The organism is Streptomyces sp. IBSBF 2435 (assembly GCF_036815005.1).
GTDB lineage: Bacteria > Actinomycetota > Actinomycetes > Streptomycetales > Streptomycetaceae > Actinacidiphila.
The window spans coordinates 10,609-68,279 of sequence record NZ_JAJSYW010000029.1 but is presented as its reverse complement, the minus strand read 5'-3'; the positions used below and the strand labels follow the sequence as shown (position 1 = coordinate 68,279).

General features: G+C 70.7%; 44 protein-coding genes (1 of these 44 running past the window's edge). 33 read left to right on the top strand and 11 right to left on the bottom strand.

Annotation, left to right across the window (positions count from 1 at the left end):
• The 6 genes from V7E46_RS08555 to V7E46_RS08530 all read right to left on the bottom strand — a co-directional run.
• Positions 1 to 989, bottom strand: partial view of a beta-ketoacyl-ACP synthase III gene (locus tag V7E46_RS08555; protein WP_333767849.1) — the 5' portion only. The gene continues 10 nt to the left of window position 1, outside the view; 989 of the gene's 999 nt are visible here — the first part of the coding sequence; it begins with the start codon at positions 987 to 989; the stop codon falls past the left edge of the window.
• The gene (locus V7E46_RS08550) at positions 989 to 2,761 is read right to left on the bottom strand and encodes a fatty acyl-AMP ligase (protein WP_333767848.1); all 1,773 of its coding nucleotides are present in this window, start codon (positions 2,759 to 2,761) and stop codon (positions 989 to 991) included. Before V7E46_RS08550 ends, V7E46_RS08555 begins: the two co-directional genes overlap by 1 nt.
• A gap of 344 nt (positions 2,762 to 3,105) precedes the next feature.
• The gene (gene ccrA / locus V7E46_RS08545) at positions 3,106 to 4,308 is read right to left on the bottom strand and encodes a crotonyl-CoA carboxylase/reductase (protein ID WP_333767860.1); all 1,203 of its coding nucleotides are present in this window, start codon (positions 4,306 to 4,308) and stop codon (positions 3,106 to 3,108) included.
• Between the two features lie 103 nt (positions 4,309 to 4,411).
• On the bottom strand, positions 4,412 to 5,344 hold the full coding sequence (locus V7E46_RS08540) for an alpha/beta hydrolase (RefSeq protein ID WP_333767847.1): 933 nt from the start codon (positions 5,342 to 5,344) through the stop codon (positions 4,412 to 4,414).
• A gap of 366 nt (positions 5,345 to 5,710) precedes the next feature.
• A complete protein-coding gene (locus V7E46_RS08535; RefSeq protein ID WP_333767846.1) occupies positions 5,711 to 6,706 on the bottom strand; it encodes a 3-oxoacyl-ACP synthase III family protein in 996 nt (331 codons plus the stop codon).
• Between the two features lie 8 nt (positions 6,707 to 6,714).
• On the bottom strand, positions 6,715 to 7,782 hold the full coding sequence (locus V7E46_RS08530; protein WP_329172241.1) for a ketoacyl-ACP synthase III family protein: 1,068 nt from the start codon (positions 7,780 to 7,782) through the stop codon (positions 6,715 to 6,717).
• Positions 7,783 to 9,153: 1,371 nt separating this feature from the next.
• Here V7E46_RS08530 and V7E46_RS08525 point away from each other — a divergent pair.
• Complete coding sequence (locus tag V7E46_RS08525) at positions 9,154 to 9,759, top strand: response regulator transcription factor (protein WP_333767844.1); 606 nt, start codon at positions 9,154 to 9,156, stop codon at positions 9,757 to 9,759.
• Positions 9,760 to 10,328: 569 nt separating this feature from the next.
• Here V7E46_RS08525 and V7E46_RS08520 read toward each other — a convergent pair.
• Positions 10,329 to 11,033: a TetR/AcrR family transcriptional regulator gene (locus tag V7E46_RS08520; protein WP_333767843.1), complete on the bottom strand. Its 705-nt coding sequence runs from the start codon at positions 11,031 to 11,033 to the stop codon at positions 10,329 to 10,331.
• Positions 11,034 to 11,284: 251 nt separating this feature from the next.
• Here V7E46_RS08520 and V7E46_RS08515 point away from each other — a divergent pair, with 251 nt between their 5' ends.
• From V7E46_RS08515 to V7E46_RS08455, 13 genes are all read left to right on the top strand, one after another.
• Positions 11,285 to 12,679 carry an MFS transporter gene (locus tag V7E46_RS08515; RefSeq protein ID WP_329172236.1) on the top strand — a complete coding sequence of 465 codons (1,395 nt, stop codon included), beginning with the start codon at positions 11,285 to 11,287 and terminating at the stop codon, positions 12,677 to 12,679.
• Between the two features lie 509 nt (positions 12,680 to 13,188).
• The gene (locus V7E46_RS08510) at positions 13,189 to 14,139 is read left to right on the top strand and encodes a hypothetical protein (RefSeq protein WP_329172234.1); all 951 of its coding nucleotides are present in this window, start codon (positions 13,189 to 13,191) and stop codon (positions 14,137 to 14,139) included.
• Positions 14,140 to 14,181: 42 nt separating this feature from the next.
• Positions 14,182 to 15,060 (top strand): diiron oxygenase, encoded by an 879-nt coding sequence (locus V7E46_RS08505; protein WP_329172232.1) that lies wholly within the window; start codon positions 14,182 to 14,184, stop codon positions 15,058 to 15,060.
• A complete protein-coding gene (locus tag V7E46_RS08500; RefSeq protein ID WP_329172230.1) occupies positions 15,057 to 15,305 on the top strand; it encodes a phosphopantetheine-binding protein in 249 nt (82 codons plus the stop codon). The genes V7E46_RS08505 and V7E46_RS08500 overlap by 4 nt, the downstream gene beginning before the upstream one ends.
• Entirely contained in the window at positions 15,302 to 16,129 is an 828-nt protein-coding gene (locus tag V7E46_RS08495) for a hypothetical protein (protein ID WP_329172229.1), read from the top strand. The genes V7E46_RS08500 and V7E46_RS08495 overlap by 4 nt, the downstream gene beginning before the upstream one ends.
• Positions 16,129 to 17,091: an NAD(P)H-dependent flavin oxidoreductase gene (locus V7E46_RS08490; RefSeq protein ID WP_333767842.1), complete on the top strand. Its 963-nt coding sequence runs from the start codon at positions 16,129 to 16,131 to the stop codon at positions 17,089 to 17,091. Before V7E46_RS08495 ends, V7E46_RS08490 begins: the two co-directional genes overlap by 1 nt.
• Before the next feature lie 30 nt (positions 17,092 to 17,121).
• Positions 17,122 to 17,985, top strand: a complete 864-nt coding sequence (locus V7E46_RS08485; protein ID WP_329172227.1) for an alpha/beta fold hydrolase — start codon at positions 17,122 to 17,124, stop codon at positions 17,983 to 17,985.
• Positions 17,978 to 18,232 carry a hypothetical protein gene (locus V7E46_RS08480; protein ID WP_329172225.1) on the top strand — a complete coding sequence of 85 codons (255 nt, stop codon included), beginning with the start codon at positions 17,978 to 17,980 and terminating at the stop codon, positions 18,230 to 18,232. The genes V7E46_RS08485 and V7E46_RS08480 overlap by 8 nt, the downstream gene beginning before the upstream one ends.
• Before the next feature lie 10 nt (positions 18,233 to 18,242).
• Positions 18,243 to 18,809 carry a 4'-phosphopantetheinyl transferase superfamily protein gene (locus V7E46_RS08475; RefSeq protein WP_333767841.1) on the top strand — a complete coding sequence of 189 codons (567 nt, stop codon included), beginning with the start codon at positions 18,243 to 18,245 and terminating at the stop codon, positions 18,807 to 18,809.
• 75 nt (positions 18,810 to 18,884) lie between these two features.
• Positions 18,885 to 19,145, top strand: coding sequence for an acyl carrier protein (locus V7E46_RS08470; RefSeq protein WP_329172221.1), 261 nt, complete (start codon positions 18,885 to 18,887; stop codon positions 19,143 to 19,145).
• Positions 19,142 to 21,868 (top strand): aminotransferase class III-fold pyridoxal phosphate-dependent enzyme, encoded by a 2,727-nt coding sequence (locus V7E46_RS08465; protein ID WP_333767840.1) that lies wholly within the window; start codon positions 19,142 to 19,144, stop codon positions 21,866 to 21,868. The genes V7E46_RS08470 and V7E46_RS08465 overlap by 4 nt, the downstream gene beginning before the upstream one ends.
• On the top strand, positions 21,865 to 23,610 hold the full coding sequence (locus tag V7E46_RS08460) for a fatty acyl-AMP ligase (RefSeq protein WP_333767839.1): 1,746 nt from the start codon (positions 21,865 to 21,867) through the stop codon (positions 23,608 to 23,610). Before V7E46_RS08465 ends, V7E46_RS08460 begins: the two co-directional genes overlap by 4 nt.
• Positions 23,611 to 23,748: 138 nt before the next feature.
• Positions 23,749 to 25,251, top strand: coding sequence for an APC family permease (locus tag V7E46_RS08455; RefSeq protein WP_329172215.1), 1,503 nt, complete (start codon positions 23,749 to 23,751; stop codon positions 25,249 to 25,251).
• 246 nt (positions 25,252 to 25,497) lie between these two features.
• On the opposite strand, the gene V7E46_RS08450 is transcribed toward V7E46_RS08455, so the two are convergent.
• Together V7E46_RS08450 and V7E46_RS08445 are read right to left on the bottom strand one after the other, a co-directional pair.
• On the bottom strand, positions 25,498 to 27,213 hold the full coding sequence (locus tag V7E46_RS08450; protein ID WP_333767838.1) for an ABC transporter ATP-binding protein: 1,716 nt from the start codon (positions 27,211 to 27,213) through the stop codon (positions 25,498 to 25,500).
• A complete protein-coding gene (locus tag V7E46_RS08445) occupies positions 27,210 to 28,970 on the bottom strand; it encodes an ABC transporter ATP-binding protein (RefSeq protein WP_333767837.1) in 1,761 nt (586 codons plus the stop codon). Before V7E46_RS08445 ends, V7E46_RS08450 begins: the two co-directional genes overlap by 4 nt.
• Before the next feature lie 850 nt (positions 28,971 to 29,820).
• On the opposite strand from V7E46_RS08445, the gene V7E46_RS08440 reads away from it, so the two are divergent.
• The 3 genes from V7E46_RS08440 to V7E46_RS08430 are packed head-to-tail and all read left to right on the top strand — an operon-like array spanning position 29,821 to position 34,653.
• Positions 29,821 to 31,794 carry an AfsR/SARP family transcriptional regulator gene (locus V7E46_RS08440; RefSeq protein ID WP_333767836.1) on the top strand — a complete coding sequence of 658 codons (1,974 nt, stop codon included), beginning with the start codon at positions 29,821 to 29,823 and terminating at the stop codon, positions 31,792 to 31,794.
• Between the two features lie 60 nt (positions 31,795 to 31,854).
• Positions 31,855 to 32,598: an SDR family NAD(P)-dependent oxidoreductase gene (locus V7E46_RS08435; RefSeq protein WP_333767859.1), complete on the top strand. Its 744-nt coding sequence runs from the start codon at positions 31,855 to 31,857 to the stop codon at positions 32,596 to 32,598.
• Between the two features lie 24 nt (positions 32,599 to 32,622).
• Entirely contained in the window at positions 32,623 to 34,653 is a 2,031-nt protein-coding gene (locus tag V7E46_RS08430; protein WP_333767835.1) for an amidase, read from the top strand.
• Between the two features lie 51 nt (positions 34,654 to 34,704).
• Here the strand turns inward: V7E46_RS08430 and V7E46_RS08425 are convergent, their stop codons facing one another.
• Positions 34,705 to 35,586, bottom strand: a complete 882-nt coding sequence (locus V7E46_RS08425; protein WP_333767834.1) for an SAM-dependent methyltransferase — start codon at positions 35,584 to 35,586, stop codon at positions 34,705 to 34,707.
• A 160-nt stretch (positions 35,587 to 35,746) separates the two neighbouring features.
• Here V7E46_RS08425 and V7E46_RS08420 point away from each other — a divergent pair, with 160 nt between their 5' ends.
• A complete protein-coding gene (locus V7E46_RS08420; RefSeq protein ID WP_333767833.1) occupies positions 35,747 to 36,751 on the top strand; it encodes an Lrp/AsnC family transcriptional regulator in 1,005 nt (334 codons plus the stop codon).
• Positions 36,752 to 36,890: 139 nt separating this feature from the next.
• Complete coding sequence (locus tag V7E46_RS08415; protein WP_333767832.1) at positions 36,891 to 38,423, top strand: MFS transporter; 1,533 nt, start codon at positions 36,891 to 36,893, stop codon at positions 38,421 to 38,423.
• Between the two features lie 180 nt (positions 38,424 to 38,603).
• Here V7E46_RS08415 and V7E46_RS08410 read toward each other — a convergent pair whose 3' ends face one another.
• Positions 38,604 to 40,640, bottom strand: coding sequence for an AfsR/SARP family transcriptional regulator (locus tag V7E46_RS08410; protein ID WP_333767831.1), 2,037 nt, complete (start codon positions 40,638 to 40,640; stop codon positions 38,604 to 38,606).
• 756 nt (positions 40,641 to 41,396) lie between these two features.
• On the opposite strand from V7E46_RS08410, the gene V7E46_RS08405 reads away from it, so the two are divergent.
• The 14 genes from V7E46_RS08405 (at position 41,397) to V7E46_RS08340 (ending at position 57,555) form a co-directional block, all read left to right on the top strand.
• Positions 41,397 to 42,989: a tryptophan halogenase family protein gene (locus V7E46_RS08405; RefSeq protein WP_329172198.1), complete on the top strand. Its 1,593-nt coding sequence runs from the start codon at positions 41,397 to 41,399 to the stop codon at positions 42,987 to 42,989.
• Between the two features lie 79 nt (positions 42,990 to 43,068).
• The gene (locus V7E46_RS08400) at positions 43,069 to 43,536 is read left to right on the top strand and encodes a flavin reductase family protein (RefSeq protein WP_333767830.1); all 468 of its coding nucleotides are present in this window, start codon (positions 43,069 to 43,071) and stop codon (positions 43,534 to 43,536) included.
• Entirely contained in the window at positions 43,521 to 43,733 is a 213-nt protein-coding gene (locus tag V7E46_RS08395; protein WP_333767829.1) for a hypothetical protein, read from the top strand. The genes V7E46_RS08400 and V7E46_RS08395 overlap by 16 nt, the downstream gene beginning before the upstream one ends.
• 16 nt (positions 43,734 to 43,749) lie before the next feature.
• The gene (locus V7E46_RS08390; RefSeq protein ID WP_333767828.1) at positions 43,750 to 45,120 is read left to right on the top strand and encodes a salicylate synthase; all 1,371 of its coding nucleotides are present in this window, start codon (positions 43,750 to 43,752) and stop codon (positions 45,118 to 45,120) included.
• On the top strand, positions 45,117 to 46,169 hold the full coding sequence (locus tag V7E46_RS08385; protein ID WP_333767827.1) for a ketoacyl-ACP synthase III family protein: 1,053 nt from the start codon (positions 45,117 to 45,119) through the stop codon (positions 46,167 to 46,169). The genes V7E46_RS08390 and V7E46_RS08385 overlap by 4 nt, the downstream gene beginning before the upstream one ends.
• Positions 46,162 to 47,805 (top strand): (2,3-dihydroxybenzoyl)adenylate synthase, encoded by a 1,644-nt coding sequence (locus tag V7E46_RS08380; protein WP_333767826.1) that lies wholly within the window; start codon positions 46,162 to 46,164, stop codon positions 47,803 to 47,805. The genes V7E46_RS08385 and V7E46_RS08380 overlap by 8 nt, the downstream gene beginning before the upstream one ends.
• Before the next feature lie 83 nt (positions 47,806 to 47,888).
• Positions 47,889 to 48,176, top strand: coding sequence for a phosphopantetheine-binding protein (locus V7E46_RS08375; RefSeq protein ID WP_333767825.1), 288 nt, complete (start codon positions 47,889 to 47,891; stop codon positions 48,174 to 48,176).
• Positions 48,173 to 49,741: an amidohydrolase family protein gene (locus V7E46_RS08370; protein ID WP_333767824.1), complete on the top strand. Its 1,569-nt coding sequence runs from the start codon at positions 48,173 to 48,175 to the stop codon at positions 49,739 to 49,741. Before V7E46_RS08375 ends, V7E46_RS08370 begins: the two co-directional genes overlap by 4 nt.
• Positions 49,742 to 49,807: 66 nt before the next feature.
• Positions 49,808 to 51,040 carry a 3-deoxy-7-phosphoheptulonate synthase gene (locus V7E46_RS08365; RefSeq protein ID WP_443054089.1) on the top strand — a complete coding sequence of 411 codons (1,233 nt, stop codon included), beginning with the start codon at positions 49,808 to 49,810 and terminating at the stop codon, positions 51,038 to 51,040.
• Positions 51,041 to 51,074: 34 nt separating this feature from the next.
• Positions 51,075 to 51,845, top strand: a complete 771-nt coding sequence (locus V7E46_RS08360; RefSeq protein WP_329172183.1) for a 2,3-dihydro-2,3-dihydroxybenzoate dehydrogenase — start codon at positions 51,075 to 51,077, stop codon at positions 51,843 to 51,845.
• 25 nt (positions 51,846 to 51,870) lie between these two features.
• Positions 51,871 to 52,521, top strand: coding sequence for an isochorismatase family protein (locus V7E46_RS08355; RefSeq protein WP_333767823.1), 651 nt, complete (start codon positions 51,871 to 51,873; stop codon positions 52,519 to 52,521).
• Positions 52,518 to 54,482 carry an anthranilate synthase family protein gene (locus tag V7E46_RS08350; RefSeq protein ID WP_333767822.1) on the top strand — a complete coding sequence of 655 codons (1,965 nt, stop codon included), beginning with the start codon at positions 52,518 to 52,520 and terminating at the stop codon, positions 54,480 to 54,482. The genes V7E46_RS08355 and V7E46_RS08350 overlap by 4 nt, the downstream gene beginning before the upstream one ends.
• A gap of 284 nt (positions 54,483 to 54,766) precedes the next feature.
• Positions 54,767 to 55,996, top strand: coding sequence for a thiolase family protein (locus V7E46_RS08345; protein WP_333767821.1), 1,230 nt, complete (start codon positions 54,767 to 54,769; stop codon positions 55,994 to 55,996).
• Entirely contained in the window at positions 55,996 to 57,555 is a 1,560-nt protein-coding gene (locus tag V7E46_RS08340; protein ID WP_333767820.1) for a class I adenylate-forming enzyme family protein, read from the top strand. Before V7E46_RS08345 ends, V7E46_RS08340 begins: the two co-directional genes overlap by 1 nt.
• Positions 57,556 to 57,671 lie beyond the last annotated feature (116 nt).

The following is a 57,671-nucleotide window of genomic DNA, read 5'->3' as shown; positions in this document are numbered from 1 at the left end:
GTCACCACCTGGGCGGCGTGGGCCAGGCCCGCGCCGAAGCCGACGAGCAGCGCGAGGCCGCCGCTGGAGGCCGCGCCCTGGGACAGCAGGTGGTCGATGGCCAGCGGGACCGACGCGGCGGAGGTGTTGCCGCTGGTGACGATGTCCTTGGCCACGGCGGTGTGCGGGGCGAGCCCCAGGGAGCCGGCGGCGACATCGACGATGCGGGCGTTGGCCTGGTGGGGCACGAAGGCGGCGAGGTCGGCCACCTCCACCCCCGCTTCCGCCAGCGCCTGCCGGGAGATCTCCGGCACCGAGCGTGTCGCCCAGCGGAAGACCTCGGGGCCGGTCATCCGCAGGGTCGGCCAGGGACCTTGCGTGTTCCGGGCGTCCAGCCAGGTGCGGTCGTGGGCGATCATGTGGTGCCGCTCGCCGTCGGCGCCCCACACCACCGGGCTGATGCCGGGCGTCTCGGACGGGCCGACCACCACCGCCCCCGCGCCGTCGCCGAACAGGAACGCGGTGCCGCGGTCGGTGGGATCGATGATGTCGCTCATCTTCTCCGAGCCGACCACCACCACGGTACGGGCGGCGCCGGAGCGGACCAGCGAGTCGGCGAGCCCCAGGGAGTAGCAGAAGCCCGAGCAGGCGGCGCTGATGTCCAGCGCGCCGGCGGAGCGGGCGCCCAGCAGATGGGCCACCCGGGGCGCGGCGGTCGGTGCCTGCTCCAGGAAGGACATGGTGGCCAGCAGCACCATGTCGACCTCGTCGGGGTCCGTGCCCGACTGGGCCATCGCCTTGCGGGCCGCCTCCGCCGCCATGGTGATGACGGTCTCGTCCGGGCCGGCGAAGCGCCGGCTGGCGATACCCGACCTGCGGCGGATCCACTCGTCGCTGGAGTCGATACGCGCGCAGATCTCGTCGTTGGTCACCACCCGGGCCGGCCGGTACACCCCGACGCCCAGGATGCGGGCCCCGGGCCGCTGCTCGGCTGAGCGCAGCCGGCCCATTACGCCTCCGTCCCGACCGTGGCGGCGGCGGACGCGGTCACGGCGGTCAGCTCGCCGTTCTCGTAGCGCTGCTTGCACGCCCGGCGCTGCACCTTGCCGCTTGAGGTCTTCGGCAGCGCCCCGCGCCGCACGACCAGGACGACGTCCGGAGTGATCCGGTGCATGTCGCGTACGGCGTCGTAGACCCGCAGCCGCAGGGTTTCGGCGCCCAGCGACTTCAGCAGCCGCCCGTCCGCCTCGACGACCACCACGAGCTGCTCGCGCTCGCCGTCCTCGGAGGAGAAGGCAACCGCGCAGTTCGGGTGCAGACCGGGTACGGCCCGCTCGGCGGACAGTTCGAGGTCCTGCGGGTAGTGGTTGCGGCCCTTGCGGATGATGACGTCCTTCAGCCGTCCGGTGACGTACAGCTCGCCCTCGTGCAGGAAGCCGAGGTCGCCGGTCCGCAGATAGGTCTCGCCCGAATCGTCCGCACCCGCGACCCGCGCCCGGAAGGTCTCCTCGCTCACCACCGGGCGCCCCAGGTAACCGCCCGCCACGCAGGGGCCGTTGATCCAGATCTCGCCGACCCGGTCCTCGGGGAGGACCTCCCGCTCCGCGGGGTCCACGATCCGCACCCGGGTACGGCCGACCGTACCGCCGCTGCTGACCAGGGGCACGGCGCCCTCGGCAACCTCGCCGACGGGCTGCGCGTTGCCCTCCCGCAGGGCCTCGGCGGACAGCCACTGGACGACCGGCTCCCGGTCCTGGCGGGTGCCGGTGGCCTTGAGGGTGTTCTCCGCCAGCCCGAAGCCGGGGCACATGGCGCGCGGGTCGAAGCCGTACGGCGCGAACGCCTCGGTGAACGACCGCACGGTCGCCCAGCGCACCGGCTCGGCGCCGTTGGCGGCCACCCGCCAGCGGGACAGGTCGCCCACGTCGCCGGTCTTGCCGTCGGCGGCGGCCCGTGCGCACAGCTCGTAGGCGAAGCTGGGCGCCGCCGCGTGCGTGCCGCCGAAGCGGGCGATGGCCTCCAGCCAGCGGGCCGGGCGGCGGATGAAGGCGTCGGGGGCCATCAGGTACGAGGGGATGCCCGCCCACAGCGGCAGCACGATGCCGAACAGCATGCCCATGTCGTGGAAGAGCGGCAGCCAGTTCACAACGGTGCCGTCCGGCTCGCACGGCCACAGCTCGTCGGTCTCGACCACGTTGGCCAGGAAGTTGGCGTGGCTGACCACCACTCCCTTGGGATCGCCTGTGGAGCCCGAGGTGTACTGGAGCAGCGCGGTGTCGTCGGGACCCGGGGGAGCCGGCACGGGCGCGTCGGGGCTGTACGCGAGGGTGTCGGTGGCCAGGAAGGTGAGCCCGTCCAGTTCGGGCATGTCGCCGAAGCGCTCCTGGAGGTCGTGGACGACCTCGGCGGTGCTCAGGACGGTCGTGGTGCCGGAGTCGTCGGCGATCCGGCGCAGCCGCTGGACCTCCTCACGGCGCCGGGGCACCTGCACCGGGGCGCAGGCCACGCGTCCGTACATGCACCCCAGCAGGGTCCGTATGAACTCCAGGCCCGAGGGGTACAGCAGCACGGCGTTGCGGCCGGACAGGTCCGCGGCCGCGAACGCGGCGGCCCGCAGGCCGACGTCGCTGTAGAGTTCACGGTAGGTGAGCGCCTCGTGCGGTTCCTCGCCGTTGCGCAGGAAGACATAGGCGGTTTCGTCGGGCTGCTTCTCGCTGCGCAGCCGCAGGGCGTCGGGAAGGGTGCGCACGCCCACGGTCGGATGCGGTCCGGTGGTGCTCACGGTCAGATCTCCTTGTTGGCCGGTCGTCGTGCACAGAGGCGGGTGGTTGGCGGCGGGCCTAGGCGGCGTGCTGCCCGTCCGGGACGGGACAGCCGCCAGCCAGGCGCCGTTCGCCGTCCTCTAGCTCGTTCTGCGTGTCGGAAGCCTCGGAAATCTTCACGTCGACGGGATTGCTCATGGAAATTCTGCTCCCCATCTCTTCGCAGGTACGTGCCGGTAGGCAGAAGTGCGACGTCGAGAATCCGCGCAGAATGCGGTCCGGGCATGGTCGGGGGCCGGTGACGATCGGTCAGGCCCACCCGGGTCAGGACGGGAGACTCTCCCTGACGAAGTGACCGGCGCGGTTACTCGTCGTCGGCGAGAGCGTTGATTCTCACGGCCATGTTTCCCGAGGGATGCTGGTTCTCGTACATCAGCTGGTGCAGCTTCCCTATCTCCGCGAAGTCGCCCTCGTAGCTGAGGCAGGGATCGACGTCCCCCCTCGCGACCAGCTGGGTGAGTTCATGGCACTGCCGCAGGTTGAAGCCGTGCGAGCCCTGCAGCCTCTTCTGCCGCATCCACAGGAACCTCAGGTCGACGTCGCCGTGGTATCCGGTCGTGCCCCCGCACAGGACGACCATGCCGGAGCTGTCGCACAGGTAGATCGAGGTGGGAATGGTGTTCTGGCCGACGTGCTCGAAGACGATCCTGGGGGCCCGGCGCTCGCCGAGCTTCTCCCAGAACTCGGTCCCGAAACGCCGGACCTCCTTCATCCAGCCGCCGAACGCGTTCTGGTCGGAGATGTCGGGAAGCCGGCCCCAGTGGTGGTAGGCGCTGCGGTCGATCACGCCCTGGGCGCCCAGCTTCAGGCAGTAGTCGGCCCGGTCGGCGCTCGACACGACGGCGATCGGGGCACCGCCCAGCGCCCTGGTGATCTGGATCGCCATGGAGCCCAGGCCGCCGGAGCCGCCCCAGATCAGGACCGGGTCACCGGGCCGGACCACATTGGGCTGCCACCCGGTCAGCTGCCGGTACGCGGTCGCGCCCGACAGGACGTACGCCGCCGCCTCTGCCCAGGTGAGCCGCTCCGGCTTCGGCACGCACTGGAAGTCGCCCACCAGCGCGAACTGGGCGAAGGAGCCGAAGTTCGTCTCGTACCCCCAGGCCAGGTTCGAGGCCGAGGCCATGGGATCGGCCCCCAGCCTGATGTCCTGCGAGGTCTCGTCCCACACACCGCCCGAGACGACGACATGGTCGCCGATCTTGACATTGCGCACACCGTCGCCGACGGCCCAGACGATTCCCGAGCACTCGGACCCGCCGATGTGGAAGTCCTCGACCTCGCCCTTGCGCTGCCGGGCGCCGATGACATCGACCGGCTTGCCCAGCGACGCCCACACGTTGTTGTAGTTGATTCCGGCGGCCATCACGTACAGGAGCACCTGCCCCCGCCCGACCGCGGGAACATCGACGACCTCGGACTGGAAAGCCTGGTCGGGCGGGCCGAACCTCTCACGTCTGATGACCGACGCGTGCATCTTTCGCGGCACTACGCCGGTGGGGGGCATCTCGCCGAGGCCGTACAGTTCCTTCACTTTGAAATTCCTTACATTCTCGGAATGTGGGCGACAGTGTCCGAACTGAGAATTTCGTGGACCTGTGGTGTTGCGCCTATCTGGCCACCGGCACCGAGGTCAGCATCTCTTCCACTGCCGCCAGCACATCGCTCGTCGCCGTCGCGGCCGAGGGGACGATGTCGGCCATGAGGAGAAAGCCGTGTGTCAGGCCGAGCGCCGGTATATGCCGCACCGTCACACCGGCGGCGGCGAGCCGGTCCGCCAGCTCGACACCCTCGTCGTGCAGCGGGTCGAACTCGGCGGTGCAGACCACCGTCGGGGCCAGCTCGCGGAGGTCGGCGTTGAGCAGGTCGATCGCCGGATCGGTGTGGTGCTCGGGCTCGGTCAGGTACTGCTCGTAGTACCAGCGCAGATCGTCGACGTCGCCCAGGTAGCCCGTGGCGTACGTGCGGATGGACTCCGACCTCATGGCGGGGTCGGCCGGCGGGTAGACCAGCAGCTGGGCGGCGAAGGTGATGCCGCCGTTGTCGCGCTCGTGCATCGAGATCCCCACCGACAGACCGCCGCCCGCGCTGTCGCCGGCGATGACGTGCTCGCGCCCGGTGAAGGTCGCCGCGGCCCATTCGGCGGCGACGATGCCGTCCTGGAGCGGGCCGGGATGCGGGTGTTCGGGCGCGCGCCGGTAGTCGACGGAGACGACGACCGCGCCGAGTGCGGTGGCGATCCGGCGGCACACCGAGTCGTGGGTGTCGATGTCGCCGACCGTCCAGCCGCCGCCGTGCAGGAACGTCACCAGCCGGCCCCGGTCGGCGAGTGGCAGGTACGTGCGGACCGTGAACTTGCCGCCGTCCAGGCCGTCGAGTAACTGGTCCGTCACCGAGGCGACCGGTACCGGCTCGGCACCGCCGCGCGAGCGGGTCGCGCTGTCGGCGTACCGGCGGCGTACCTGCTCCAGGGTCAGCGTGCGCGCCGGGGCCGGTCGATCGACAGCCTGCCACTGGATCAGGGCGCGAATAAAACGGTCCATCGGCACGAGAGTCTCCTCGGGTCACACCGGCGCAGGATTCAGCGGTTCGGGTCCGCACCGCCGGTGGTGCGGGGCATACGGATACAGCGGGACCGAGCGCGCCGGCCCCGTCTGGCAGGACCGGCGGGCCTCCGACCGCCGTCGCCATCGTCGACGGGTCGGCAACCGGTCCCGGTGCGCCGGCCGCCATGAGCCCGCGGCGGTCTTGTGCGGTCGGCCCGCCGCCGCGACCGGCCGTCCCCGCGTGCGGCGCACCCGGGGAGCTCGATCCGGTCGGCAGCGGCCGGCGACGTGATCAGGTGCCGTCCGGCGGCGCCGGGTGCCCCGGCGCCGTGGACAGCGGCAATCGGCTGTCCCGCTGCGACCTCACCACTCGACCAGCGTGAGGCCGATCGAGACCCCGCCGCCCATGCCGAGGAAGAGGACCTGGTCGCCCTTGCGCAGAGCGCCGGAGCGCGCGGCGCGGTCCAGGGTCAGCGGGATCGACGCGGAACCGGTGTTGGCGAACCTGTCCACCGTGCGGTGCAGCGTCGCCTTCGGCAGGTCCAGCCGCGCCACCAGCTCGTCGAGCATGACGCCGTTGGGCTGGTGCGGGACCACGTGGTCGATGTCGGCCGGCAGCACCGCGCTGTCGTGCAGGAACTGCTTCACCAGGCCCGGCACGGTGGCGTTGGCGAATTCCCTGGCGGTCCTGCCGTCCATGGCGAAGTAGTGCAGGCCGGCCTCGTGCGTGGCCGGGTCGTAGGGCTTCCTGCTGCCGCCCGCCTCGACGTGGATGAGGTCGGTCATCTCGCTGTAGAAGTGGAACGACGACCGCTGGATGCCGCGGCCGGATTCGGCGGGACCGACGACCGCGGCGCCGGCGCCGTCGCCGAACAGCACGGTGGTCCTGCGGTCGGCCGGGTTGAGGATGCGCGAGTACACATCGGCACCGATGGCCAGCCCGTAGCCGCCGGACTTGGCGACCAGCGCGTTCACCACGTCCAGGGCGTACACGAACCCGGCGCACACGGCGTTCACGTCGAACGCCGCGACCCCGTTGCCGGTCCCGCCCAGGTTCTTGTGTACGAAGGCGGCCGTGGCCGGCTGCTGCTGATCCGGCGTCGAGGTGGCGACGACGATGTAGGACACCTGGTCCGCCGTGATCCCGGCGGCCTCCAGCGCCTGCCGCGCCGCACCGGTGGCCAGATCTGAGGTGGCCTGGCCCGGTTCGGCCCAGCGGCGCTCACGGATGGCCGTCTTGCGCTGGATCCACGCGTCGTCGACACCGGCCGGCGCACCGACCTCGTCGTTGGACACCACACGATCCGGTACACACGATCCGGTACCGAGGATCGCGACGGAACCCGCATGCACGCTCATCGGCAGTCTCATTCCGTGACGTCGGCGGGCAGGGCGAAGTCCGTGGTGACCTCCGGCCAGTCCGGAACGGTCTCGATCTCGATCGCCGCGACGGTCAGCGAGTAACCGCCGCCGGCACTGACCAGAAGCACCTGGTCGCCCTGCTTGAGCTGCTTCTTCTCCACCACTCGGGTCACGCCCGCGATCAGGTCGCCGGCGCCCAGGTGCCCGGTGAAGCGGCCCCAGTCCATCAGGGTGCGGTCGGAGGTGATGCCCAGCGGCTGGAGGAACTGGACCTGCATCAGGCCGTGGCCCATGTTGGGCATCAGGATCTTGGCGAAGTCGTCGAGCTTGTGCCCGGTCTTGTCGAGCACCGAGCCGACGAGGGCCACCAGCGCGTCCTCGCAGTGCTTGAGCACGAACTCCTTGCCGACCACTTCCAGATACGACTTCTTCGGGCTGCGCAGGTCGTGGGTGACCTCGCCGAAGGAGCTGGTGAAGGGCTCGGAACCGCGCCACAGCGGTTCGATGACGGCATCGGTGACCGACTGGACGGCGAGGATACGGGCGAAGCCGCCGGTCTTGGACAGCACCATCGCGGTGGAGCCGTCACCGCCGACGATGCCGTACGCACCGCGCCAGCGGTTGATGCCGGGCGCGCTGAAGCGGTCCGCGGTGGACACCATGGCGCTGGTGCCGCGGCCGGCCTCGAGCTGGCCCACGGCGAAGTCGAGCGCCGCCATGCCGCCGTTGGACAGGCCGTCCAGGTTCACCGAGAAGGCATTGGTGATTCCCAGCTCGCGCTGTATGTAGGACCCGGAGGTCCAGCCCCAGTCGCGGCCCTGGTGGTAGAGCGACGCGTGCACCATCAGGTCGACGTGGCCGTCGACCACGTCCGCGGCCCGCTCCAGGGCCCGGCGCGCGGCGATGACCCCCATGTCGGGCACCGAGATCTCATCCGTGGCGGCCGGCAGACAGACGATGTTATTGACCTTAAAATCGTCCTCGGTGTACCTGCCGTCGGCCACCGCTTCCTTGCCCGATTCGGCCGGCGGAATCCAGGCCGCAGCCGACGTAATGTAGACAGGGGTACTCATTTTCTACTTCCTCCGAGTTTGATGCCTGTCCGATTTCGATGCCCGCGGCGCGGAAAGCTTTCGGACACTGAAATTTCGGACCGATCCGGTTATATCGGCATCGCGTCGGGATCGCCTGATCCGTGGTCACCCGGCACGAGAACGCTCAGCGATCCGGCCCGTCAGATCGCGAGCACGACGCGCGACGCTGCGGGGCTTCGCCGACCGCCACCATCACCTGACTGTTTGCACAACAGTCCCGCCCAACGAGTCCGCCCACCCCTTCAATGAGCGTTTCACCGGAATATAGTCCACGCTACTGCTTCCGTCCCGATCATTCACATATGAGTTTCTCATGACTTACGGTTAATCCTGCACGTCATGAGAAGCCCCCGGGCGGCCAACACCACGGCCGACTTCTTACCCCGCCCGCAGCTGGACACTGTCATATTCTTTCCGGTTGCCTTCCCGGGTGGACGGCGATGCCACGGACTTGCCGTCGGCCGATTCCTAGCGTGAATTCGGAGCCGACGGCGAGTGGCGATCTCATGAACACCGGGGAGGGTGCATCCGGTCCCGCCGGACGGCGCCGCGGCGCGGCGCGGGCCTGGCGGTGCGCGCGGGCGGCCAGGGCCGGCCGGCCGGCGGGCGGCGCCGCTGCGGTGCGTCGGGCAGCATACGCGGCGACGCGCATATCGCAGTGCCTCCCAATTCGCCGTACTGATCGGACCCGGGCGGGAACAGAGCAGACGACAGTTTCACACGCGGCGACTGGGGAGATCCTGGATGCCGGTGACGCCCGACGGCGGAGACATCACGCGCTGTCGGAGAGGAGTCACCTTGCGTAGCCATCGGGACCTGTGCGTGGCCCGCGTGAGGGGGCGCCGGTGCTGGTCTGGACGAGCGCGGCTGTCCATACAGACGGCATACATACTTCGCCCAGCCGGGCTGTCCCAGAATGACGACGGCTGCGCCGGACGACCTTCGCGCGCAACCAAATGGGTCCTTCGGTAAGCCCTAGGGGACGTACATGTTCGCACTGGACAGGCACAAGAATGGCGCCGCACCCGCCGAACCCTTTCTGTCTATGACAGAAAGGGCTACTTCGCGGCTCGGGGCCGCTCCCGAGAAGCTTTACGTCTTCTTGGTGCGCGGCGGACGGAGCCGCGTGCTAGCGTCGTTCTTTTGCGACGGCTCGCCGGTCCGACCGGCGGGCTTTTTCGGTTTTACCGACCGGACTCCATATTGCCTCGGGCCGCTCCGCCTTCGTGTGTGGTGCGGGGCGGACTAGAGATCGACCTGCGGAAATTTCGTTGCATGGAAACTATTACCGGCCGCGAGTTGCCTGCTCGTGGCTCAATAGGTGGTCGAGAAACTACATTGGGGGACCGAGTGGGAATCGATGTATTGGTGTCCGACGACCTGCATTTGTCTCGCTTCGCGCTCACTGCACTGCTTGAGCGGAACGAGGAGATCCGGGTCGTGGGATCAGCGGACAGCAGTCTTGACGCACTGGAGTTCGCCGAATCGCACAGACCTGACGTGGTGATCATCAGCTTCGAGGGCGCGGACAGCGACGCGATAGCGAATGCCGAGAAGGTCGCGAGCCTGCCCGGCTGCCGGAGCATGCTGCTCGCCACGGCCTTCACCCGATCGGTCGTCCGTCAGGCCTTCGCCGCCGGCATCGGCGGCATGGTGGAGCGGAGTGTGCCGCCGCGTCAGTTCTTCGAGGCCATCCACCGTGTGCACCAGGGTGAACGGGTCTTCGACGCGGAACTGACGGTCGCCGCGCTGGTCAACGGGGACTGCCCGTTGACGATGCGGGAATTCTCGGTGCTCGAACACGTCTCCCGGGGCGACACGGTGGTCGAGATAGCAGCGCGGCTGCACCTCTCGGAGGGCACCGTGCGCAACTACCTGTCGTCGATGGTGGCAAAGCTGGGGGCACGCAACCGGATTGACGCACTGCGGATAGCCCGGGATTCTCACTGGATCTGAGTGCCGCTGAATAGGGCAGTGCCGTTGGGGAACTCCTGACGCGCGCGGCCCTATTTTAGCGATTGGTCACAGTAACCTCACCGGCATCCTCCGTCAACTGTCCATGCCTGCGGCCGACATAGCCCGCCCCGTCGGGCGCAGAATCTAGATGTACCATCCGTGTGCCGCCGACGCAATGGCTTGCGGAACACGTATCGCGTTCCGATCGAATGAGTTCTTAATAATCCAATGCGTGATTCTCACCTCTCCTTGTCGGCCGCTGGAGGGTTTAACCGCGGCCGTGCTAGCGTCACCGGGTTGACGCCGTTTCGCCCGGGCGAATGCGGACGGGGATATTCCGGCCGTGGACCCCGAAGTGGCGGGGCCGGGACACGGCCGGACGCGGTGGCCGCCGGCGCCGGGGCGGTCGCGCAGCCGCGGCCCGGGGTTCGCGGTCCCGCGCCCGGTCCTGGAGCGGACCGGCGCGCAGGACGCCGCGGTGCGCCCGGACGTGCAGCGGGGGAGCGCCGATCGCCGGCGCTACGAGCGGCACGGACACGTCGTGGGGTCCCACGACCCGGTCGACGTCTTCATGACGCGCTCGCCGGGGGCGATGCCGGGGGCTCCGGCATCACCCTGACCTGCGGCGGCTGCCCGGTGCTCGCCAGCGCCTGGGCGAGCAGCCCGTCCACGAAGGCCCGCAGCGCCTGGGGGTAGGTGTCCCGCCAGGCCATCGAGGCCCACTGGTCGCCGAGCGCGGCCAGGCGCGGCAGCTGCGACGAGTCGAGGCTGCTGATGAAGTCGTCGATGTAGTCGGGCCGCTCGTTGTTGGCCCGGGTGCGGGCGGAGTGCGCGCGCACCAGGATCTCGCCGACCATGTAGTACCAGAGGCTGCGGAAGACGTGGACGGCCTGTTCCGGCGTGCACCCGTGGTCGATGGCCCCGGCCACGATGGTTTCCACCAGCCACAGGGCCGAGTCGCCCAGCCTCGCGATGAAGCCGTCGGTCGTGAGGACCTCGGCGGCCCACGGCCAGGCCGCCAGCGCGTCGTGGATCGCGGTCGCGGCCGCGATGATCCGCTCCCGCGGCTCGCTGGGCAGGTCGGGGTGCGGGATCTGCTCGGCGTACTCGTGGATCAGCAGGAACAGCAGGTCTTCCTTGTCCCGCACGTGGTGGTACAGGGTCGTCGCCCCGATGCCGATCTCACCGGCCAGTCCGCGGATCGTCAGCTTCTCCCAGCCGTCCCGATCGATGAGCCGGCGGGCCCCGGTCAGGATCTGGGTACGGGAGGTCACGGGTGGTCGGCCTACACGGCCGTGCGGTGCGTTGGTTTGGGACACCGTCTCATCATGCCCTTCCGCGAAACCTGATGCCTTCGGCCCCTGCGCTCGACAGCGAGCCGGTCCCGGTGATAATTTCAGAACCTGTTCGAAAATTCTACTGGAGAAGAACGCAGAGGGACTGGGTTGCGGTGACGAACACGGAATCAGCAAGCGAAAAATCGGTCATCGACCGCACTGCCAGGCCAGGGCTCACCCTTGCCGCGGTGGCTGTCGTGCAGTTCATGGTGTCGCTGGACCTGTCGGTCGTGAACGTCGGACTGCCGAAGATCGGCGCCGGCCTCGGCTTCAGCGACCTGGGTCTGACCTGGGTCATTCACGCCTACGCCCTGACCTTCGGCGGGCTGCTCCTGCTGGGCGGCAAGATCGCCGACCGGTACGGCCACAAGCGGATCCTGCTGATCGGGCTGCCCATCTTCGGCCTCGCCTCCCTCGCCGGCGGCTTCTCGCAGGAACCGGGCCAGCTGGTGGCCGCGCGCGCCGTCCAGGGCGTCGGCGCCGCCGCACTGGCCCCGGCCGCACTCGCGCTCCTTGTCTCGACCTTCCCCGAAGGCAAGGAGCGCGTGAAGGCTTTCGGTGTGTGGAGCGCGGTGAACGCCGCGGGCGGCGCGCTCGGCGTCCTCATCGGCGGTCTGCTCACCCAGTACGCCGGCTGGGAATGGGTCATGTTCGTCAACGTCCCGATGGCCGCCTTCGCGCTGTACCTGGCCTGGCGCGGTATCGCCGCCGACCCGCCCGCCTCGCGCCGCGGCCGCCCGGACGTGCTCGGCGCGGTCCTGGCCACCGCGGGCATGGGCCTGCTGGTGTTCGGCGTCGTCCGCACCGACCAGCACCCGTGGGGCTCGACGGTCACCCTGTCGACCCTGGCCATCGCCGTGGTCCTGCTGATCGCCTTCGTCTGGGTCGAGAAGACCACCCGCCGCGACCCGCTGATCCGGCTCGGCCTGTTCACCAACCGCTCGGTCGCCGGTGCCAACGCCTACACGCTGCTGCTCGGCGGTGTCATGGCCTCGGCCTTCTACTTCGTGTCCCTCTACCTCCAGCGGGTGCTGGGGAACAGCGCGGCCAGGACCGGCGTCGAGTTCCTGCCGTTCGCCCTCGGTGTCGTCGTCGGCTCCGTGATCGCCGTCAAGCTCGGCTTCAAACTGGCTCCCCGGGTCATCCTGGTCGCCGGTGGAGTGCTGACCGGGCTCGGATTCCTGTGGTTCGGCCAGATGAGCGCCAACGGCTCCTTCACCGCCGATGTGCTGGGCCCGTCGATCGTCACCAGCATCGGCATCGGGCTCTGCCTCGCACCGGCCGTCTCCGTCGCCACCGCCGGCGTCGCGGCCCACGAGACGGGCAGTGCCTCAGGCCTGCTCAACAGCGCACGCCAGATCGGCGCCTCGCTCGGCCTCGCGGCCCTGGGCACCGCCGCTCACGACCACACCGGCAAGATCGACACGCCCGCGGCCCTCAACGACGGGTACGCGTTCGGCATGACCATCGGCGCGATCGTCCTGGTCGCCGCCGTCCTCATCGCCCTCACCGTCCTGCCCCGCACCGGCGCTCCGGTGCCCGCGCAGCAGGAGGACCGGGACCTGGCGACCGCCCGGGACTGACCGGGCGTGCCGCCTCCGTACCTGTGCCCGGGCCGTCGTTTCCACGACACGGCCCGGGCACAGGTGCGTCCGGCGGCACCGCATCCGAATACCGGCATGCCGGACGCGACCTCTGGTGACCAAAGACACTCGAAGCCTTTGATCGCGAACAGGGGCCGCGTTCGTGTGCCGTCCCGCGGGGCAGCCGTTCTTCAACGCCCGCGAACTGCCGGCGGCGGGCCGAAAGATGTCAATCCGCGCCGCGCGGACATTGATTTCTCCAAACCTTATATGTGAAACGCATGAGTACGTATGCAAAAATAATCTGTTGCGAGGCGATCTCCGACTGGTACCGTCGAGATCGTTCCGCAGATTCGGTCAGTGAGCTAGCGGGAATGTTCACAAATAACTGGATCGATCACTGTGGACATCCGCAACAAAACCGTGGTGTCGTGGCGATGATGGGTGCCGAGTCGTCGGCGCGGTCATTTTGCCTGGAAGGATAGACTGTGCCACACCAAGCTGTAACCTTGAATACCCCCTGGGAAAAAATAGCGAATTCGATAGAATTCATTCCCGCCGAGTATTCTAGTAAGATCCAGTCGGAATCCGTGGCGCGGGAAATGCTGCGCTGCGAAACGGCGGAGATCGACAGGCTTGTCGACGCGGGCCTGCCGTTCGAGAACCGCTCGGGTGTGCGCTATTTCGACGTCAGCGATCTTTACAACCTCGGCATGTATTCGAACAAGACGAATACGCAGCCGGAGCTCGCATTCCGTATGCTCTTCCGGTTCGCCGGCCGGTCGGTCGACGACCTGCTGTGCGAGAAGTCGTGGGACTTCCGGGTCCAGCTGGAATGCACCGAGTGCGACGGTGTCGCGCCGTGGCGTTTCGAGGCGCCCGACGTCGTCCGGTTCGGCGGACGCATCGTCGGCGGCGAGGCTCCGGAGCCCGGTTCGGGAACCGCCGAGTACGCGGCGACGGTCACCACGACGGGCGTGCGGACTCCGCTGGTCTCCTCCGAACTGCGGCGGCTGACCCGCGAGTACCTCGACGCCGGCTACCGCTGGCAGATGATCCCCGTCGCCATGCAGGCCGATTACGAACTGGTCCACGAGCTGGGCGCGACGAGCTGCATCGCGGCGAGCCTGCTGCTGGCCGAGCGCTTCCGCGCGGCCGGCTACGAGGCCGAGGCGAAGCGCGGCTGGTTCTGCGGAGTGCTGGGCGGCGCCCTCGACCTGCCGCACGCGTGCGTGGAGGTCCAGGACGACGACGGTACGTACAAGACCGTCGACATCGCCAAGGCGCAGCTGGCGGCACGGCTGTCGCCGAACACCGGGGATTTCCAGGAGCTGTGCCTCGGGTCGATCTACAACAAGGTCATTCCGTCCACCGCTTCCGGTAATGCGTCCTTTGGGTATCACGAATGTGGTTCACAGCTGCCGGTCCATGTGCGCGCGGACATTCGCTCGGCGCGTTGACGCTGAATTTTCGAACCACTCCGTTTGAAAGGGCAAGTGACAATGGCGGTACGTGAGATTGAACCGGTCGTGCTGGAACTCGACCGGTTGGAGCAGCTGGCCGAATCCGGCTATTACAACCCGTACACGATGTTCGACTGGCCGGCGACCATCGAGCCCGACATGCCGTGGATGAGCGAGAGCCTCACCACGCTGGCAGGCACGCCGATGTGGGACGAGCTGACCCGCGAGCAGCAGATCGCCCTGACCAAATACGAGGCGATCAACTTCTTCAGCCTCAACATCCACGGTATCCGTGAGCTGCTGAGCGAAGTCGTGATGCGCATCCACGAGCGGACCTACGCGAACGTCTCGGAGTTCCTGCACCACTTCGTGGGTGAGGAAAACGAGCACATGTGGTTCTTCGCGCAGTTCTGCCTGCGCTACGGCGGCAAGCTGTACCCGGCGCAGCCGACCCTGAAGGCCGACTCGGTCGAGCACCTCTCGAAGGTGGCCCGCGAGCTGGTCATCTTCGCGCGCATCCTGATCTTCGAGGAGATCGTCGACTACTACAACGCGCACATGGCGACCGACCAGTCGCTGCCGCACATCGCCCGTGAGATCAACCGGGTGCACCACCAGGACGAGAGCCGGCACGTCGCGTTCGGCCGGATGGTCTTCACCAACCTGCTCGCCCAGGTCGTCCAGCGCGACCCCGACGAGGTGCCGGTGGTCGCCGAATACCTGGAGAGCTACCTCCAGTACAGCATCGGCACCCTCTACAACCCGGCCGCCTACCGTGACGCGGGCATCCCGGACGCGCTGGCGCTGCGGCGGCGCGCGCTGGAGCACCCCGCCCGCATCGAGGCGCACGACCAGGTGCTGAAGCGGACCCGGAAGTTCCTTTCCAAGTCCGGCGTGGGCCGGGAAGTGATCAAGTGACGACCGAGCCGATGCAGGCCGTCCGGGAGTTCATCCTGGGCCGCAACCCCAAGCTCGACCAGGTGTCCGACGATCTGGACCTGATCGACAGCCGGGCCATCAACTCGCTGGCCTTTGTCGAGTTCATCTTCCTGCTGGAGGAGCTGACCGGAGAGCCGATCGATCCGGAGGACCTGGATCTGGACGACTTCCGCACCCTCAACGCGCTGGAAGCACGATTCTTCAACAAGGAAGCGGCACAGTGACCACAGCGACCGACAACGGCCTGGGAGTTCTGGACGGCAGCCAGCTGCGGTTGCTGCGGGCGATCGAGGCGGTGTTCCTGCGGTTGGCCGAGGGCTGGGACGCGCCGGAGTTCCGCTTCCCGTTCCTGATGCGCTGCAAGGACCTCGACACCTTCGACTACTACGACAACTTCCCGCACCTGGGCCTGGCCGCCACCCGGCTCGACCCGGAGCGCCTCGGCGCCCTGCTGGCGGACTCTCCCCGGCCGATCGACCGGGTGCCGGCCGAGGTGATGGAGCAGACCGCCTTCGCGCTGCCCTCGGCGGCGTGCTACTCGATCTACCTCGACCTGGCGGGCTCGACACTGCCCCCCGAGGGCGCCATGCGCACCACGGTCGGCACGTGCTTCCGCAACGAGGACCACTACCAGGGCCTGCAGCGGCTGCTGGGCTTCTCCATGCGCGAGATCGTCTGCATCGGCCCCGAAGAGGTGGCGAAGAGCCACCTGCTGCGTGCCAAGGACGCCGTGACGGCCCTGTGCGCGGAACTCGGGCTCGACTTCAAGCTCGAGGTCGCCACCGACCCGTTCTTCGACAAGAACAGCGGCAAGGCGAAGATGCAGCGGCTGTTCCCGGTCAAGGAGGAGTTCGTCGTCAACGGCCTGGCGATCGGCTCCGTCAACTACCACCGGAACTTCTTCGGTGAGCGGTGCGCCATCCAGGTCAACGGCGAGTCCGCGCACACCAGCTGCCTCGCCTTCGGCCTGGAGCGGTGGGTGCACACCCTGACCGAGCGGTTCGGCAGCACCGCCGCCGCGGTGACTGCGGTCGAGAGCCTGAGCTGATGCCTTCCACGTTGGCAGCGATGCTCGGCATCGACGTCGGCCTCCTGCAGTCGGGCATGGGCGGTGTCGCGGGCGCTGACCTGGCGTGCGCGGTGTCCAACGCCGGCGCGGCGGGCTGCGCGGGCGGCTACAAGCTGGTCGACGCCGCGCTGTCGGCCATGCTGGAGCGGCTGGCCACGGGCACCGACCGGCCCGTCGGAGTGAACCTGATCCCCGAGGTCGTCGGCCCGGACGAGCTCGACCACCAGATCACCCAGGTGCTCGACGAGACGCCGGAGCGCGTCTACCTGTCGCTGTTCGGCATGCCCGAGGACGACGCGGTGTTCAAGCGCATCGTCGCCGCGGGCCGCCAGCTGGTCGTCCAGATCGGGACCGTCGAGGACGGTGTGCACGCGGCCGAGCGGGGCGCTGTGGTGGTGGCCCAGGGCATCGAGGCCGGCGGCCACCTGCTCGGCACCTCGCAGCGCGACGAACTGGTCGCCGCGCTGCGCGCCGAGCTGCCCGACACCTGCCTGGTCGCCTCGGGCGGCATCGGCTCGCCCGACGAGGCCGCCAGGGCGCTGGCCGCGGGAGCCGACGGGGTGCTGCTCGGCACCGCCTTCGTCGTCGCCCACGAGTCGCGGGCGCATGCCTACTTCAAGGCGGCGGTGACCGCCGCGGACCAGGCCGACACCGTGATCACCGATGTCTACGAGATCGGCTGGCCGGGCCGCCGGCACCGCGTGCTGGCGACGGCCGTGACGAGCGACCCGGAGCAGGCCAAGAAGTTCATCGGCAAGACGGTGGTCGAGGGGAAGCCCTACCTGGTGCCGCGCTTCAGCTCCGCGGTGCCCACCGATGCGACCACCGGCCGTATCGAGGAGATGGCGATGTACTGCGGCCAGTCCTGCAGTGCCATCTCCAGTGAGATCTCGGCGGCCGACGTCGTCGCCGCGTACGCGCACGTCCTTCCGGGCGCCTGAGTCGTCGGAACAAGCAAAGGATGGAAAGCAATGTCAGTCGATGAAGCGCAGGACCACCACGACCTGGAGTACCGGGACACGCCGCGGATCCGTACCAGGGAGGGCGTCGAGCTCTACTACGAGTCCACCGGCGAGGGCCCTGCCATTGTCACGCTGAACAACTTCTTCTTCACCGCCCCGTTCTGGCGTGAGTACACCGAGGACCTCGTCCAGAACTACCGCGTCGTCAGCTACGACCTGGCCAACCACGGCGCCTCCACGCACGGGGACACCGAGCCGACCTGGGAGCAGCACGCCGAGGACCTGATCGCGCTGCTCGACGCGCTGGAGATCGACTCGGCATACCTGATCGGCACGTCGGCCTCCACCCAGCTCGCCCGGGACGTGGCGCTCGCCTACCCCGACCGGGTCAGGGGCCTCGTGCTGGCGGGACCGGTCGTCGGCCCGCAGGGCATGCGGCGGCACCGGGGTCTGCAGCGGGCCTGGCTGCTGACGCTGAAGTCCCACGGCATGACCGCGCTGTACAGCCACATGTACCCCGAGGTGATCAGCACCGACATGAACCAGGAGTCGGGCACGCCCGGCTTCCTCGGGCTGCGGGAGAGCTTCCTGGCGATGTCCACCCCCGAGGAGCTGACCAACGGTCTGACCCTCGCCCAGCAGGGCGACCCCAGCCCCGAGCTGCTGACCCGTATCCAGGCGCCGACGGTGATCGCGCTCGGCGACGACGACATCCTGCTGAGCCCGACGGCCGGCAAGGAGCTGGCCGCGCTGTTCCCGAAGGGCCGCCTGGAGATCATGCCGAAGGCCGGCCACGTGCCGTTCCTCGACGACCCCGAGGGCTTCCAGGTGATCGTGCGCAAGTTCATCGAAGAAGCGGAATCGCATGTCTGACACGGAGGTCGAAGTCCGGCAGCGCATTCGTGAACTGCTGGTCGACCTGTTCCGCGACGGCACTTTTGTGAACAGGGTGTCGGACACCGTGTCGCTGCGCGAGGCGGGGGTGCCCTCCACCGCACTGGTCAGTCTGCTGGTGGCGATGGAGGACGCCTTCGGGTTCGAGTGGGACGACGACGTCCAGCCGGAGGTGCTGCGCTCGATCGATTCGCTGGCGGGTCACGTCGTAGCGCTGCGCAACTGAAGGACACACGGTGACTGTTGAGCTGGAGATTCCCGCGGGCGTCACACCGGCGACCTCGCTCGAGTTCCATCCGGTGCCCTGGCCCCACGGACCGGCTCAGCAGTTCGCGGCGGGGCGCGGCGCGGCCGCCGCGGCCCTGGCCGCGGCGGGATCCGCGGACCTGACCGTGCCCCGTGATCCCGACGGCCGCCCGCGCTTCCCGCGCGGGTTCGCCGGCTCGATCTCGCACACCGACCGCCTGGCGGTCGCGGTGGTCGTTCCCGGTGCGGACGCGGTCGGCGTCGACATCGAGGACGCGGCCATCAGCCCTCGCATGACCGAATTCGTCCTCAGCGAGCGGGAGCGGCACACGCTGCTCCCGCCGGCCGGGGAGTACACCCCGCGTGAGCTGTTCGCGGCCAAGGAAGCAGCTTTCAAGGCCATGAACGGCACCGGCACGCTGGGCGATTTTCTGTTCTGGCGGATCGAACTCACCCGGTCCGACGGCGCGCTGACCGCGTCGTACCGCGGCGAACCGGTATCGGTGTGGATCCGCTCACAGGAAGACCTCTCGTTCGCCGTGGCGATACGACCTTGAATTTTACGATTCGTCTTGTCCTTCTGCGCCCGTATCGGCCGAAGGAATAGTGCAGCGATTGGGGGAAAGAACGCAATGAACCGCGATATTCTCGACGTCGTCGATGAACTGTTCCGTCGCCAATTGCAGGTACCTGAAATCAATCCCGACGTCCCGCTGGTGGACTACGGCCTCGATTCCATTCGGTCCATCGATCTGGTGGTCGAGATGGAAGCCGAGTTCGATGTGCACATTTCGGATGAGCAGGCGGCTGCGATGCAGACACTGCGGGACGCCGTTGACCAGGTCACCGCGTCCCTGGCCGTGCGGTCGGGCAAGGAGGCTAGCGACGCATGAACGCTGAATCTGGTTTCGCGCGATACGCCCGGCCGGAGTTCGCCAGACTCTTCCGCGCGCTGCATCTGGACGTGATCTACCAGGGCGGCCAGGGCGACCACCTGACCCGGAAGCTGCCGGCCGGCGCGGACCAGGCAACCGACCAGGTCCTCGACCTGGTCGGCGGCGCGGGTTCCTCGCTGTTCGGGCACAACCACCCGGCGCTGCTCGACGTGGCCCGGCAGTGCTTCGAGGAGCGGATCCCGTTCAACGCCCAGGCCAGTATCCGCCCGGGCGCGGCCGAGCTGGCGCAGCGGCTGTCGGAGATCGTCGGGGGCACCACGGGTTCGAGCTACGTGGTCACCCTCGGCAGCACCGGTGCGGAGGCGGTGGAAGCCGCGGTGAAGCACGCGACGGTCGAGCACCGCCGGCGGCTCGGCGCGCTCCAGGAGCAGTTCGAGGTCGCGCTGCGGCGCGCGCACCGCGACGGTGTCGCGGACCTCGTCTGCGCGAGCGGTCCCGCGCAGGGCCGCTCCAGCTCGGAGGTGCTGAGCGAGGCCCTCGACCGGATCGCCGACCTGCGCACGGCGGATCCGGTCTTCGTCTCGTTGCGGAACGCCTTCCACGGCAAGACTGCCGGCGCCGGCACGCTGACCCATGGCGGCAATGTGCCGGCCGATCTGCATGTGCCGGGACCGCGGCACCGGCGGCTGAGCGACTGGTCGCCGCAGCACGTGGTGACCGCCTTCGACTCCGACCGCGTCCCGGTGTACTCGGTGACCGTCGACGCCGCCGGGGTGGCGCACTCGCAGGTGCGCCACCTGTCCCCGGTGGCCGCCTGCTTCGTCGAGCCCATCCAGGGCGAGTCCGGCGTGCACGAGGTGCCGGCCGAGACCCTCGCCGCCCTGCGCGAGCTGGCCGACCGGCACGAAGCGGCGCTGGTCTTCGACGAGATCCAGTGCGGCATGGGGCGTACCGGCACCTTCCTCGCCTCCGAGGGCTCCGGTGTCGCCGCCGACTACTACCTGTTCTCGAAGTCCCTCGGCGGCGGCCTGGCCAAGATCTCGGCGCTGCTGGTGGACGAGAAGCGGTACGTGCCGGAGTTCGGCCGCCACCACACCTCCACCTTCGCCGACGACGACTTCTCGTCGCGGATCGCCACGGCGGCGGTCGACCTGTCGTTCACCTACCGCGACCGGATCATCGAGACGGGCGTGCTGCTGCGCGAGCGGCTGACGGAGGTCGCCCAGCGCTGGCCGGACGCCATCATCGAGGTCCGCGGCCGCGGACTTCTGCTGGGTATCGAATTCCATCTGCCGCAGCCCGAATCGGGCCTGCTGCGCGAGGTGTTCGACACCGAGTCGCTCGGCTACCTGATCGCGGGCCGGCTGCTGCACACCCACGCGATCAGGGTCATCCCCACCTTGTCCGCCCCCACGACCGTCCGGGTCCAGCCGTCGGCGCTGCTGGAGCCGGCCGACGTGGACCGGATCGCCGCCGGCTTCGACGACGTCGCGGGACTGCTCTCGCGGGGCGACTACACCACGCTGCTCGACCACCTGACCGTACCGCCGGCCGGTGCGTGGCAGCCGCCGCAGCATGTCCCGCTGCCGCGGCGCGACTGGCCGGTGCTGCACAGCGGCAGCCGCGGCGACGTGACGCGGGTCGCCTTCCTCGCCAACCTGGACGTCCCCGGCAAGCTGTGGTCCATGGCGCCCGAACTGGCGGCATGGTCCGACGACCAGTGCGAGGCGGCGCTCGACCGGATGTGGGGCGAGCTCGACCCCTTCGAGGTCGTCAGGCACCGGGTGACCTCCGAGAGCAAGGGGGAGGTCGAGGTCATCATGGTGGCGGCGCCCTTCACCGCCGGCCAGGCCGTCGCCGCGCTGCGCACCGGGCACGGGGCGTGGCTGCGCCGGACCGTGCTCGACGCGGTGGAGCTGGGTGTCGCGCTCGGCGCCGAGGTCATCGGCCTCGGCGGCCACACCTCGATCGTCACCAATGCCGCACGCGACGTCGTCGAGAGCAGCATCAGGGTCACGTCGGGCAATTCGCTGACCGCCGCCTGCGCCTACGACCTGCTGCGCCTGGAGCTGGCCGCGGCCGGCCCCGGTGAGCGCCGGGTCGGACTCGTCGGCGGTATCGGCAACATCGGCGCCGTGATGGCCGAACTCATCGCCCCGCACTGCGACTCGATGGTGCTGGTCGGCCGGCCCGGCTCGGCCCGGCGGCTGGCGACGGTCGCCAAGCGGCTCTCCAGCGTCGTGGACGTCTCGATCGCCGAGGACCTCGACGCGCTGCGGGACTGCCCGATCGTGGTCAGCGCCACCAACTCGGCCGACCCGGTGATCCTTCCCCACCACCTCGCCGGCGACCGGAAGATCCTCGTCTGCGACCTCGCGGTCCCCGGCGACGTGCACCCGGCCGTGACCGGCCTGTCGAACGTCACCCTGGTGTCCGGCGGCCGCATCCAGCTTCCCGGTATGCAGACTCCCCACTTCCCGGGGATCACCCTGCCGCCGGGGATCCTCTACTCCTGCATGGCAGAAACGATCGGGCTCGGCTTCGAGCCCGAGACGCCGAGCCCGTCCTACGGCGGTCTGTCCTCGGCGGGCGTACTGGCAGCCAGGGACCTCGCCGCCCGACACGGGCTCCACCCCGCCCGCATCGTCTCCGACGACATCTCGGTACAACCGTGGATCGTCGATCAGTTCGGCAGCACTATCGAGGAGCACATAGGATGACCGAACTTCGTCCGCGTTTCCCGAGCATTCTGCACGCCTTACTGGCACAGGCGGAACGCGGTTCCGACGGATCAGTGGTGACGCTGATCCAAGAACCGGGCAAGAAGGTCCCGCTGCGCTACGACGCTCTCGTCGAGAGCGCCGCGCGGAGCGCGGCGGCCCTCGCGGAGTACGGCGTCGGCCACGGTGACCGGGTGGTGCTCTGCCTGCCGACCGGCCCGCAGTTCATGACCGCCTTCTTCGGCGCCCAGCTGCTCGGAGCGATGCCGACGGCGATCGCCGTACCGATCCGCTTCGGCGGCGCCGCGGGATTCGAAGGCCAGCTGAAAGACCTGGTGGAATATCTGCGGCCGGCCGCGATCGTCACCACGACAGCGGTCATCGAGGCGTTCCCGAACCTGGCCGACACCAACCTGGTCGACGGCGACGTGCTCTACGCACGGGCCGGCGCGAGCGACGCGCCGATGCACCCGCTGCGGCTGCCGGACACCGACGACCTGGCGCTGATCCAGTGCACCTCGGGCTCGACGGGTACGCCCAAGGGCGTCATGATCTCGCACGCCAACCTGGCCGCCAACTGCGAGCAGTTCGTCGGCGCGCTGGGCTGGACGCAGGCGGACACGACGGTCAGCTGGGCGCCGCTCTACCATGACATGGGCCTGATCACCGGGCTGCTGTGCCCGGTGTACTCCGGCGGCAGCACGGTGCTCATGCCGCCCACCCGGTTCCTGCGCGCACCGGGGGAGTGGCTGCGGTACATCAGCGAATACCGCGGCGCGTTCGCCGCCGCGCCGAACTTCGCGTACGGCTATGTGACCGCCCGGGTGCGCGACGAGGAACTCGAGGGCGTGGACCTGTCGTCCTGGCGTGTGGCGCTCTGCGGTGCGGAGCCCATCCAGCCCGGCACCGCGCAGCGCTTCACCGAGCGCTTCGCCCGCTGGGGCCTGCCGCCGCACGCGTTCACACCCGCGTACGGCATGGCCGAGGCGTCGCTGGCCATCACCACGACGCGCCAGGACGGGCCGCTGGTGTTCGACTCCATCGACCGGCAGACCGCCGTCGCGGACGCGCTGGTGGTCGACGCCGACCCGCAGAGCGCGGACGCGATGCAGATCGTGGACTGCGGTGAGCCGGTGGTCGGCGCCGAGGTCCGCATCGTGGACGGCGAGGGCCGGGAGCTGGCGGAGAACCGGATCGGCCACGTCCAGTTCCGCAGCCCCTCGCGCACGGTCGGGTACTTCAACCTCCCCGAGGCGACCGCAGCGGCGATCGACGCGCCGGACTGGTGGAAGACCGGCGACGTCGGCTATCTGCGCGACGGCGGCCTGCGGATCACCGGCCGGGCCAAGGACCTGGTCATCATCCGCGGTGCCAACTACCTTCCGTCCGACTTCGAGCAGGCCGCGGAGACCGTCCCCGGTGTCCGCCTGGGCGCCGTGATCGCGGTCGGGTACCGCGACGATCAGAGCGAGTCCGAGGAACTCCACCTGATCGTCGAGACGGAACTGGACAGCGGACAGCACGACGCGCTGCGCCAGTCCATCGCCGCCGCGGTCAGTTCGCGGACCGGCGTCAGGGCCGCCGGGATCCACCTGGTCCCCAAGCGCAGCATTCCCAAGACGACCAGCGGGAAGCTGCAGCGGTCCAAAGCGCGGGAGTTGTTTGTCGAAGGGTGGTCGCCGACCGAGCCCGATGCCCGGACGCGGCGGCCCCCCGGTGGACAGCAGCCTCAATTCTCGTAACGCACCACCCCTCAGCGGGCAGAGATGGCCCGCGACCTTCCGGTAATGGACAGCAGAGCGGTACGGCCGGCGGGTTGAGGCTCCCGGATGGCAAGGCCGCAGGCCGGCCATCCGGGCCCTCACGATAGGAAAGCGCCCATGAGCACGACCCCGTCCCCGTCCGCGCCGCCGTCCGAGCGCGGGCAGCTCTCACTCAGTCTCAACACTCCGAAGATCGTCTTCCTGATCATCGCGGCCGCCGCTCCGCTCGCCGCCATGGTCGGTACCGTCCCGCTGGCGTTCGCCCTGGGCAACGGCCCCGGTGTGCCCGCCGTGTTCGTCTTCGCGGGCCTGACCCTGATGTGCTTCTGCGTCGGCTACGCCGCGATCAGCCGCCGGGTGGTCAACGCCGGCGGCTTCTACACCTATATCTCCAGCGGCCTGGGCAGACCGCCCGCGGTGGCCGGCGGCCTCATCGCCGTGGTCGCGTACAACACCGCCTCCGTCGGACTGCTCGGCTCCTTCTCCTACTTCGCCCAGCTCGTCGCCGCCCAGCACGGGCTGCACCTGCGCTGGGAGATATGGGCGGCGGCCGGCCTGGCCGTGGTCGCCGTACTGGGATACCGGCAGATCGACCTGAGCGTCCGGGTGCTCGCGGTGGCCATGGTCTGCGAGGTCGCCATCCTGGTGCTCCTCGCCGTGGCCGTGCTGATCCGGCACGGCGGATCCGCGCTGCCCGGCACCTCGTTCACCCCGCACACCCTGTCGAACCCCGGCATGGGCGTCACGATGATGTTCGCGTTCATCTCCTTCATCGGGATCGAGTCGGCGGCGCTCTACGGCGAGGAGGCGCGCAATCCCGAGCGGAGCGTGGCCCGCGCCACGTACATCGCCATCTCGCTCATCGCCCTCTTCTACGGGTTCATCAGCTGGATTGCGGTCGGCTCGGTCGGCGCGGGCAATGTGCAGAAGGTGGCCGGCGAACAGCTGGGCAACCTCTTCTTCAACCTCAGCGACGACTACCTCACGTCCGCGCTCACCACGGTCATGCAGGTTCTGCTGTGCCTGAGCCTGTTCGCCGGCTGGCTGGCGCTGCACAACGCCGCGAACCGCTACATGTACGTGCTCGGCCGCGAGCGGGTGCTGCCGGGCGCGCTCGGCGTGGTGCACCCGCGGCACTCCTCCCCGTACCGGGCGAGCCTGACGCAGACGGTGTTCAGCCTGCTGGCCGCCGCCGGATTCGCCCTGGGCGGACTGGACCCCTACCTCGGTCTGGCCACGAGCATGCTGGGCCTGGGCACCCTGGGCATCGTCTTCCTCCAGGCCGCCGCCTGCCTGTCGGTCATCGGCTTCTTCTGGCGCAGGCCCGACCGGCACTGGTGGCGTACGGTGCTCGCACCCGCGCTCGGCCTGGTCGGCCTCGGCGTCGCCACCGCGCTCGTCGTGATCAACTTCGACACCATGACCGGCACGGACAACCCGGTGGTGCACGCGCTGCCCTGGCTGATCCTGGCCGGAGCGGTGCTCGGCCCCGTGTACGCCCTGTGGATCCGCTCCGCGCACCCCGAGCGCTACGCCCGCCTGGCGGGCGTGGAGACCCGTGAGGCGAAGCCGGCCGGCTCCGTCCGCCGTGTCACCGAGCGTGTGCCGGCCGAGAACTGACCTCTGCCGCGCACACCAGGACGGGCCGGTCGACATCGACCGGCCCGTCCTGGTGTGCGGCCGTACGGCGGGATCCCGCGAGCACGGCCGACTGCCCCGGCGGGGGGGGGGGGGGGGGGGGGGGGGGGGGGGGGGGGGGGGGGGGGGGGGGGGGGGGGNGACGTCCTGGCGCAGGCGGCGCTGCTGCCGCGCTCCACCGTGGCCGTCGGCACCGGGGGGGGGGGGGGGGGGGGGGCCCCCCGGCTGTCATTCGCTGACCGCGGGCGCCATGGAGATGTGCCAGAAGTCGGCGTAGCGACCGCCGCGGCGAAGCAGGTCGTCGTGGCTGCCCTCCTCCACGATCCGGCCGCCGTCCAGGAAGACGACCCGGTCGGCGCGTCGGACGGTCCGCATCCGGTGCGCCACCATCACCACGGTCCGGCCCGCCATCAGGCGCTCGATGCCCTCGTGGACGGCCGCCTCGTTGACCGGGTCCAGCGCGGAGGTCACCTCGTCCAGCAGCACGATGGGCGCGTTCTTCAGCAGCGCCCGCGCGATCGAGACCCGCTGGCGTTCACCGCCGGACAGCAGCGCGCCGCCCTCGCCGACGTTCGCCGCCCAGCCGCCGGGCAGCCGCTCGATCACCTCGTCCAGCCGCGCGGCGGTCGCCGCGGCCCGCACGTCGGCCTCGTCGGCATCGGGGCGGCCGAGGCGGATGTTGTCCTCGATCGTGCCGTCGAAGAGGTAGACGTTCTGGAAGACGATGGCGATCTGCGACATCAGCACCTCGGTGTTGATCGCGCGCACGTCCACACCGCCGACGCGCACCACGCCCGCGTCCACGTCGTAGAAGCGTGCGAGCAGTTGCAGCAGGGTGCTCTTGCCGGAACCCGACGGTCCGACCACCGCCAGGCGCTGCCCCTCGGGTACCGACAGCGACACATTGTCGATCACCGTGCGGTCGCCGTGCCGGAAGGCGACGGACTCGAACTCCAGGTCGTGGCGCACCGGCTGGATCGGCTCGGCGGCCTCCGGTAGCGGCTCGGTGCGCAGCACCGCGTCGAGCCGGGTCAGCACCGAGCGCGCACCGCGCAGCTTGCCGCCCATGTCGGACAGCGACAGCAGCGGATCGGCGCAGCGGGCGGCCAGCACCAGGATGGTCAGCACCTCGGCCACCCCGATGTGGTTGCCCAGCGCCAGGTAGGCGCCCAGCGCCAGCAGCCCGGTGAAGACCGTCTGCACGGTGAGCGTCAGGCCCAGCGCGCCGGGCAGCGCCGTGAGCGTCGAGCGGCGCGAGGCGCGCTGCACGTCGCGCAGCGAGTCGTCGAGCAGCTGGAAGCGCTCGCCGGTACGCCCGCCGGCCCGCAGTACCGGCTGCGCCTGGAGGTATTCGATGACCCGGCTGCTGGCCTCGTGGTCGAGCTCCGCGCGCTCCTCGTCCCTGGCGGCCATCGAGCGGCCGGTCCAGATCTGGATCGCCGCCACGAGCGGTACGGCGATCAGCGCGGCCAGCCCCATCTGCCAGTTGAAGGCCAGCATCACGACCACGATCGTCAGCGGGGTCACACAGGCGGAGATCAGCGGGGTGAGCAGGTGCGCGATCACGCTCATCGCCTGGAGGATGCCGCGGCTGGCCAGCACGGACACCTCGCCGAGGCGGCCCGCGTTGTACCAGCCGATGGGCAGCTTGGCCAGGTGGTCGCCGACCCGGTGGTACATGCCGCGCAGCAGATCGGTCCCGACGTGGAAGCCGGACAGATCGCTCATGTAGCGGAGCACCGCGTACACCGCGACCGCGGCCCCGAAGCCGATCAGCCAGGGCCACGCGTCGGAGGGCGTGTCCCCGAACAGTGCCCGCAGCACCGGAACGATCAGGGCGTAGGACAGGCCCTCGGCCACCGCGGTCGTCGACATCAGGGCGACGGTGCGGCGCATCGGCTTGGCGTACTCGTCTCCCAGTACGCGCAGCAGCATTCGGATCATCGGGGCTCGTCTCCTTGCAGTACGCCACCGCGGGTGTCGATCTCGTCGGCGACCGCCGAACGGTGGGATTGCCAGAACGCGGCGAACTTTCCGTTCGCTTCGAGCAGGTCCGCGGGCCTGCCGTGCTCGACGACCGCCCCGTCCTCCAGCATCACGACGGTGTCGGCGTCGGCGACCGTCTCCAGGCGGTGGGCGATGACCAGCACCGTCCGGTCGCCCTCCAGCGCCGCCAGGGCGCGGCGCACCGCCTGCTCGGTCTGCGGGTCGGCGAAGGCGGTCGCCTCGTCGAGCACCAGAACGGGTGCGGCGGTCAGCAGCGCGCGGGCGATCGAGATCCGCTGTGCCTCGCCGCCCGACAGTCCGGCGTCCTCGCCGACCACCGACTCGTATCCGCGGGGCAGTTCGAGGATGCGGTCGTGGATGTTCGCCAGCTTGGCGGCGCGGACGACCTCGTCCAGCTCGGCGTGCGGCGCCGCGAGCGCGATGTTGTCCGCGATCGAGGCGCGCAGCAGGCGGACGTCCTGGAAGACGAAGGAGACCGTCCGGTACAGCTCCCGGCTGCCGACCTCCCGCAGATCGACCCCGCCGAGCAGGACCGAGCCGTGCGTCGGGTCGAAGAACCGCGGCAGCAGCTGGACCAGGGTGGACTTCCCGCTTCCCGACGGTCCGACGACCGCGGTGACCGTGCCGGGCTCCAGGACCAGGTCGACCCCGCGCAGCACCTCGTGGTCGGCCTCGTAGCCGAACCGCACGTCCCGCAGCTCCACCCGGTGGCCCTGCGGCGCGACCGGGTGCGCGGGCTCCGGCAGCGACGGCACCGCGAGCACGTCCTTGATCCGGCCGACCGCGCGCGCCGCGCCCTGGATGTCGTCGAAGCCGTGGCTGAGGGCCGCCAGCGGAGCGGTCAGGCCCAGCCCGAGCAGCAGGAAGGGCAGCAGGTCGGCCGGGGCCATACCGCCGTGCGTGATCAGGGCGGCGCCGCCGATCAGCTCCACCAGCAGCACGAAGGGCGGCGAGAGCACCAGCTGCATGCCCGCGGCGATCTTCGAGATGCCGTGCACCCACTTGTAAAAGATGGCGACGAAGTCGTTCGCCGCGTCGAGGAATTTACGGTGGGAGCGCCCGGACCCGCCGAACGCCTTGACCACCGAGATGCCCTGGACGAACTCGACGACGGAACTCGAAATCCGCCCCATGCCGTTGTCGAACTCCTCCTGCTCGCGCACCCGGGTCGGGGTCTGCATCAGGGGGACCAGCGTGAATGCGATGATAATCGGCGCCAGCGTGATCAGCGTGAGCCGCCAGTCGACGGTGAACAAGTAGATCAGCGACGCGATCGGCACCACGAATGCGGAGGTGAGCTCACCGGGAGTGTGCGCGATGAACGGGTGCACGGCGCTTACGTCCTCGCCCACCACCTTTGCCAGCTCACCGGTCCTGCGCTGCGAGAACCAGCCGATCGGTACGCGCCCCAGGCGCGCCGCGAGCTGCCGGCGGAACGTCAGTTGTACCTTGCCGTCGAGGATGTGCCCGACGGCGGTGGACGCGGCAGTGCAGAGCAGCCGGACGAACAGGCCGGCCGCACCCGCGATCACGACGGCCCACACATGGTGGTGGTCGACAGGATCGGACGACAGCAGAGTGCGACCCAGCTCGACGACCGCCAGCAGCGGGGCGAGACCCGCGAGGGCGCCGACCACCTGCAGGACCACAACGACCGCGAAATTCCGGACATACGGGCGCAGCAGCTGCCCCATGGTCTGTTCCGCTGCGGAATCGGCATCCGACAATGGCGTGGACCGTTCCCTCACCGCAGCAGGGTCGATCGCGTTCATCGCTCTCCCATCCGTTTTGAAACGCGTGCGAATATTACTGTACCGCGATGCGGCGCTGATGGGTTCGCAGGTTTCACGATCGGCCGGGGGGGGCGCGGCGCGCCGCGGCGCGGCTCCGTTCCCGGGGGGTGCCCGGGCCGGCGGGCGGTCGGGGCGGCGATGCGGACCGGCCGTCGGCGTACGTCCGTACGTGATCTTCCGGGAGCGGCGCCGGGAGTGGCGATGGGAGCGGCCGGGCGGTCGGGAGGGGCCGGATCCCGGCGGGTGGCGCGGCTTTTGTCCCGCTGCTCGCGAGTGCACGTGTGCGCTGAGTGGGACGGGGGTGACAATCAGACACGTCACCGCTACTGTGACCTTACGCATACACCTTACGGGGTAAAAAAGAGGGGGAAGCGTGCACGGGGGAAACGTGCTCAGCCAATCTTTGACTGGTGATTTAATCGGGGGCTTTGGCGTGCCTGCGCTGATGCGCGCACGTCCGGCGGTCACGGCCGCCCGCAGGCCCCTCGATATCGCGACCGGACTCATTTCCTCAGATATTTGTACCACGCATGTGGTGTACGAGGAAGCCGGTGGTAGGTCCATTTCCGGCGGAATAGCGGCTGACGTTCTGCTCGCATCCCGATGTATTCGGACTTACCGGAAAGCGAACAGTGCCGCCGACCCGGCCGGCAATGCCGGCGCGGCAGCGGACCACGACCGCCTGCTCTGCTGATGCCGAGCAGCCGGTACGGGAAGGGACGGATCACCACTTTCAGGAGGCGAGTGACCGATGGTCACCACGGGAGCACCCCTGCGCATACAGCTCTTAGGACCGGTACGCGCCTGGCGGCACGGGGCCGAGGTCGCGCTCGGGCCGCCCAAGCAGCGGGCGGTGCTGGGCCTGCTCGCCAGCCGTGCCAACGATGTCGTGGGCGTCGAGAACATCGTGGACGCCCTGTGGGGCAGCGATGTGCCGCAGACCGCCGCCAACGGCGTGCACACCTATGTCGGCGGGCTGCGCCGGGCGCTGGAGCCCGGGCGCAGCAGGCGGGCGGCCGGCGCGGTGCTGACCTCGGAGTCCGGCGGCTACTGCCTGCGGCTGGACCCGGTGGACGTCGACGCGACCCTCTTCGTGCGGAGTCATGGTGACGCGCGTAGGTCGCGCGGCGAGGGCAACGCCGACGCGACCCTGCGGCTGTACGAGCAGGCCCTGTCGCTGTGGCACGGTGAGGCGTACTCCGGCATCCCCGGGCCCTTCGCCGCGATGGAGCGCACCCGGCTGCGCGATCTGCGGCTGACGGCCGTGGAGGAGTGGGCCGCCGACATGCTGGCGGCCGGGCGGCACGCCGAGATGGTCACCGAGCTGACCGGCGCGGTCTCCGAGGAGCCGCTGCGCGAGAAGCTGCGCTGGCTGCTCATCCTGGCGCTCTACCGCAGCGGACGGCAGGCCCACGCGCTGCGGATGTACGAGGAGACCCGGCAGCTGCTGAGCAGCGAGCTGGGCATCGAGCCGGGCGCCGACCTGCGCAATCTCTACCAGCAGATCCTGTCCGGGCATCCGGAGCTGCGCTCGCCCGGCACGGACCCGGCGCCCGTGCTGCTCTCGGGCCGTGAGTCCGCCTTCCGCGGCGCCCCCAAACCCGTGCAACTGCCGCCCCTGGCCCGCGGGTTCGTGGGCCGCGCCAAGGAACTGGCGCAGCTGGAGAAGGTACTGAACGACGAGAGTTCGCGGTACGGCGCGACGACCCCCGTCGCGGTGGTCGACGGCCCGGCCGGGGTGGGCAAGTCGGCGTTCGTGCTGGAGCTGGCGCACCGGCTCATCGACCGCTTCCCCGACGGCCAGCTGTACGTGGACCTGCGCGGCACCGGACTGCAGGGCCGGCCGGTGAGCGCCGCCGACGCGCTGGGCCAGCTCCTGGGCAGCCTGGGGGTCGACGCGTCGCGCATACCTCCGGGCCTGGCCGCCCGCGCCACCCTCTACCGCAGCCTGCTGCACGGCCAGCGGATGCTGGTGGTGCTCGACGACGCCCCCAGCGCCGACCAGCTGCGGCCGCTCATCCCGCGCGGCTCGTCCTGCGTCCTGGCGACCAGCCGGCAGCGTTTCAGCGGCCTCGCGGCTCGCGACGGCGCCCACCTGGTCACCATCGGGCCGCTGGCCGACGAGGAGTCGGCGCATCTGCTCGCCGGGCTGAGCGGCGGACGGCTGGAGGGCCAGCGGAAGGCGACCGCATGCCTGGTGGCGCTGTGCGGGGGACTGCCGCTGGCGCTGCGCATCGTCGCCGACGGGCTGGCGGCCAACCCGAGTGTGCCGCTGACCGCGCTGGTCGAGCAGTACGCGGCCGAGCACGGCCGGCTCGACCGGCTCACCGTCAAGGACGACGCGGCGGCCAGCATGCGCAGCGTCTTCGAGGGCTCGTACCAGGCGCTGCCCGCCGACGCGGCGCGGATGTTCCGTCATCTGGGCCTGTACAGCGGTCCGTTCACCGTGCGGATCGCCGCCGCGCTCGCCGAGACGGACTGGGACACCACCCGCAGGCTGCTCTCGCTGCTGGCCGCCAACCACCTGCTGGAGGAGGAACCGGGCCACCGCTACCGCTTCCACAGCCTCATCGGCATCTATGCCGCGGAGTGCGCGGAGCGCGAACCGCTGGCCCGCCGCCAGGAGGCACTCAACCGGCTGCTCCGGCTGGGATCGGCCATGCCGCAGGCACGGCCCTCGGCCGGAGGCGGCGGCTGGCGGGACGCCCGCGCCAGCGCGTTCTGAGCGGCGGTCCCGACCGCCCTCGGATGTGAACAGGACTGCTCTTTCATGGAAGTGGAGATCATGGGACAGCTCGATGAGAAGGTCGCCCTGGTGACCGGTGGCTCGACCGGTATCGGTCTGGCGATCGCGCAGCGGTACGCCGCCGAGGGCGCCACCGTCTACTTCACCGGCCGGCGCAAGGCCGAGCTGGACGCGGCCCTGGAGGTCGTCGGTGACGGCGCCGTCGGCGTCCTGAGCGACGTGTCGGACCTGGACGACCTCGACCGCCTCTTCGCGGCGGTCAAGGAGCGCAGCGGACGGCTGGACATCGTCGTGGCCAACGCGGGCTTCGGTGAGCTGGCCCGGCTGTGGGAGATCACCGAGGAGCACTACGACAAGACCTTCGACGTCAACGTCAAGGGAACGCTCTTCACCGTCCAGAAGGCGCTGCCGCTGCTGTCGAAGGGCGCCTCGGTGATCGTGCTCTCCTCCACCAACGCCTCGATGGGCGTCAAGGGGATGACCGCCTACAGCGCCACCAAGGCCGTCGGCCGCAGCTTCGTGCGCACCTGGGCCGCCGAGCTGGCCGGGCGCGGCATCCGGGTCAACGCCATCAGCCCGGGACCGATCGACACCCCCGGCATCCGCAGCCTGTCGGGGCAGGCCGGCCGGGCGCTGGAGGAGGCCCTCGCGCCCACGATTCCGCTCGGCCGGATCGGCCGGGCCGAGGAGGTCGCCGCGGCGGCTGTCTTCCTGGCCTCGGACGAGAGCTCCTTCACCACCGGGGCGGAGCTGTTCGTCGACGGCGGCCTCAACCAGGTCTGAGCGCCGGCGAGGAGAGAGAACCCCATGTCCAGCACGCTTTCCCCCGACTCCTCGATCGCCCAGCTCGGCGCCGCCCTGGCCGACGGCGTCGTCACCAGCGTCGAGCTGGTGGCGATGTTCGCCGACCGCATCGCCGCGTACGACCGGGCGAACACCACGCTCAACAGCGTTCCGGTGCTCAATCCCGGCATGTTCGCCGAGGCCAGGGCCGCCGACCTGGCCCGCGCCCGCGGCGAGGTCCGCGGCCCGCTGCACGGCATCCCCTTCACGGTGAAGGACAGCTACAAGGTCGCCGGCATGACCGTAGCGGCCGGCTCACCCGCGTTCAGGAACCTGGTGGCCCGGGAGGACTCCGCCGCCGTGTCCCTGCTGCGCCGGGCCGGTGCGGTGCTGATCGGCAGGACCACGATGCCCCCGATGGCGGCCGGCGGCATGCAGAAGGGCGTCCACGGCCGCCCGGCCAGCCCCTTCAACCCCGGTTACATGCCGGCCGCGTGGATGTCGGGGTCCTCCAGCGGCTCCGGTGTGGCCGTCTCCGCGGCGCTGTGCACGTTCAGCCTGGGCGAGGAGACGGTGTCCTCCGGCCGTTCCCCTGCGTCCAACAACGGGGTGGCGACGTACACCCCCTCGCGCGGCCTGATCTCGGTACGGGGCAACTGGCCGCTGCTGGCCCTGCGGGACGTGGTGGCACCGCTCGCCCGCCGGATGGAGGACCTGCTCACCCTGCTCGACGTGCTGGTCCAGGACGACCCGGACACGGCGGGCGACCTGTGGCGCGCCCAGCCGTGGGTCGGGCTGCCGCCGGTGAGCACCGTCCGCCCCGAGCGCTACGGCGACCTCATGGACCCCGGATTCCTGCGCGGCAAGGTCATCGGCGTGCCGCGCGTCTTCACCGGCCGCGACACCTCCATCGACCGACCGGTGCGGCTGCGCGCCTCGATCAGGGAGCTGTGGGAGCGCGCCGAGGAGGACCTGCGGCGGCTGGGCGCGACGGTCGTGGACGTCGATGTGCCGGCCTTCTACGACTTCGACAAACTCAAGGCCGCAGCGCGGGACATGGCCGACCGCGGATATTGGAGCCCGGAATTCGCGGGCACCGAGATCTCGCTGCTCGCCGGGGCCGGCTGGGACGAATTCCTCCGGCTCAACGCCGATCCGGCCCTGCCGGCGCTGGAGGGGGTGGACACCGCCGCGATCTTCCCCGACGAATTCTACGGTGCCGACCCGGTGGTCAACCCCTTCCCGCGGGTCGGCTACGACCTGGTGACCGAGGACGCCGCCGGCGGCAGCACGCCCGTGCTCGACGTGCCGGGGCTGCGGCAGGCCATGGAGGGCCTGGAGCGCTTCCGCAAGGAACTGCTGGACGACTGGATGGACGGCAACGGGATCGACCTGCTCGCCTTCCCTGCCAACTCCGACGTGGCGCCGGCCGACGCGGACGTCTCGCTCTCCGGTTCGCTGGCCGCCTGGGCGCCGGGCGCAGCCTTCTCGCAGGGCGGCTGGGGCCTGCGCGCGCTGGGCATCCCCGCCGCCCAGGTGTCGATGGGTGTGACAGGGGACATCGGGATGCCGGTCGGCATCACCTTCGCGGGCCGGGCGTACAGCGACAGCGTCCTGCTCCAGGCGGCGTACGCCTACGAGCAGGCCACCGCCCACCGCGTGCAGCCCCCGCACGCCCCGATCGGCGCGGCCGAGCGGCTGGTGCAGCCGGTGGCGCCGCGGATGCCGCCGGCCGAAGCGGGGTCGGCGGCACAACTGCGCGTGCGGGTGGACGACTACGACGGCGAGCACCTGGTCCTCACCGTCACCAGCGACTCCCCGCACCCGCTGGAGTCGCTCGGCGTCACGGTCGACGGCGTCCCGCTGGCCCGGGTCGGTGTGCGGCACCTGGGGGAGCGGATCCGGGTGGAGCGACGCTCGCGGGGGCCCAGGGACACCGTGCACAGCGCGAAGGCCGGCCTCGTGGTCGCCCGCGCCACGCTGGCGAGCGGTGAACAGCTGGGCGCCTTCACCGAGTTCGACGCGCCGGAGCTGGAGTACAAACCCGCGCGCTGAGCGGGCGCCGCGCTGCCGGCGGCGCGGCCCCGCGTGCGAGGACCGGGGCGGTCAGCGGGCCGCGCTGATCAGCCACATGTGCCCGTCGCCCCCGGTGTGCGGACCGCACAGGCCCGGGACGGCCCGCCCGCTGCGGTGGGCCAGTTCCGCCGGGTCGGTAAGAGCGCACGACCAGCCGTACGGGGCGAGCCAGCCGTCCGGCGCCTCCAGCGTGGAACGCCAGGCGGCACCGACCGCGTGCAGCACCCTGGCCGTTGCGGAGAAGCTCACCGACCGCTGGAGGGCGGTGTCGAAGTGGTCCGCCACCAGGTGGCTGCCCGCGGCGGACATCGCCGTGATCGAACTCAGCAACCGGTCGTTCTCGGCGCGGCTCAGGTACGGCAGCAGCTCCTCGACGCACCAGGCCGTGGGGCGCCACGGATTGAAGCCGGCCGCCCGCAGCGCCCCCGGCCAGTCGCCGCGCAGGTCCGCGCTCACCGCCACGCGCGCGCAGCGGGGCTGCTCGCCGTCCCTGGCCAGAATGCTGTGCTTGAACCGCAGGACGTCGCCGCGGTCGAGTTCGTACACCTCGGTGCCCGGGGCCCAGTCGAGGCGGAAGGCCCGGGAGTCCAGGCCCGAGCCCAGCAGCACCACTTGACGGCAGTACGCGGACGCGAGGCGCAGCTCGTCGTCGAAGAAGCGGGTGCGCAGCGCGACGACGTCCCGCATGAACGCCCGGCCCCGCAGCAGGCGGCCGCCCGGCAGTCCGGCCGTGCGCGGCGATTCGCCGATGACCTCCGTCAGCAGCTGCGCGACGCGGTCCTCGAAGAGCCGGTCGGGGCGGCGGCTCTCCGTTCCCCGCTCCCCGGCCGTGCACAGTGCCGTGAGGCCGACACCTGTCGGGAGGGTCGGTACCGGAACCTCCCGACCGCTGGTGATGTGCACGGTGTCCATAAGCGTGTCCCTTCGCGCGTCATCGGCCACTGCGGCGGGTGTCCCAGGGCCACCGCGCCACACGGGTGCCACGTGCCCTGCGATGTTCGGCAGTTCTGCCGGAAGGCGCCACTCAACGTGCCCCTCGTGCCTGATGGCGACATCAACTAGCCTTCCGCAGATGGAATTCAACCCTCTGGACGAGTTGGACCGCCGCCTCGTGCACGCCCTGCAGCTCGACGGGCGGGCACCCCTGAAGTACGTGGCCGAGGTCCTCGGCGTGTCCGACCAGACCGTGGCCCGGCGCTACCGCAGGTTGCGCGGCTCAGGGGCGATGCGGGTGCTGGGACTGCCCGACGCGGCCCGCTTCGGGCACATCGAATGGCTGGTTCGGGTGCGCTGCACACCGGACACCGCCGGCAGCGTCGCCGGCGCGCTGGCACGGCGCGGTGACACGTCCTGGGTGAGCCTGACCGCGGGCGGCACCGAGATCGTCTGCCTCACGCGGGCCCCGCACCGCGCGGACGGCGCGTCGCTGCTGCTGCAGAAGCTCCCGCGCACTCCCCGGGTCGTCGACATCTCCGCGCACTACATACTGCACACCTTCTTCGGCGGACCCACCGGCTCGTACGGCAAGACCCACTCCCTGACCGAGGAACAGGCCGAGCGGCTCAGGCCCCGGTTGCCGGACCCGCCGGCCCGGGGCGTGCGGGTCGAGATGCGCGACGGCGACAGCGAACTGTTCGCGGCGCTCGCCTCGGACGGCCGGGCCGGCTACTCCGAGCTGTCCGTCGCGACGGGGTGGTCCGAGTCGACCGTCAGGCGCCGGCTGGAGCACCTGCGCCAGATGCGGGCGCTGTTCTTCGACGTCGAGATCGACTCGGCACTGCTGGGCTACGAGGCCGAGATCATGCTCTGGCTCACGGTGCCGCCGGCGGAACTGGTGAGCGTCGCGGAAAAGCTGTCCCACCACCCCGAAGTGGTGTTCGCGGCGGCCACCTCCGGGCAGTCGAACCTGGTGGCGATCGTGGTGTGCAGGGACATCGACGCCTTCTACGACTACATGAGTACCCGGATAGGCGCGCTGAAGACCGTCAGCCATGTGGAGAGCGCACCGGTGCTGCAGTCGGTGAAACGGGCAGGCCGTCTCGTTCCGCCGCGCACTCCGCTGTTTCCTTCACGCTAGGAGGCTGCGTGTCGATTTCCGCCACATCCGCCGGAGTACGTAGTCAGTGGTGCGCCGGGCGCCGAAGGTGAGCACGTCGAACGGGCCGCATGGGCCCGTGGACTGGGGAAGGGATCCGGTTATGCGTAAGTGGTGGCCCTTGGCAGCGATCTGCCTGGGCACCTTCATGCTCCTGGTGGACGTCACGATCGTGACGGTGGCGCTGCCGGACATGGCGGAGGATTTCGACACCACGCTCCCCAACCTGGAGTGGGTCGTCGACATCTATGCCCTGGCACTGGCTGCCCTGCTGCTCGGCGTGGGCTCCTCCGCCGACCGCGTCGGCCGCAAGAAGGTGTACCTGTACGGACTGGTCATCTTCACCGCGGCCTCGCTGGTGTGCGGTGTCGCCCCGAACCCCGGTGTGCTGATCGCCGCCCGGGCGGTCCAGGGACTGGGCGCCGCGGGCATGTTCGGTACGACCATCGCCCTGCTGGGCATGCACTACAGCGGTCGTGACCGCGGTGTGGCGTTCGCCGTGTGGGGTGCCATCAACGCGATCGCGGCGGCGGCGGGCCCGGTGGTCGGCGGCCTGCTCACCGAGTACCTGAACTGGCGGTGGATCTTCTTCGTCAACCTGCCGGTCTGCCTGGTCGCCGTCGTGATGACGCTCCGCGTGGTGCGCGAGGCCAAGACCAACGACGGGAAACGCGCGGACGTCTTCGGCACCGTCACCTTCACCGTGGCGAGCGGCTCGCTCACCTTCGCGCTGATCCGCGCCCACTCCGACGGCTGGGGCGCGACCCTCACGCTGGTCATGTTCGCCGTCGCCGTGGTCGCCCTGGCCCTCTTCCTCTGGGTCGAGAAGCGGCACGAGAACCCGGTACTCGACCTGTCGCTCTTCCGCCGGCCGTCCTTCACCGGGATCATGGTCAGTGCCTTGATCCTGCAGGGCGCCGCGTTCGCCTACCTGCTGTTCGAGTCGCTGTGGATGCAGTCCGTGCTGGGCTACGGGCCCGTCAAGGCGGGTCTGTACATCCTGCCGATGTGCGGTGCCGCCTTCGTCGTCTCGGCGCTGGCCGGCCGTCTCGGCCCCTGGCCGGCCCGCACCTCCATGGCGGCGGGTCTGGCGCTCATCGCCATCGGCTCCGGGCTGCAGACCATGCTCGACGCGGGATCGTCCGGCAACAGCATCGTGGCGGGACTGGTCGTGTCCGGCATGGGTGTCGGCCTGGTGACGCCGAGCCTGTCGGCGGCGGCGCTGGCCTCGGTGCCGCCCGAGCGCGGCGGCATGGCCGGCGGCGCGGTCAACACCTTCCGGCAGCTGGGCTTCGCACTGGGCATCGCGGTCTTCGGCGTGATCTTCCAGTCGCGGATCGAGCACGTGCTCAAGAAGGACGGCAGTGTCCCGAACCCGCACGAGGTGGCCGTCGCGCTCAGCGGCGGGCAGGCGCAGTCGTTCCTCGCGCATTCGTCGGCGAGCGCACGCGCCGGGATGCAGCACCTGGTGCGCGACTCGTTCTCGTCCGGTCTGAACCTCATGCTCGGCGTCTCGGCCGTGCTCGCCGCCGTGGCCGCGGTCCTCGCCTTCGCGATGGTCCGCATCCCGACGACCGGCGGCGCCGAGAAGCCGCCGCAGCAGAGCGGCGGAAACGCCCGCGGCCAGGAGGCCGGGGCCGACGCCACGGTGTAGTGGCCCTTGTGGGACTCGCGGTCGGTGCCTCCGGTGATCCTTCCCCCGGTGCTCACCGTCGCCGACCGCGCCGCCCCGGTGCTGCAGGCCGCAGGAGGCCGCAGCGCCGGGGCACCAACGCGTTCGCGATCGGCAGTTGTACGTGATCCGGCCGCCGCACCGGACCTGGTCGCAGCCGGGTCAGACCCGGGTCAGGGCGTGGGGCAGGGCCGGCCGGTGGCGGGCGGCGGGCGTACGGGTGTCGGCCGCGCCGCTGAGCATACGAAGCTCCGTCAGCGTACGGGCCAGGGAGCGGGCCGTGCTGTCGTGCCCGTCGGCGTCGGCCTGGCGGAAAGCCGCGACGAGCCCGTTCATCTCGGACTCGAACCAGAACAGCTCGCCGCCCGCGGCCACCTGGCGCCCGTCGGCCAGCGCACGGGCGGCGGCGCGGGCCCGCAGCAGCCACGCGGTGAGCGCCCGGTCGACCGTCGAGCGGCGTTCCGCGGCAGTGCTCTCCGCCTCCGCGCACTCGTGGGCGAACAGCCGGATCACCGGGGGCATCCGATAGCGCAGCCGCCCCGTACGATCCGTGCCGCGCACCTCCATCAGCCGGGCGTCGACCAGGGTTTCCAGGAGGTCCTCGGCCCTGGGCTCGTCGGTGTCCAGCACGACGGCCGCCAGCCAGATGGGCAGCTCCGCGGTGTGCAGCAGCGAGAGCCGGCACAGTGCCGTCCTGGCACCGGCCGTCAGGCGCAGATAGCTGGAGCGCAGCGAGGACCGCACGTCGATGTCGGCGAGGCTCAGCTCGTCCAGCGGGCGCCGGTCGCCGCCGGCCAGCCGGCGCGCCATCTCGGCCAGCGGCCAGTGGGGTTTGGCGGCCAGCCGCCCGGCCACCACCCGTACGGCGATCGGCAGCCGGCCGCAGCGGTCGACCAGCGCGTCGGCCACATGGTGCTCCTGCGCGACCCGGCCGGGGCCGACCACCCGGCGCAGCAGGGCGAGCGCCTCGACCCGTTCGAAGACGTCCAGCTCCAGCGACCGCGCGCCCTCCAGCGCGGTGAAGCGCGACCGGCTGGTGACGACCACCCGGCTGCAGGCCGCGCCGGGAAGCAGCGGTCTGACCTGCTGTTCGTAGTGGGCGTTGTCCAGCACGACCAGGACCCGGCGTTCGGCGAGCACGCTGCGGTAGAGCTGGGTGCGCGCGTCCACCGTCACGGGGATCGGGGTCCCCGGCTCGCACAGCGCCTGGAGGAACCACTCCAGTACGTCGTAGGGGTCGCGCGGCCGGCCCTGCCCGCCCAGGTCCGCGTACAGCTGGCCGTCGGGGAAGGCGTCGAGGCACAGCCGTCCGGCCTGGACGGCCAGCGCGCTCTTGCCCGCTCCCGCCGTTCCGGTCACCACGACGGGCGCGGCCCCGGTGTGGTCGCCGCACAGCAGGTCGGACAGTTCGCGCAGCTGGGGCTCGCGGCCGGTGAAGTCGGCGACACTCGGCGGCAGCATCGCCGGCCGCACCTGCCGCCTGGCCTGGACCCGGATCTCCGGGGGATGGGCTGCGGGAGCGGTGAGCCCGGGGTCGCCGGCCAGGATGGACTGGAAGACGTCGTTGAGCGCCGAGCTGGGGTCGATACCCAGTTCCTCGGCGAGGATCTCCCGGCCGCGCTGGTACTCCGCCAGCGCGTCGGCCTGCCGGCCGACCCGGTAGAGCACGGTCATCAGCTGGGCGCGCAGCCGTTCGCGCATGGGGTGGGCCTCCACCAGGCCGACCAGCTCGGAGACGAGCGCGTCGTGGCGGCCGAGCGCGAGGTCGGCGGCGATCCGGCCCTCCAGCGCGGCCATCCGCGCCTCCTCCAGCCGGGGGAGTTCCACCCGCGCCAGGTGCTCGGTCACCCCGCCGAGCGCGGGGCCGCGCCACAGGGCGAGCGCGTCGGCCAGGTGCTCGGCGGCGGCGGCGTGGCGGCGCGCCTTGAGCGCGTCGTAGCCGAGGCCGGCCAGCCGGTCGAACTCGGCGTGGTCGAGGGTCGCGTCGGTCAGCACGAGCCGGTAGCCCGGCCGGTGGCGGACGATCGCCGCGCCGGGGGAGAGCAGCGTGCGCAGCCGCGAGACGTACGTGTAGAGCTGCTGGTTGACGGTGGCGGGCGGCGTCGGTCCCCAGGTGACCTCGCGCAGGTGTGCGTCGGAGACGACGCGGTTGCCTGCCAGGAGCAGCGTGGCGAGTATCGTCTTGGGCTTCTCCGCCACCAGCGTGAGGCCCCGTCCCGCCTGACGTATTCCGACTGGTCCGAGAACGCGGAATTCCACCCGTACCCCCTTGTGTGTTCACGGTCCGGATCAGCAGAAACGGTTTGGTGACATCAGAACGAGGGGCGCGAGATTGGTCGGCGCTTCGGGTCCGGGACAGCAAGGTCCCACGGCCGGGTCTCCGCTGATTCAAGGGGAGGGAATTCTCCACTCCCGGGGCATATGTGCGGCACAGCTCGGTGTGGCACAGCCCGTCCCTCCAGGCAAACGAATACGCCGAAGAATCGGCGCCTATCATCCCCGCCAGCTCCCTGCCTGAATCTGTGGAACGAACTCGACGATACCAGCACGAGATCGCATCGCAACAGATTATTTTCACATGCGTCCCTATGTGTTTCACATATGCGGATTTGGAGAAATCAATACCCGGTGCGGGCCGGTGCCACCCGCCGGCCGGGCAAATTCCCGGCCGGTGCGGCGGCGGCCGGGTCCCGGCGGCGGTCAGCCCCTGGCCGCCGGGCCGCCGCAGCCCCGTTCGCGCGCGGCGCCGTGGAGCGCGCCACCGGCGGCAGGGCGGGCGCCTGGCCCTGCCCGTCCCGGCCCGTCCGCGGTCCGGAAAAGTCGCACTGACCTGCGGGGTATAGCCGTGATATGGCTGCCTTCCGCACTGGTATAGAAACCGTCCGCAAGATGTAGGCCTGAGCGCGAACAGCCGGGTGGACATCCGGCTGAATCACATGCCTTTTGGGGAGTGCCATGAGCGATGGGCGTATCAGGAGTCTGGTCATTCTCGGCGGGGGCACGGCCGGTTGGATGACGGCGTCGTACCTCGGTAAAGCCCTGCAGGGGGAGGTGGAAATCACGCTCCTCGAAGCCCCGACCATTCCCCGTATCGGTGTCGGAGAAGCGACGGTCCCGAACCTGCATTCCGCGTTCTTCGATTTCCTGGGGGTGCCGGAGCACGAGTGGATGCGGGAATGTAACGCCAGCTTCAAGGCGGGCATCAAGTTCGTTAACTGGCGCACGCCCGGCAACGGTGTGGCCGATCCGCGTCCGCTCGGCGGGGAGACGGACTACTTCTACCACCACTTCGCGCACCTCAAGGAGCACGACGGGGTCCCGCTGCCGCAGTACTGGTACCTCAAGCAGCAGCGCGGCGACAACCCCGGCGCGTTCGACCGCGTGTGCTTCCCCGAGACAGCGATCCTCGACGCCAAGAAGGGCCCGTGGAAGGCGGACGGGACGCCGGCCATGGACTACGCCTGGCACTTCGACGCCTCGCTGGTCGCCGACTACCTGCGCCGGTTCGCCACCCAGAAGCAGGGGGTGCGGCACGTCCAGGGCGAGATGGCCGAGGTGATCCAGGACGAGCGCGGCTTCATCACGGCGCTGCGCACCAAGGACGACGAGCTGCTGGAAGGCGATCTGTTCGTCGACTGCTCGGGCTTCCGCGGCCTGCTGATCAACAAGGCGATGGCCGAGCCGTTCATCGACATGGGCGACAAGCTGCTGTGCGACAGCGCGGTGGCCACCGCGATTCCGCACGACGACGAGGCGAACGGTGTCGAGCCCTTCACCTCGGCGATCGCCATGTCGAACGGCTGGACCTGGAAGATCCCGATGCTGACCCGGTTCGGCACCGGCTACGTCTTCTCCAGCAAATTCACCACCCGCGACGACGCGACGCGTGAATTCTGCACGATGTGGGGCCTCGACCCCGAGAACACACCGCTGAACCAGGTGTCCTTCCGGGTCGGCCGCAACCGCCGCGCCTGGGTGCGCAACTGCGTCGCCATCGGCCTGTCCTCCTGCTTCGTGGAGCCGCTGGAGTCGACCGGCATCTACTTCATCTACACCGCCATCGCCCAGCTCGCCAAGCACTTCCCCGACAAGCGGTTCGACCCGGTGCTCATCGACCGGTTCAACCGCGAGGTGGAGAGCATGTTCGACTTCACCATCGACTTCATCCAGACCCACTTCGCCTTCGCGCCCCGTACCGACACCGAGTTCTGGCGGGCGAACAAGAAGCTGCCGCTCGGTGACGACCTGCGCGAGAAGATCGAGCTGTACCGGGCGGGCCTGCCGGTCAACCCGTACTCCTCCGGCGAGCAGGTGCTCCACGGAAGTTCCGAACTGGCCAACAAGAACTTCTGGAACAACACGAACTACTGGTGCATGTTCGCCGGCCTCGGCCATCTGCCCGAGCACGTCCTGCCCGCGCTGCAGTACCGGCCCGCGTCGGTCGCAGGCGCGGAGGCGCTGTTCGCCGACGTACCGCGCCGCGCGGCCGAACAGCTTCAGGAACTGCCGTCCACGTATGACGTCCTGAGTGCCCTGCACGGCAAATAGAGCCCGGAGATTCCTGCCAATGGACCGAGCAACGAGTGCGGCCGTAGGCGATGAGGCGCGTCCCCGGGGTTCCGACGGCATGCGGCAGCTGATGGCGGGTTTTCCCACCGGAGTAGGGATCGTCACCGCTTTCGACACCGAGACCCGTCCCTGGGGGATGACCTGTACGTCCCTGGCGAGCGTCGCTCTGGAACCGCCCACACTCCTGATGTGCCTGCGCAACGGCAGCCCGACCCTGAACGCCGTGCTCAGCGCCGGTGAGTTCGCCATGAACCTCCTGCACCAGGGGGCGCGGGCGACCGCGGAACTGTTCGCCTCCGGCGCGCCGGACCGCTTCGACCGCGTCGAGTGGTCCGTCCCCCCGGCGGCGGCCGGGCCGCACCTGAGTTCCGACGCCCACGCGGTCGCCAACTGCGTGGTCGTACGGCACCACACCCACGGCGACCACGTCGTCGTCTTCGCCGAGGTGCGCGACGTCCATGTGAACACCACACCGGCCCCGTTGCTCTACGGGCTGCGGCAGTACGCGTCATGGCCGACGAGCTGAGGCTGGTGTCCCCGGTGCTGGTCCCGGTGGCCGTGCGCCGTATCGGCGGCACGGCCACCGGCCCGCCGCCCGTCCGCCGCCCGCCGGAGCGCATACCGGGCGGGCGCTGGCGGTCCGGCGGCTCCGTGCTGCCCCGGCGGGGCCGCGGGCCGGCCCGCGGCGAACTCGCTGCTTCGCATTCCCCTTTCGGCTGTTGAGAAGAGGACGTTCGCGATGTATCAGTCCCCCAGGCACTACTTCGAGACGAGGCTGAGGCTGGCCTCCGACCCCATGTCCGCCGCTGCTTGCCTGGCTTCGTCCGGTCTGTACGCGGACTACGTCGTCTACGAGAACGGTGGCACCTGGTCCTACGCCGGCGGCTCGATCGCCGAGATCACCCTGGACCGCACCGGCGCCCGGCTGCGACAACCGGAGGAGGTGCACCTGCCCTGGGACGGCCGTCCCCTCCAGCAGGTGCAGAGCCTGCTCGACACCGTCCAGGTCAAGGACTGGCGGGCCTACGGCTGGGCGGCGTTCGAGCTGTCGTACGCCAAGGACGGCGACGTCCGGCACATCGGCGACCAGCAGCTGCTGCACCTGGTCGTCCCGCACACCGAGGTGCGGATCGAGGGCGGCGAGGCGTATCTGCGCTCCGCGGACCAGGCCACCTTGAGCGCCGCCCTCGAGGTGCTGACGGCCGAGCACACCGAGCCGCGGTCGGTGCCGAACCCGGTGGACGTGCGGAAGGCCGGCGCGGACGACTACCGCCGGGCCGTCGGGGTCGCGGTCGACGCGATCAACGACCACCGGCTGCAGAAGGTGATCTTCTCCCGGGTCGTCCCGGTCGACCACGAGGTCGACTTCGTGGGTACGTACCTGGCCGGCCGGCGCGGCAACAACCCGGCGCGGTCCTTCCTGCTCAACCTCGGCGGCATCGAGGCGACCGGCTTCAGCCCGGAGATCGTCGTCCAGGTCGAGCCGGACGGCCGGGTGGTCAGCCAGCCGCTGGCCGGGACCCGGGCACTGACCGGCGACCGGGCCGAGGACGACCGGCTGCGCGCCGAACTCCTCGCCGACCCCAAGGAGATCTACGAGCACGCGATCTCCGTGAAGATCGCCTGCGACGAACTGCTCGGGGTGTGCGCGCCCGGCAGCGTCGACGTCGAGGAGTTCATGGTCGTCAAGGAGCGCGGCACCGTGCAGCACCTGGCCTCCCGGGTGGGCGGCCGGCTCGCCGTCGGGCGCCGGGCCTGGGACGCCTTCGAGGCGGTGTTCCCCGCCGTCACGGCCTCCGGGGTGCCCAAGGACGCCGCGTACGACAGCATCCGCAGCAACGAGACCGAGGCCAGGGGGCTCTACAGCGGCGCCGTGCTCACGGTCGACCACGAGGGCTCCATGGACGCGGCCCTGGTGCTGCGCAGCGTCTACCGGCAGGACGGCCGCACCTGGCTGCGCGCCGGCGCGGGCATCGTGGGGCAGTCCCGGCCCGAGCGGGAGCTGGAGGAGACCATCGAGAAGCTGGGCAGCGTCGGGCGCTTCCTGGTGCCGGCCGCCGAACCGGTGACCGTCGGCGCGACCGCGCTGGCCGGAGGTGCCCGCTCATGAAGGTCAGCGGAATCCACCTCGCGGGCATCGCGGCCTGTCTGCCGGAGCTGTACACGACCGAGCGCGCCGTCGCCGAGGGGAAGTACGACGAGCAGGACCGGGAGGACGCCGGGATCGAGTCGGTCACCTTCGCCGGCGAGACCACGGGCCCCGACCTCGCGGTGGCCGCCGCGAAGACCGCGGTGGCCCGCTCCGGGCACCTGCCCGAGGACTTCGGCGCGCTATTGCACAGCAGCGTCCACTTCCAGGGCCCCGACGGCTGGTCCGCCCAGCACTACGTCCTGCGCCACACGATCGACCGCCCCGTGACGGCCGTCGAGGTCCGGCAGGGCTGCCTGGGCATGCTCTCCGCCCTGGAGCTGGCCGCCTGCCGCCTCATGGCCGCGTCCGAGCAGCCGGCGGTGCTGCTGACCTCGGGCGACAACTTCTCCACCCCGCTGGTGGACCGCTGGCGTGCCTCGAAGCTCTTCCTGCTCGGCGACGCCGGCGCGGCGGCAGTGGTCTCCCGCAGGCCCGGCTTCGCGCGGGTGCTGGCGGTGGGCTCGGTGTCGACCCCGTCGATGGAGGAGCTGCACCGCGGCGGGGAGCCGATGTTCCCGCCGGGACCCACCGTGGGACGCACCCTCAACCTGGAGGACCGCAGGGAGTTCTGGCGCCAGGAGTGGGCCAGGGGAGTCCCGCCGCCCATGGGGAACTTCGGCGACACGGTCGCCGCCGCCGCGCACCGGACGCTGGCCGAAGCCGGCCTCACCATGGCGGACATCACCCGGGTCGCCCACATCGGCTTCTCCCAGCTGCCCCTGCACGCCTCCTTCCTGGACCCGCTGGACATCGACGCCAAGCGCGGCATCTGGGAGTTCACCCGTACCACCGGCCACCTCGGCTCCGCCGACCCGGTCGCCGGCCTCGAACACCTGTGGAAGACCGGGCAGGTGAGCGCCGGCGACCACGTGATGGTCATCGGGGCCTCGCCCGGCATGGAGGCGGGCTGCGCCATCGTGGAGATCACCGGATCCCGCTACGCCGAGGGGGAGGGCGACCATGCTTGAGGGATGCACGCCCTGGCCCGAGGAGCGGGCGCGGCACTACCGGGCGGCGGGCCACTGGCAGGGTGAGAACCTCGCGGATCTGCTGTCCGGCGTCGCCGCGGCGCACGGCGAGCGCACCGCGCTGGTGCAGGGACGGCGCCGGCTGACGTACGCCGAACTCGACCGGCGGGTGGCCAGGACGGCCGCGGGATTCGTCCAGCAGGGCATCGCCGCCGGCGACCGGGTCGTCGTCCAGCTGCCGAACGTGCCCGAATTCGTCATCGTCTGCTTCGCCCTCTTCCGCATGGGCGCGAAGCCGGTGTTCTCGCTGGCCTCGCACCGGGCCAACGAGATCGGCCACCTGTGCGCGCTCTCCGGAGCCGCCGGCTACGTCGTGCCGGGCACCTACCAGGGCTTCGACCACACGCGGATGGCGCTCGACCTCGCCGCCCGGCACGACACCCTGCGCAAGGTCTTCGTCCTCGACGGTGCGGCGCTCGCCGCGGCCGACGCCCCCGCCGGGCTGCTCGTCGCGCTGGACGAGGTCGACGCCGACCCGCTGCCGCTGCCCGCGCCCGACCCGTCCGACGTCGCCTTCTTCCTGCTGTCCGGCGGCACCACCGCGCTGCCGAAACTGATTCCCCGGACCCACGACGACTACACCTACCAGACCAGGGCCGCAGCCGAACTGCTCGAACTGGGCCACCAGGACGTCTACCTCGCGGTGCTGCCCGCCGAGTTCAACTTCGCCTGGGGCTGCCCTGGCGTGGTCGGGACCCTGCGCTCCGGCGGCACGGTGGTGCTGGCCGACGCGCTCATCGCCGACGAGTGCTTCGAGACCGTCGAGCGCGAAGGCGTCACCTTCACCTCGCTGGTGCCGACCGTGGCCCAGCTGTGGCTGGAGGCCGCCGAGTGGAACAAGGCCGACCTGTCGAGCCTGAAGCTCGTGCAGATCGGCGGGGCCCGGCTGCACCGCTCGGTCGCCGAGCGCATCACCCCGGTGCTCGGGTGCCGGCTGCAGCAGGTCTTCGGGATGGCGGAGGGGCTGCTCACCTTCACCCGCGCCACCGACTCCCTGGAGACCGTGCTGACCACCCAGGGCCGGCCGCTCTCGCCCGACGACGAGGTGCGGATCGTCGACCCCGAGGGCCGCGACGTGCCGGCGGGCAGCACCGGCGAACTGCTCGCCCGCGGCCCGTACACCCTCCAGGGCTACTACCGGGCGCCGGAGCACAACGCCCGTGCCTTCACCGAGGACGGCTTCTACCGCAGCGGCGACGTGGCGCGGCTGGCCGAGGACGGCTCGCTGGCCATCGAGGGCCGCATCAAGGACGTGATCATCCGGGGCGGCGACAAGGTGTCGGCCGGAGAGGTGGAGGAACACCTCCTGGCCCTTCCCTCGGTGGCCGAGGTCGCCGTCGTCCCGGTGCCCGACCCCTACCTCGGCGAGCGGGTCGGGGCCTACGTGGTCGCGGACGGGCCGCCGCCCACCCTGCGGGAGCTGAAGGAGGCCCTGCACGCGGACGGCCTGGCCGACTACAAGCTCCCCGACTGGCTGGAGATCGTCGAGAAGCTCCCGCTGACCGGACTCGGCAAGGTCGACAAGAAGACCCTCGCGGCCGAGGCGGCGGCCAGCATCCGGGCGGCGGACGAGTGACGACGCCGTACGCCGCCACGGGACCGGCCGACGGCGCCGGTCCCGCCCACCCCTCTCCCGTGGAAGCCGAAGGACGCAGGACAATGACGGAAACCACAGCGGACGGCTCGGGGCAGACACCGGTAGAGGTGTCCGCCGCCTTGCGCGAAGCCGTCGCGGCCAAGATCGGTACCGAGCCCGGCGCGATCGCGCCGGACGCCAACCTCGTCCTTCTGGGGCTCGGTTCCCTGGAGATGATGCAGCTGGTCAACCGCTGGCGGCGGGACGGGCTGCCGGTGTCCTTCCGTGAGCTGGCGGCCGAGCCCACCCTCGACGCCTGGCAGCGGCACTTCAACGCCGTGACGGCCGAGTCCGGGGAGGCCACGCCATGAGCGGGTCCCCGCTGCTGGACGACGAGGGGCTGCCCGCGCGCCCGCCGGCGCTGCTCATCCGCGGCGGACACCTGTACACCGCGGACGCCGGGGCCCGGGTGCACCCCACCGGGTCCGTCCTCGTCGTGGGCGACCGGATCGCCGCCGTGGGACCGGTCGAGGAAGTGGCGCAGGCCGTCGCCGCCCTCACCCCGGAACAGCGGGCGGGGCTGCGGACGCTCGACGCCGGATCCATGCTCGTCATGCCGGGCTTCGTGAACAACCACTGGCACGACATGTTCGCGGTGCGGCTGCCCTTCAAGGGCGCCCTGCGCACCGCGCAGGACCGCACCGACGAGCCCGGCTTCATGGCCCTGGGCGGGGACATCGCCAAGGTCTCGGCCGGCTTCGAGGGATTCCGCCGCCTGGTGGACGCCCTGCTGCCCGACGAGGCACAGGCTGTGGCCCGCTACGCCCTGTGGACCCAGCTGCGCTCGGGCACCACCACGCTGGGCGACGTCGGCTCGGTCAACCGCTCCGACGCGCTGGCCGACGCGGCACTGGCGCTGGGCATCCGCTGCGCGGTGAGCGCCTGGGTGGCGGACGCGCTGTGCGGAACGGGCAGCGGCGCCCCCGAGCGGACCCGCGACGCCGACACCGAACTGCAGCGGATCCAGCAGCTGCTGGACCGGAGCGCCGCGGACTCCACCGGGCGGCTGCGCGCCTGGCCCACCGCCCCCTACCTCACCAACATGAGCGACGAACTCGGACGCGGCCTCGCCCGCCTGTCGGCCGACCACGGCGTCCCGTTCGCCACCCATGTCGGCGCCCTGCGGCACGAGGCGGAGGCGGTGCGCGCGCACTTCGGCACCACGCCGATCCGCAGGCTGGACCGGCTGGGGCTGCTCAACGACCGGCTCATGGCGGTGCACTGCGCCTTCGTGGACGCCGACGAGCGGCAGATGCTGCTCGACGCCGGGGTCCACATCAGCCACTCGCCCGCCAAGTACGGCCCCACCGGCGAGTCCACGCTCACCGAGACCGGGCTGATCCCCGAACTCAGGCGGCGCGGCCTGGACGTGTCCCTGTCGACGGACGGCGGCGTCTTCCCGGTGATGGGCATGGCCGAGGAGATGCGGGCCGCCTGGCAGATGTACAACGAACTCGCGGGCGACCACACCGCCCTGCCCGCCAGCGAGGCGCTGGCGATGTCCACCCGGATCGCGGCGCGCGGTCTGGGCTGGGAGGACGAGGTCGGCAGCCTGGAGCCCGGCAAGCAGGCCGACCTGGTGCTCGTCCCGATCGACGACTGGCGCTACCTGCTCAACCCGCGCCCGCTGGAGGGCTATCTGACCCTCGGCGGCACGGCGGACGTGCACACCGTGCTGGTGGCGGGCCGGGTCCTGCTGGAGAACGGCCGCGCGCCGCACCTGGACGAGGCCGCCCTCCAGGACGACTACCTGCGCGCCCTGCGCTCCTTCTCCGCCCGTGTGCTCGGTGTCCCGGACAAGGAGCTGACCGCGCTCTTCGACGACAACCCCCGGCTGCGTACGAAGGGGACCGCCCCGGCAGCTCACCGGGTCTGATGGCGTCACACCGGATCGCGCGTCCTGACTCCCCCTGCCCGTGCCCTGTACGGAGGTAGCGCCACGATGGCCGACAACACCGCCCTGCTGCTCGCCGAGGACGAGGGTGCCGCCCTGTCCTCCGACGAGATGCGCCGATGGCGGGCGCTGCCCGCCCGGCAGCAGCCCGACTGGCTCGACGACACACAACTCGAACCCGTACGTGAACTCCTCGCCACCCGGCGCGCGCTGGTCACCGGGGACGAGGTGGCGACGCTGCGCGTCCTGCTGGCCGAGGTCGCCCAGGGCCGGTGCCAGGTCCTCCAGGCCGGCGACTGCGCGGAGGACCCCGCGGAGTGCGCGGCCGGACCGGTGGCCCGCAAGGCGGAGCTGCTGGACGAACTCGCCGAGGTGATGGCCGACCACTCCGGCACGCCCGTCCTGCGGGTCGGCCGTATCGCCGGCCAGTTCGCCAAACCCCGCTCCCAGCCGGTGGAAAGGGTCGGCGGGCGCGAACTGCCCGTCTACCGCGGGCACATGGTCAACGGACCCGAACCCGACGCCTCGGCCAGGCGCCCGGCGCCCTCGCGGATGGTGGCGTGCTACGACGCCGCGGCCACCGCCGTGGACGCCCTGCGCCTCCGCGACACCGGCGCCGAGACCGCGCCCGACACCCAGATATGGACCAGCCACGAGGCCCTCATCCTCGACTACGAACTGCCGCTCATGCGCCGCAACCACGAGGGCCGGCTGCTGCTGACCTCCACGCACTGGCCGTGGATCGGCGAGCGCACCCGCCAGGCCGACGGGGCGCACGTCCGGCTGCTGGCCGCCGTGGACAACCCCGTGTCCTGCAAGGTCGGACCGACCGCGGACCCCGACGACCTGGTGCGGCTGTGCGACCTGCTCGACCCCGAGCGGGTCCCCGGCAGGCTCACCCTGATCGCGCGGATGGGCGCCGGGGCGGTGACCGAGCGGCTGCCGGGCCTGGTGGCCGCCGTGCGGGCCGCGGGGCACCCGGTCAGCTGGCTGTCCGACCCGATGCACGGCAACACCGTGAGCGCACCGGGCGGCGTCAAGTCGCGGCTCGTCGACACGATCGTGCGGGAGGTCGTCGGCTTCCAGAACGCCGTCGCCGCCGCGGGCGGGGTCGCGGGCGGCCTGCACCTGGAGACGACGCCCGACGCCGTCACCGAGTGCGCGGCGGACGCCGCGGGACTCGACCGGCTGGACGGCGCGTACACGAGCCTGTGCGACCCGCGGCTCAACCCCTGGCAGGCGCTCGACGTGGTCTCCGCGTGGCGCGGCCAGGACCGATGACGCACGACGACGCAAGGGGAGAGGAGTTCCGCCGATGAAGGACACGATCGCGGTGGTGACCGGCGCGGCAGGCGGCATCGGGGTTGCGGTGGCCGAGGCACTGGCCGTACGCGGCGCCACCGTCGCGCTGCTTGACCGGGACGCCGACCGGCTGGCGGTGGTGGCCAAGGAGCTGCGGGGGGCAGGCCACCGGGCCGAGGCCTTCCCGGTCGACGTCACCTCCAGCGCGGAGGTCGAAGCGGTGGTCGGGGCCGTCGAGGAGCAGCTCGGCCCGGTCGACCGGCTCGTCAACGGGGCCGGGGTGATGCGCTCCGGCCCCATCGACGGCTTCGCCGACGAGGACTGGCAGGCGGTGTTCGCCGTCAACACGACCGGTGTCTTCCACATGTCGCGTGCCGTCGTGCGCCGGATGAAGCAGCGGCGGCGCGGCGCGCTGGTCACGATCGCCTCCAACGCCGCGGGCACCGCGCGGATGGACATGGCCGCCTACGCGGCGTCCAAGGCCGCCTCGTCCATGTTCACCAAGTGCCTCGGCCTGGAGGCCGCCGCCTACGGCATCCGCTGCAATGTGGTCGCGCCCGGCTCGACCGACACCCCCATGCTGACCGGGCTGTACGACGCCGAGTCCGCAGCCCGCTCCTCGATCGAGGGCGTGCCCGGGGCGTACCGGCTGGGCATCCCGCTGGCGAAGGTGGCCCGCCCCCAGGACGTCGCCGACGCCGTCCTGTTTCTGCTGTCCGACGAGGCGTCGCACATCACGATGCACCACCTCACCGTCGACGGCGGGGCCACGCTCGGCGTGTGACCCCTGCCATGGAAAGGAGTCGGTTGTGGCCATCCCCGCGATCGAGCCGTACCCGATGCCCACAGAAGGCGACCTGCCCGCCAACACGGCCTCGTGGTCGGTCGATCCGTCCCGTGCCGCACTGCTCGTGCACGACATGCAGTACTACTTCCTGCGGCCCTTCCCGGCCGGCCGGTCGCCCGTCGACGCGCTGGTCCGCAACGCGGTCCGGCTCCGGCAGACCTGCGCCCGGCTCGGCATCCCGGTCGCCTACACCGCCCAGCCGGGCGACATGACCGAGCAGCAGCGCGGACTGCTCAAGGACTTCTGGGGACCCGGCATGACCGCCGGGCCGCGGGACCGCGCCGTAGTCGACGAACTGGCGCCGGCCGCGGACGACACGGTGTTCACCAAGTGGCGGCCGAGCGCCTTCTTCCGCACCAGCCTGCTTGACCTGCTCCGGGACACCGGACGCGACCAGCTGATCGTGTGCGGGGTGTACGCCCACGTCGGGATCCTGATGACCACCGGGGAGGCGTACGCCCACGACATCCAGACGTTCGTCGTGGCCGACGCCGTCGCCGACTTCACCCTGGCCGACCACCGCATGACCCTCGAGTACGTCGCGACGCGGTGCGGCATGGCGCTGCGCACCGACACCGTGCTCCAGCAGCTGGAGGAGGCGAGCCGCTCATGAACCCGGGCGCCGGCGAGGTGCTTCCCGGCAGACCGCACGCGCTCCTGGCGAAGGTGCTGGGCGGCCAGCCGCCGCCGTTCGCCCTGCTGCACCGGCCGCAGGCCACCGGCGCCGACCGGCTGGAGCTGATGGTGGGGACGGTGTCCGAGCCCGCCTCGCTCGCCGAACTCCCCATACCGCAGGGCACCGGCGCGAACCAGCACGGCGTCCTGGCCGTCCTGCCCTACCGGCAGCTGGCCGAACGCGGCTACACCTGCCCCGACGACGGCACCCCGCTGCTCGCCCTCACGATCGAGGAGCAGTGCGGCCTGTCCCGCCAGGAGGTCCTCCAGCACGTCCCCGACCTGCCGATCAGCATGGACGAGCACGGCTTCGACATCGACGACGAGTCCTACGCCCGCACGGTCCGCCGGATCATCCAGGACGAGATCGGCCGGGGGACCGGCGCCAACTTCGTCTTCCGGCGCAGCTACCGGGCGGAGCTGGCGGACTGGTCGGCGGCCACGGCCCTGGCCTTCTTCCGCCGGCTGCTCCAGCGCGAGACCGGCGCCTACTGGACGTTCCTGATCCACACCGGCGACCGGTGCCTCATCGGCGCGACCCCGGAACGGCACGTGAGCCTGGACGGCGGCGCCGTGACGATGAACCCGATCAGCGGCACGTACCGCTATCCCGAGGGCGGCGCCGACCCCGACGGGGTGATGGGCTTCCTGCGCGACACCAAGGAGTCCGACGAGCTGTTCATGGTCCTCGACGAGGAACTCAAGATGATGGGCCGGGTGTGCGACCGCGGCGGCCGGGTGCGCGGCCCGTACCTCAAGGAGATGAAGCGCCTCGCGCACACCGAGTACCTCATCGAGGGCTCCAGCAGCCGCGGGGTGCGCGACATCCTCCACGAGACGCTGTTCGCGCCGACGGTGACCGGCAGCCCGCTGGAGAGCGCGTGCCGGGTCATCAACAAGTACGAGCCGCACGGCCGCGGCTACTACAGCGGGGTGGCCGCCCTCATCGGCCGGGACGCCGGCGGCGGCACCGTCCTGGACTCCTCCATCCTCATCCGCACCGCCGAGGTCGACCGGGCGGGCGCGCTCACCATCGGCGTCGGCGCCACCCTGGTCAGGCACTCCTCCCCGCAGGCGGAGGTCGCCGAGACCTGGGTGAAGGCGGCCGGCCTGCTGTCCGCCCTGCGCAGCGACCCCGAGCCCGCCCGCACCGCGGCTCAGCACGCCGCCGGGCCGCCGCCGGGACCGCTGCTGGGCGCCCACCCCGACGTGGTGGCCGCGCTGGCGACCCGCAACGCCACCCTGGCCGACTTCTGGCTGGCCGACCCCGACGGCCGCGGCCGGCCCGCCGACGGGCTGGCCGGCCGGCGGCTCCTCGTGGTCGACGCGGAGGACACCTTCACCTCGATGGCCCGGCACTGCCTGGCGTCGCTGGGCCTGGACGTGACGGTGCGCCGCTTCGACGAGCCGTACACGCTCGACGACCAGGACTTCGTGATCGTCGGGCCGGGACCGGGGGACCCGCAGGAGGGCAGCGACCCCAAGATCGCGCACCTGCGGGACCTGTCGCTGCGGCTGCTGGAGTCCGGCACGCCCTTCCTCGCGGTGTGCCTCGGCCACCAGGTGCTCAGTTCGCTGCTGGGGCTCGACATCGTCCGCAAGCCGAAGCCCAACCAGGGCTCCCAGCAGAAGATCGACTTCTTCGGCCGCCCGGAGCTGGTCGGCTTCTACAACACCTTCGCCGCGCGCTCGGCCGCACCCACCCTGGACTGCCCCTTCCGCGGCGGCACGATCCGGGTCTGCCACGACCCCGGCAGCGGCGAGGTGCACGGACTTCGCGGACCCGGCTATGCCTCCGTGCAGTTCCATCCGGTTTCGGTCCTGACGCGCAACGGAACCGCTATCCTGCGCGAACTCCTGGTCGGCGCACTGGAGGTGGACAGCCCGCAGGCCAAGTGAATGGAGCGTACGCGATTTCCACCGGGCAGTCGCCCCTGTCCGGTGGCCCCGCCGAATCGGTGGGGCATCCTTGCGGAATCACCGGCTCCGCCTCCGCGGCGGCCCAACGGGCCTGGTACAGAAGAAAGTGAACGGAACGGATGCGTATGCCGGACATCAATGGATCTTTTTCCAGCCGATATCGACCTGGGCTCAGCGTGTGGGATATTGTTCGTTTACTTGTTTACGTCAGCGTCATCGCACTGACACGACGGACAAGGTCCCCTCAGGCAAAGGAGCTGGTCGTGGCGGAGCCCGTGTGGATCGTCGGGGTGGGGATGACGCGGTTCGGCCGCCACACCGACCTCAGCGTGCCGGAGTTAACGGCTCAGGCGGTCCGGGAGGCGCTGGCCGACGCGGGCCTTGAGCAGCGCCTGATCGAGGCGGCGTTCTTCGGCAACACGACCCAGGGCGCGCTCGAGGGCCAGCTCATGATCGGCGGTCAGATCGCGCTGCGCGGCATGGGGTTCGAGCGGATCCCGATCTTCAACGTCGAGAACGCCTGCGCCACCGGCGCCGCCGCGCTGCACCTGGCGGTCAACCAGGTACGCGCCGGCGCCGTCGACATCGCGCTGGCCGTCGGTGTGGAGAAGATGAACGTGCCCGACCGCGAACGGGCCATGGCGGTCTTCGAGGGCGCCTACGACGTGTCGGACCCGGCCGGGCTGTCCGCGACGCTGACCGCGCTCGGCGGCGAGGTCGACAACTCCGGCGCCGGCAAGCGCAGCGTCTTCATGGACATCTACGCGGCCATGGCGCGGGCGCACATGAACGAGTTCGGCACCACCCAGCGGCAGATCGCCGTCGTCGCGGCGAAGAACCACCGGCACGCCATGCACAACGACAAGGCGCACCACAGGACACCGCTCACCGTCGAGGACATCCTCGCCGCCCGGCCGCTGTCGTTCCCGCTCACGGTGCCGATGTGTGCGCCGATCACCGACGGGGCGGCGGCGGTCGTGGTGTGCGGACAGCGCGGGTTGCAGCGACTGAGCGGTTCCGGCCGGGGCGTACGCGTCCTGGCCTGCGCGGTCGGCACCGGCGTCGAGCGGTCACTGGACGCGTCGGACCAGCACATCATCCGGCTGCTGGCCGGGCGAGCATACGAGGAGGCCGGCGTGGGGCCGGAGGACATCGACGTGGCAGAGGTGCACGACGCCACGGCGTTCAGCGAGATCCAGCTGACGGAGCTGCTCGGGCTGTGCGAGCCCGGCGGCGGCGGCCAGGCCGCCGAGACCGGCGTCACGACGCTGGGCGGACGCCTCCCGGTCAACCCGTCCGGCGGGCTGGAGTCGAAGGGGCACCCGCTCGGCGCGACCGGCCTGGGCCAGGTGTACGAGCTGGTCCAGCAGCTGCGCGGCGAGAGCGGCGTACGGCAGGTGCCCGGCGCGCGGGTCGCGATCGCGGAGAACGGCGGAGGGTTCTACGCGGGCGAGGAAGCGGTCTCCGCCATCACGGTTCTCGGGGGTGTCTGATGGCGATCATCGACTTTTTCGACCGGGGCTGGCGGCTCAACCCCGACGGCACCGCGTACATCGGCGGCGAGCGGAGCTGGACCTTCACCGAGGCGAGGAAGCTGTCCTGCCGGATCGCCCACGCGCTCGGGAAGTCCGGCGTCGCCCGGGAGTCCAAGGCCGGCGTGCTGTCGCCGAACGACCCCGCCGCCTGGATCTGCGTGCTCGGCATATGGCGGGCCGGGCTGGCCTGGGTACCGCTCAACCCCACCGTCCCGGCCACCGAACTCCAGCACGTGATCGACACGTTCGACTGCGAGGTGCTGTTCTACCACCCCTCGATGGCGGCCACCGTGGCCGAACTGGCGCCCTCGCTGCCCCAGGTCAAGCACTACATCTGCCTGGAGGAGGACGAGGCCTCGGGGAATCCCTCGCTGGCCGAGTGGATATCCGGCCAGCCCGACACGCAGCCCGACGTCCGCTACGACATGGACGACGTGGCGGCCATCTTCTCCACCGGCGGGACCACCGGGCTGCCCAAGGGCGTCATGAACACCCACCGGTCCTTCTCGGTGTGCCTGGCGCACTTCCTGATAGCCCTGCAATACCGCGCCGACGAGCACATCATCAACCTGGCCGCGCTGCCGATGACCCACGCGGCCGGCGTGTTCAGCCTCGCCACCACGGCACGCGGCGGCACGGTGGTCGTGCTGCCCAGGGCGGATCCGAGCGCCATCCTCGACGCGATCGGGCGGCACCGCGTCACCGAGCTGTTCCTCGCGCCCACCGTGGTCTACCGGGTGATGGAGGCGCCGGATCTCGCGGAGGCCGACCTCTCCTCCCTGCACTACCTGCTGTACGCCGCGGCCCCGATGTCGACGGACAAGCTCCGCCGCGCCCTTGAGATCTTCGGCCCGATCCTGGCGGACTGCTACGGCCTGGTGGAGTCCTTCGCCGGCATATCCTTCCTGCGCCCCGAGGAGCACTTCATCAACGGCGAGGTCGCCCCCGACTCGCGGCTGGCGTCGTGCGGACGGCCGAACCCCCTGATCAGCGTCGAGATCCACGACAACGACGACCGGCCGCTGCCGCCGGGGGAGTCCGGCGAGATCTGCGTCAGCGGCGACCTGGTGATGAAGGGCTACTACAAGGCACCGGAGAAGACGGCTGAGACCGTCATCGACGGATGGCTGCACACCGGCGACATCGGCCACCTCGACCACGAGGGCTACCTGTTCATCACCGACCGCAAGAAGGACATGATCATCTCCGGCGGGATGAACATCTACCCGAGCGAGATCGAGCAGGTCATCTGGAGCCACCCGGCCGTGCAGGACTGCGCCGTGATCGGCGTACCGCACGAGGACTGGGGCGAGGCGGTCACCGCGGTCGTGGAGCTCAACCCCGGCGCCGAGGTCGACGCCGACGAGCTGATCACGCTGTGCAAGGAGAAGGTCGGCAGGGTCCGCGCCCCCAAGCGGGTGGAGTTCGTCGAGTCGCTCCCCCGCAGCGGCAACGGCAAGGTCCTCAAGCGGGCCGTCCGCGAGCAGTACTGGGCCGGCCAGTCCCGGCAGATCTGACCGCCCCGCCGCCGGCGGGCTGACCGGGCGAAGCGTTTTTACGGGATCGGGGGGGGGGGGGGGGGGGGGGGGGCCCCCGCCCCCGGGGGCGGGCGGGCCGGCGATGGCGCCCCCCC

What these genes read in the sequence shown, in the direction of transcription:
- V7E46_RS08540 (WP_333767847.1), bottom strand. Translation starts at nt 5,344, where the DNA reads ATGGACCGTTTTATTCGCGCCCTGATCCAGTGGCAGGCTGTCGATCGA.
- V7E46_RS08530 (WP_329172241.1), bottom strand. Translation starts at nt 7,782, where the DNA reads ATGAGTACCCCTGTCTACATTACGTCGGCTGCGGCCTGGATTCCGCCG.
- V7E46_RS08480 (WP_329172225.1), top strand. Translation starts at nt 17,978, where the DNA reads ATGTCTGACACGGAGGTCGAAGTCCGGCAGCGCATTCGTGAACTGCTG.
- V7E46_RS08435 (WP_333767859.1), top strand. Translation starts at nt 31,855, where the DNA reads ATGGGACAGCTCGATGAGAAGGTCGCCCTGGTGACCGGTGGCTCGACC.
- V7E46_RS08340 (WP_333767820.1), top strand. Translation starts at nt 55,996, where the DNA reads ATGGCGATCATCGACTTTTTCGACCGGGGCTGGCGGCTCAACCCCGAC.
- V7E46_RS08445 (WP_333767837.1), bottom strand. Translation starts at nt 28,970, where the DNA reads ATGGGGCAGCTGCTGCGCCCGTATGTCCGGAATTTCGCGGTCGTTGTG.
- V7E46_RS08465 (WP_333767840.1), top strand. Translation starts at nt 19,142, where the DNA reads ATGAACGCTGAATCTGGTTTCGCGCGATACGCCCGGCCGGAGTTCGCC.
- V7E46_RS08420 (WP_333767833.1), top strand. Translation starts at nt 35,747, where the DNA reads ATGGAATTCAACCCTCTGGACGAGTTGGACCGCCGCCTCGTGCACGCC.
- V7E46_RS08455 (WP_329172215.1), top strand. Translation starts at nt 23,749, where the DNA reads ATGAGCACGACCCCGTCCCCGTCCGCGCCGCCGTCCGAGCGCGGGCAG.
- V7E46_RS08395 (WP_333767829.1), top strand. Translation starts at nt 43,521, where the DNA reads ATGGCCGACGAGCTGAGGCTGGTGTCCCCGGTGCTGGTCCCGGTGGCC.
- V7E46_RS08380 (WP_333767826.1), top strand. Translation starts at nt 46,162, where the DNA reads ATGCTTGAGGGATGCACGCCCTGGCCCGAGGAGCGGGCGCGGCACTAC.
- V7E46_RS08430 (WP_333767835.1), top strand. Translation starts at nt 32,623, where the DNA reads ATGTCCAGCACGCTTTCCCCCGACTCCTCGATCGCCCAGCTCGGCGCC.
- V7E46_RS08460 (WP_333767839.1), top strand. Translation starts at nt 21,865, where the DNA reads ATGACCGAACTTCGTCCGCGTTTCCCGAGCATTCTGCACGCCTTACTG.
- V7E46_RS08470 (WP_329172221.1), top strand. Translation starts at nt 18,885, where the DNA reads ATGAACCGCGATATTCTCGACGTCGTCGATGAACTGTTCCGTCGCCAA.
- V7E46_RS08400 (WP_333767830.1), top strand. Translation starts at nt 43,069, where the DNA reads ATGCGGCAGCTGATGGCGGGTTTTCCCACCGGAGTAGGGATCGTCACC.
- V7E46_RS08370 (WP_333767824.1), top strand. Translation starts at nt 48,173, where the DNA reads ATGAGCGGGTCCCCGCTGCTGGACGACGAGGGGCTGCCCGCGCGCCCG.
- V7E46_RS08535 (WP_333767846.1), bottom strand. Translation starts at nt 6,706, where the DNA reads ATGAGCGTGCATGCGGGTTCCGTCGCGATCCTCGGTACCGGATCGTGT.
- V7E46_RS08485 (WP_329172227.1), top strand. Translation starts at nt 17,122, where the DNA reads ATGTCAGTCGATGAAGCGCAGGACCACCACGACCTGGAGTACCGGGAC.
- V7E46_RS08405 (WP_329172198.1), top strand. Translation starts at nt 41,397, where the DNA reads ATGAGCGATGGGCGTATCAGGAGTCTGGTCATTCTCGGCGGGGGCACG.
- V7E46_RS08360 (WP_329172183.1), top strand. Translation starts at nt 51,075, where the DNA reads ATGAAGGACACGATCGCGGTGGTGACCGGCGCGGCAGGCGGCATCGGG.
- V7E46_RS08440 (WP_333767836.1), top strand. Translation starts at nt 29,821, where the DNA reads ATGGTCACCACGGGAGCACCCCTGCGCATACAGCTCTTAGGACCGGTA.
- V7E46_RS08490 (WP_333767842.1), top strand. Translation starts at nt 16,129, where the DNA reads ATGCCTTCCACGTTGGCAGCGATGCTCGGCATCGACGTCGGCCTCCTG.
- V7E46_RS08505 (WP_329172232.1), top strand. Translation starts at nt 14,182, where the DNA reads ATGGCGGTACGTGAGATTGAACCGGTCGTGCTGGAACTCGACCGGTTG.
- V7E46_RS08390 (WP_333767828.1), top strand. Translation starts at nt 43,750, where the DNA reads ATGTATCAGTCCCCCAGGCACTACTTCGAGACGAGGCTGAGGCTGGCC.
- V7E46_RS08385 (WP_333767827.1), top strand. Translation starts at nt 45,117, where the DNA reads ATGAAGGTCAGCGGAATCCACCTCGCGGGCATCGCGGCCTGTCTGCCG.
- V7E46_RS08350 (WP_333767822.1), top strand. Translation starts at nt 52,518, where the DNA reads ATGAACCCGGGCGCCGGCGAGGTGCTTCCCGGCAGACCGCACGCGCTC.
- ccrA (WP_333767860.1), bottom strand. Translation starts at nt 4,308, where the DNA reads ATGCCCCCCACCGGCGTAGTGCCGCGAAAGATGCACGCGTCGGTCATC.
- V7E46_RS08365 (WP_443054089.1), top strand. Translation starts at nt 49,808, where the DNA reads ATGGCCGACAACACCGCCCTGCTGCTCGCCGAGGACGAGGGTGCCGCC.
- V7E46_RS08450 (WP_333767838.1), bottom strand. Translation starts at nt 27,213, where the DNA reads ATGATCCGAATGCTGCTGCGCGTACTGGGAGACGAGTACGCCAAGCCG.
- V7E46_RS08375 (WP_333767825.1), top strand. Translation starts at nt 47,889, where the DNA reads ATGACGGAAACCACAGCGGACGGCTCGGGGCAGACACCGGTAGAGGTG.
- V7E46_RS08425 (WP_333767834.1), bottom strand. Translation starts at nt 35,586, where the DNA reads ATGGACACCGTGCACATCACCAGCGGTCGGGAGGTTCCGGTACCGACC.